Source organism: Clostridium lundense DSM 17049, from assembly GCF_000619945.1.
GTDB lineage: Bacteria > Bacillota > Clostridia > Clostridiales > Clostridiaceae > Clostridium_AO > Clostridium_AO lundense.
Genome location: NZ_JHVC01000007.1, coordinates 173,014 through 230,684, shown reverse-complemented (window position 1 = coordinate 230,684; position 57,671 = coordinate 173,014). Strand labels below are relative to the sequence as shown.

The 57,671-nt window shown below is 28.9% G+C and carries 54 protein-coding genes and 1 other annotated feature (2 of these 55 only partly in view); of the genes, 15 read left to right on the top strand and 39 right to left on the bottom strand.

The features are described from left to right. The 4 genes from T514_RS0109875 to T514_RS0109860 form a co-directional block, all read right to left on the bottom strand. On the bottom strand, positions 1–983 hold the 5' portion of the coding sequence (locus T514_RS0109875; RefSeq protein WP_051541986.1) for an SDR family oxidoreductase. It extends 67 nt beyond the left edge of the window; only the first 983 of its 1,050 coding nucleotides appear in the window; it begins with the start codon at positions 981–983; its stop codon lies off the left edge, out of view. Between the two features lie 218 nt (positions 984–1,201). Further along, complete coding sequence (locus T514_RS0109870) at positions 1,202–2,272, bottom strand: DUF6709 family protein (RefSeq protein WP_027624628.1); 1,071 nt, start codon at positions 2,270–2,272, stop codon at positions 1,202–1,204. A 44-nt stretch (positions 2,273–2,316) separates the two neighbouring features. Beyond that, on the bottom strand, positions 2,317–4,869 hold the full coding sequence (locus tag T514_RS0109865; protein ID WP_027624627.1) for a J domain-containing protein: 2,553 nt from the start codon (positions 4,867–4,869) through the stop codon (positions 2,317–2,319). Further along, positions 4,870–6,570, bottom strand: coding sequence for a molecular chaperone HscC (locus T514_RS0109860; RefSeq protein ID WP_027624626.1), 1,701 nt, complete (start codon positions 6,568–6,570; stop codon positions 4,870–4,872). 281 nt (positions 6,571–6,851) lie between these two features. On the opposite strand from T514_RS0109860, the gene T514_RS0109855 reads away from it, so the two are divergent. Beyond that, on the top strand, positions 6,852–7,721 hold the full coding sequence (locus T514_RS0109855; protein ID WP_027624625.1) for a methionyl aminopeptidase: 870 nt from the start codon (positions 6,852–6,854) through the stop codon (positions 7,719–7,721). Positions 7,722–7,788: 67 nt separating this feature from the next. Here T514_RS0109855 and T514_RS0109850 read toward each other — a convergent pair whose 3' ends face one another. Further along, positions 7,789–8,145: a winged helix-turn-helix transcriptional regulator gene (locus T514_RS0109850; protein WP_027624624.1), complete on the bottom strand. Its 357-nt coding sequence runs from the start codon at positions 8,143–8,145 to the stop codon at positions 7,789–7,791. 124 nt (positions 8,146–8,269) lie between these two features. Between T514_RS0109850 and T514_RS0109845 the strand changes: the two genes are divergently transcribed. Both T514_RS0109845 and T514_RS0109840 read left to right on the top strand, forming a co-directional pair. After that, positions 8,270–8,668 (top strand): pyridoxamine 5'-phosphate oxidase family protein, encoded by a 399-nt coding sequence (locus T514_RS0109845; protein ID WP_027624623.1) that lies wholly within the window; start codon positions 8,270–8,272, stop codon positions 8,666–8,668. Positions 8,669–8,758: 90 nt separating this feature from the next. Continuing rightward, positions 8,759–9,526, top strand: coding sequence for an SDR family NAD(P)-dependent oxidoreductase (locus tag T514_RS0109840; RefSeq protein WP_027624622.1), 768 nt, complete (start codon positions 8,759–8,761; stop codon positions 9,524–9,526). A gap of 101 nt (positions 9,527–9,627) precedes the next feature. On the opposite strand, the gene T514_RS0109835 is transcribed toward T514_RS0109840, so the two are convergent. Genes T514_RS0109835 through T514_RS0109825 form a run of 3 tightly spaced genes read right to left on the bottom strand, consistent with a single transcriptional unit; the run spans position 9,628 to position 12,761 of the window. Further along, complete coding sequence (locus T514_RS0109835) at positions 9,628–11,154, bottom strand: polyamine aminopropyltransferase (protein WP_027624621.1); 1,527 nt, start codon at positions 11,152–11,154, stop codon at positions 9,628–9,630. A gap of 18 nt (positions 11,155–11,172) precedes the next feature. After that, a complete protein-coding gene (locus tag T514_RS0109830; RefSeq protein WP_027624620.1) occupies positions 11,173–11,595 on the bottom strand; it encodes a DUF350 domain-containing protein in 423 nt (140 codons plus the stop codon). Between the two features lie 17 nt (positions 11,596–11,612). Next, the gene (locus T514_RS0109825; protein WP_034868760.1) at positions 11,613–12,761 is read right to left on the bottom strand and encodes a DUF4178 domain-containing protein; all 1,149 of its coding nucleotides are present in this window, start codon (positions 12,759–12,761) and stop codon (positions 11,613–11,615) included. 224 nt (positions 12,762–12,985) lie between these two features. Between T514_RS0109825 and T514_RS24345 the strand changes: the two genes are divergently transcribed. Continuing rightward, entirely contained in the window at positions 12,986–13,633 is a 648-nt protein-coding gene (locus T514_RS24345; protein ID WP_051541985.1) for a polysaccharide deacetylase family protein, read from the top strand. 84 nt (positions 13,634–13,717) lie between these two features. On the opposite strand, the gene T514_RS24340 is transcribed toward T514_RS24345, so the two are convergent. Together T514_RS24340 and T514_RS24335 are read right to left on the bottom strand one after the other, a co-directional pair. Further along, on the bottom strand, positions 13,718–14,695 hold the full coding sequence (locus T514_RS24340) for a CgeB family protein (RefSeq protein ID WP_034868756.1): 978 nt from the start codon (positions 14,693–14,695) through the stop codon (positions 13,718–13,720). A gap of 14 nt (positions 14,696–14,709) precedes the next feature. Continuing rightward, positions 14,710–15,696: a CgeB family protein gene (locus tag T514_RS24335; RefSeq protein ID WP_034868715.1), complete on the bottom strand. Its 987-nt coding sequence runs from the start codon at positions 15,694–15,696 to the stop codon at positions 14,710–14,712. Positions 15,697–15,842: 146 nt separating this feature from the next. Between T514_RS24335 and T514_RS0109805 the strand changes: the two genes are divergently transcribed. Together T514_RS0109805 and T514_RS24330 are read left to right on the top strand one after the other, a co-directional pair. Beyond that, positions 15,843–16,265: a hypothetical protein gene (locus T514_RS0109805; protein WP_027624618.1), complete on the top strand. Its 423-nt coding sequence runs from the start codon at positions 15,843–15,845 to the stop codon at positions 16,263–16,265. Between the two features lie 2 nt (positions 16,266–16,267). After that, on the top strand, positions 16,268–17,254 hold the full coding sequence (locus T514_RS24330; RefSeq protein WP_034868713.1) for a CgeB family protein: 987 nt from the start codon (positions 16,268–16,270) through the stop codon (positions 17,252–17,254). 107 nt (positions 17,255–17,361) lie between these two features. Here the strand turns inward: T514_RS24330 and T514_RS0109795 are convergent, their stop codons facing one another. After that, on the bottom strand, positions 17,362–18,009 hold the full coding sequence (locus tag T514_RS0109795) for a DUF1906 domain-containing protein (protein ID WP_027624617.1): 648 nt from the start codon (positions 18,007–18,009) through the stop codon (positions 17,362–17,364). Between the two features lie 22 nt (positions 18,010–18,031). Further along, positions 18,032–18,610 (bottom strand): amidase domain-containing protein, encoded by a 579-nt coding sequence (locus T514_RS0109790; protein ID WP_027624616.1) that lies wholly within the window; start codon positions 18,608–18,610, stop codon positions 18,032–18,034. A gap of 281 nt (positions 18,611–18,891) precedes the next feature. Here T514_RS0109790 and T514_RS0109785 point away from each other — a divergent pair, with 281 nt between their 5' ends. Then, entirely contained in the window at positions 18,892–19,593 is a 702-nt protein-coding gene (locus T514_RS0109785) for a DUF1538 domain-containing protein (protein WP_027624615.1), read from the top strand. A gap of 24 nt (positions 19,594–19,617) precedes the next feature. Then, complete coding sequence (locus T514_RS0109780; RefSeq protein ID WP_034868711.1) at positions 19,618–19,914, top strand: P-II family nitrogen regulator; 297 nt, start codon at positions 19,618–19,620, stop codon at positions 19,912–19,914. A gap of 196 nt (positions 19,915–20,110) precedes the next feature. Here T514_RS0109780 and T514_RS0109775 read toward each other — a convergent pair whose 3' ends face one another. Next, a complete protein-coding gene (locus T514_RS0109775) occupies positions 20,111–20,737 on the bottom strand; it encodes a DUF1847 domain-containing protein (protein ID WP_027624613.1) in 627 nt (208 codons plus the stop codon). Positions 20,738–20,861: 124 nt separating this feature from the next. Continuing rightward, positions 20,862–21,215 (bottom strand): NifB/NifX family molybdenum-iron cluster-binding protein, encoded by a 354-nt coding sequence (locus T514_RS0109770; RefSeq protein WP_027624612.1) that lies wholly within the window; start codon positions 21,213–21,215, stop codon positions 20,862–20,864. Positions 21,216–21,415: 200 nt separating this feature from the next. Between T514_RS0109770 and T514_RS0109765 the strand changes: the two genes are divergently transcribed. Continuing rightward, complete coding sequence (locus T514_RS0109765; RefSeq protein ID WP_027624611.1) at positions 21,416–22,462, top strand: YdcF family protein; 1,047 nt, start codon at positions 21,416–21,418, stop codon at positions 22,460–22,462. An 80-nt stretch (positions 22,463–22,542) separates the two neighbouring features. On the opposite strand, the gene T514_RS0109760 is transcribed toward T514_RS0109765, so the two are convergent. From T514_RS0109760 to T514_RS26585, 8 genes are all read right to left on the bottom strand, one after another. Continuing rightward, positions 22,543–23,703 carry a hypothetical protein gene (locus T514_RS0109760; RefSeq protein WP_027624610.1) on the bottom strand — a complete coding sequence of 387 codons (1,161 nt, stop codon included), beginning with the start codon at positions 23,701–23,703 and terminating at the stop codon, positions 22,543–22,545. Between the two features lie 9 nt (positions 23,704–23,712). Continuing rightward, positions 23,713–24,975 carry an ABC transporter permease subunit gene (locus tag T514_RS0109755; protein WP_027624609.1) on the bottom strand — a complete coding sequence of 421 codons (1,263 nt, stop codon included), beginning with the start codon at positions 24,973–24,975 and terminating at the stop codon, positions 23,713–23,715. A 6-nt stretch (positions 24,976–24,981) separates the two neighbouring features. Then, positions 24,982–25,845, bottom strand: coding sequence for an ABC transporter ATP-binding protein (locus tag T514_RS0109750; RefSeq protein ID WP_027624608.1), 864 nt, complete (start codon positions 25,843–25,845; stop codon positions 24,982–24,984). Beyond that, the gene (locus T514_RS24325; protein WP_051541984.1) at positions 25,846–26,607 is read right to left on the bottom strand and encodes a hypothetical protein; all 762 of its coding nucleotides are present in this window, start codon (positions 26,605–26,607) and stop codon (positions 25,846–25,848) included. Beyond that, positions 26,597–27,154 (bottom strand): RNA polymerase sigma factor, encoded by a 558-nt coding sequence (locus T514_RS0109740; RefSeq protein WP_027624607.1) that lies wholly within the window; start codon positions 27,152–27,154, stop codon positions 26,597–26,599. Before T514_RS0109740 ends, T514_RS24325 begins: the two co-directional genes overlap by 11 nt. A gap of 423 nt (positions 27,155–27,577) precedes the next feature. Next, on the bottom strand, positions 27,578–28,903 hold the full coding sequence (locus tag T514_RS0109730; protein ID WP_027624606.1) for a restriction endonuclease subunit S: 1,326 nt from the start codon (positions 28,901–28,903) through the stop codon (positions 27,578–27,580). 12 nt (positions 28,904–28,915) lie between these two features. Then, entirely contained in the window at positions 28,916–30,328 is a 1,413-nt protein-coding gene (locus tag T514_RS0109725; protein WP_027624605.1) for a class I SAM-dependent DNA methyltransferase, read from the bottom strand. Between the two features lie 2 nt (positions 30,329–30,330). Further along, the gene (locus T514_RS26585) at positions 30,331–30,504 is read right to left on the bottom strand and encodes a hypothetical protein (protein ID WP_156939866.1); all 174 of its coding nucleotides are present in this window, start codon (positions 30,502–30,504) and stop codon (positions 30,331–30,333) included. Positions 30,505–30,678: 174 nt separating this feature from the next. Between T514_RS26585 and T514_RS24320 the strand changes: the two genes are divergently transcribed. Then, positions 30,679–31,305, top strand: coding sequence for a hypothetical protein (locus T514_RS24320; protein WP_034868708.1), 627 nt, complete (start codon positions 30,679–30,681; stop codon positions 31,303–31,305). 169 nt (positions 31,306–31,474) lie between these two features. Here the strand turns inward: T514_RS24320 and T514_RS0109710 are convergent, their stop codons facing one another. The 5 genes from T514_RS0109710 to T514_RS26580 all read right to left on the bottom strand — a co-directional run bounded on the left by T514_RS0109710 (position 31,475) and on the right by T514_RS26580 (position 38,005). Beyond that, the gene (locus T514_RS0109710) at positions 31,475–33,154 is read right to left on the bottom strand and encodes an ABC transporter ATP-binding protein (protein ID WP_027624603.1); all 1,680 of its coding nucleotides are present in this window, start codon (positions 33,152–33,154) and stop codon (positions 31,475–31,477) included. A gap of 167 nt (positions 33,155–33,321) precedes the next feature. Further along, positions 33,322–34,353, bottom strand: coding sequence for an ArsR/SmtB family transcription factor (locus T514_RS0109705; protein WP_027624602.1), 1,032 nt, complete (start codon positions 34,351–34,353; stop codon positions 33,322–33,324). A gap of 235 nt (positions 34,354–34,588) precedes the next feature. Further along, positions 34,589–35,962, bottom strand: coding sequence for a sensor histidine kinase (locus T514_RS0109700; RefSeq protein ID WP_027624601.1), 1,374 nt, complete (start codon positions 35,960–35,962; stop codon positions 34,589–34,591). Beyond that, positions 35,946–36,638, bottom strand: a complete 693-nt coding sequence (locus tag T514_RS0109695; RefSeq protein WP_027624600.1) for a response regulator transcription factor — start codon at positions 36,636–36,638, stop codon at positions 35,946–35,948. Before T514_RS0109695 ends, T514_RS0109700 begins: the two co-directional genes overlap by 17 nt. Before the next feature lie 89 nt (positions 36,639–36,727). Next, a complete protein-coding gene (locus tag T514_RS26580) occupies positions 36,728–38,005 on the bottom strand; it encodes a S8/S53 family peptidase (RefSeq protein ID WP_156939864.1) in 1,278 nt (425 codons plus the stop codon). Positions 38,006–38,285: 280 nt separating this feature from the next. Here T514_RS26580 and T514_RS0109685 point away from each other — a divergent pair, with 280 nt between their 5' ends. Beyond that, complete coding sequence (locus tag T514_RS0109685) at positions 38,286–38,972, top strand: isochorismatase family protein (protein ID WP_027624598.1); 687 nt, start codon at positions 38,286–38,288, stop codon at positions 38,970–38,972. Between the two features lie 35 nt (positions 38,973–39,007). Here T514_RS0109685 and T514_RS0109680 read toward each other — a convergent pair whose 3' ends face one another. The 4 genes from T514_RS0109680 to T514_RS0109665 all read right to left on the bottom strand — a co-directional run bounded on the left by T514_RS0109680 (position 39,008) and on the right by T514_RS0109665 (position 43,479). Further along, the gene (locus tag T514_RS0109680; RefSeq protein WP_027624597.1) at positions 39,008–40,435 is read right to left on the bottom strand and encodes a hypothetical protein; all 1,428 of its coding nucleotides are present in this window, start codon (positions 40,433–40,435) and stop codon (positions 39,008–39,010) included. 89 nt (positions 40,436–40,524) lie between these two features. After that, the gene (locus tag T514_RS0109675) at positions 40,525–41,310 is read right to left on the bottom strand and encodes a DUF4272 domain-containing protein (RefSeq protein ID WP_242850581.1); all 786 of its coding nucleotides are present in this window, start codon (positions 41,308–41,310) and stop codon (positions 40,525–40,527) included. Positions 41,311–41,528: 218 nt separating this feature from the next. After that, on the bottom strand, positions 41,529–42,806 hold the full coding sequence (gene serS, locus T514_RS0109670) for a serine--tRNA ligase (RefSeq protein WP_027624595.1): 1,278 nt from the start codon (positions 42,804–42,806) through the stop codon (positions 41,529–41,531). Between the two features lie 158 nt (positions 42,807–42,964). Then, positions 42,965–43,173, bottom strand: a binding site (T-box leader). Between the two features lie 81 nt (positions 43,174–43,254). Next, positions 43,255–43,479, bottom strand: a complete 225-nt coding sequence (locus T514_RS0109665) for a PspC domain-containing protein (protein WP_034868705.1) — start codon at positions 43,477–43,479, stop codon at positions 43,255–43,257. Positions 43,480–43,714: 235 nt separating this feature from the next. Here T514_RS0109665 and T514_RS0109660 point away from each other — a divergent pair, with 235 nt between their 5' ends. From T514_RS0109660 to T514_RS0109645, 4 genes are all read left to right on the top strand, one after another. Beyond that, the gene (locus T514_RS0109660; RefSeq protein WP_027624593.1) at positions 43,715–44,380 is read left to right on the top strand and encodes a response regulator transcription factor; all 666 of its coding nucleotides are present in this window, start codon (positions 43,715–43,717) and stop codon (positions 44,378–44,380) included. After that, entirely contained in the window at positions 44,377–45,390 is a 1,014-nt protein-coding gene (locus T514_RS0109655; protein WP_034868703.1) for a sensor histidine kinase, read from the top strand. The genes T514_RS0109660 and T514_RS0109655 overlap by 4 nt, the downstream gene beginning before the upstream one ends. Before the next feature lie 95 nt (positions 45,391–45,485). Further along, entirely contained in the window at positions 45,486–46,253 is a 768-nt protein-coding gene (locus tag T514_RS0109650; protein ID WP_027624591.1) for an ABC transporter ATP-binding protein, read from the top strand. Beyond that, the gene (locus T514_RS0109645) at positions 46,243–48,468 is read left to right on the top strand and encodes an FtsX-like permease family protein (protein ID WP_034868701.1); all 2,226 of its coding nucleotides are present in this window, start codon (positions 46,243–46,245) and stop codon (positions 48,466–48,468) included. The genes T514_RS0109650 and T514_RS0109645 overlap by 11 nt, the downstream gene beginning before the upstream one ends. Before the next feature lie 106 nt (positions 48,469–48,574). Here the strand turns inward: T514_RS0109645 and T514_RS0109640 are convergent, their stop codons facing one another. The 8 genes from T514_RS0109640 to T514_RS0109605 all read right to left on the bottom strand — a co-directional run. After that, a complete protein-coding gene (locus tag T514_RS0109640; protein WP_242850580.1) occupies positions 48,575–49,003 on the bottom strand; it encodes a DUF1259 domain-containing protein in 429 nt (142 codons plus the stop codon). Positions 49,004–49,229: 226 nt separating this feature from the next. Next, positions 49,230–49,835 (bottom strand): FMN-dependent NADH-azoreductase, encoded by a 606-nt coding sequence (locus tag T514_RS0109635; RefSeq protein ID WP_027624588.1) that lies wholly within the window; start codon positions 49,833–49,835, stop codon positions 49,230–49,232. Between the two features lie 349 nt (positions 49,836–50,184). Next, positions 50,185–51,921, bottom strand: a complete 1,737-nt coding sequence (locus tag T514_RS0109630; protein WP_027624587.1) for an ABC transporter ATP-binding protein — start codon at positions 51,919–51,921, stop codon at positions 50,185–50,187. Continuing rightward, positions 51,918–53,726 carry an ABC transporter ATP-binding protein gene (locus T514_RS0109625; protein ID WP_027624586.1) on the bottom strand — a complete coding sequence of 603 codons (1,809 nt, stop codon included), beginning with the start codon at positions 53,724–53,726 and terminating at the stop codon, positions 51,918–51,920. The genes T514_RS0109630 and T514_RS0109625 overlap by 4 nt, the downstream gene beginning before the upstream one ends. Before the next feature lie 255 nt (positions 53,727–53,981). Then, on the bottom strand, positions 53,982–54,980 hold the full coding sequence (locus T514_RS0109620; protein WP_027624585.1) for a helix-turn-helix transcriptional regulator: 999 nt from the start codon (positions 54,978–54,980) through the stop codon (positions 53,982–53,984). Between the two features lie 393 nt (positions 54,981–55,373). Further along, entirely contained in the window at positions 55,374–56,696 is a 1,323-nt protein-coding gene (locus T514_RS0109615) for a DUF4179 domain-containing protein (RefSeq protein WP_027624584.1), read from the bottom strand. Beyond that, a complete protein-coding gene (locus T514_RS0109610; protein ID WP_242850579.1) occupies positions 56,696–57,271 on the bottom strand; it encodes a sigma-70 family RNA polymerase sigma factor in 576 nt (191 codons plus the stop codon). Before T514_RS0109610 ends, T514_RS0109615 begins: the two co-directional genes overlap by 1 nt. 315 nt (positions 57,272–57,586) lie before the next feature. Beyond that, positions 57,587–57,671, bottom strand: partial view of a YgaP family membrane protein gene (locus tag T514_RS0109605; protein ID WP_027624582.1) — the final stretch only. It continues 323 nt past the right edge of the window; the window shows 85 of its 408 coding nt (coding positions 324–408); the start codon falls outside the window, past its right edge; the stop codon is at positions 57,587–57,589.

The following is a 57,671-nucleotide window of genomic DNA, read 5'->3' as shown; positions in this document are numbered from 1 at the left end:
TATTTAAAGATTGGATTACATATTCTAGCCGCTGCATCTTCATAGGTTAGAGGCGCATTAAATTTTTCATCACACACACCATTCCAATTCTTTGGAAATTGATTTGAGACCCATCCTGGATCCACACTGTATATAAAAATTCTATCCTTTGCGTAATCCTTTGATAATGACTTTGTTAACATATTTAACGATGCTTTGGCCATATTAGTATGTATGTGTTTACTTGATTTTCTCTTTTCACTAAACATTCCCTCAACAGAAGATACATTTATAATAAATTTATTCATATTGTTACTTTTTTTAAAACTTTCTTTCAATCTTGTACAAAGCATAAATGGAGCTGTTGAATTAATAATTTGCACTTCTAAAAATTCATATAATGAAATCTCCTCTGGTTTTGCAACCCATGAATTATAATCTTCTGTTTCCTGAAGATTTATAATATCTTTTGTTCCAAATTTACATATTGGATTTTTCATTATATTTATACATCCCAACTGTGGATATTTACATTTATCTAAATAAATTGAGCGTAATTTTTCTTCTTTTGCTTCTAATTCTACATAATATTTTTTGCTTTTTTTTATGGTTTGCGCTGCATTATTTATTATTATATCTAATTTAGGAAAATTACTTTGGACATATTGTATAAATGATTCTATTTCTCCAACCTTTTTTAAATTCATTTCATAAATTATAAGATTTTCTTTCCACTCCTCAAAATCTTTCTCCCGAGAATATGTATTCAATGCATTTAAAGGAAATCTTGTAGTAACTATTACTTTAGCTCCTGCCCTAATTAATTTTAAAGATGTATAATAACCTATTTTTATTCTTCCACCTGTAACTAAAGCAATATAATTTGATAAATCTTCTTTTCTTTCTCTCTCCATTAAATTAACTTGTCCACATTCCGTGCATAATCTATGATAGTTATTATGTTTTTCTATTAATTCTTTTCTACATACATAACATTTTTCCATTTTAATTCTCCTAGAAATTAATCTGCTCTAATTTAATATTTTAGTATTTATTTTATTTAGTATACTATAAACAGATTTCTAAGCTTCAGAGTAAATTCTTTACTCTTGCTGAAACTTAGAAATCGTTATTCAGGGACATATCTAATCTTTACTCTCACTTTTAAAAAATGGATGTATTAAAAAAGTCAGTTATGGGATAAATCAATTGAGAGTTAGTTTTACATACTCATATTTTTTGAATTTTCCTTATGAATTCTCCATTTGTGCATAAACTCATCATAGTCTTTTTTTAATAAATTCTTAAGATCTTCTGAATATCCTACAAAAGATGTTTTGCAATTGTTATACATATATTCAATAACTTCATCAATTATTTTTTCTCCTCTAAATAAATCAACCTGATATGTATGTTTATCTGAAAAAACAAATACTATACTATTTGTTTTACCAGCTGGAATAATACCATATGCTTTTTTCTTAACAGTTTGTTTATATACCCACATTAACTCTCTAAGTGGAAGGGCAAATACAATCTGTTGAGTTTCTACAATTATATAATTATTAGTTATAATAATAGGTCCATTTTTATATACATTAGATAAACTTAGTTCATTATCAATTTGTGCACATGCAAATTCAATATCTCCATTTGAAAAATTTTTAAGACTTTTTAATGCTAAAGTATTTTTTCTCATAGCTATTATATATAAGGTTAAAACAAATATCACACACAAACCTGCACATACAAAATAGACTAAAGCTGAATTAATTGGACTTTCATATTTTAAATATTGAAGATAAGGTTGTGCTTCAGTTAATTTAAAAACAGCCTTATTTCTGTTAACAGCATCTTTTATAACTGCTAATTCACTATCTTCAAATTCGATTAATGTTCCTTTTAATATATAAGGACCTTTTTTTTGTGCCATAAGTTCTTTATACTCTTTATTTGGAAGAGCTACTGGTAATATAAATGGATCCAACTCTATAGCTATAAATCTTGCTTTTACATCCTCTGATATTTTTATTCCCAATTTGCTTCTTGTTTCTGTTTCTACAATATCTAAATCATATAGCTTGTCCGATGAAATTTGTATATAACTCTCATTATTAAGAGCTTTTTTATAATCTTCAAGATTTTTAACTACAGTTGCATTATTTGTATTATCATAATATGTTTCTATGCCTATACCTATAAACCCCAAAGTTACCAATGCGCAAAACATCATTGCTATAATTCTATATCTCCATCTTTTCTTATAAGCCTTCATAAAATATGATTGTTTCATTAATTAAGTCCTCCTCTTTAGACGTTCCTATGGTGAATTTTTTATTATTTAAATAAAGATCCAAACAATCCCTTTTTATCACGCTTAGGCTTATTTATTTCTTTAAGTAAATCCTCACGAATCCCTTTTACCTTTTCATCATCTTCATTTAGTTCCAGCATCCTATCACAAACTATAAGTGCATCTCCGTATAACTTTTTATATTGTAAAATTCTAAGTTTTAACAATAGAACACCTGAATTATTTCCATCTAATTTCAAAGCAATGTTACATTCTTCTTCTGCTTCTTTTATATTCTCTAATTTAAAAAATGCCCAACCTTTATTTTGATGAGCTACAACAGATTCTTCATCAATATCAATCGCTTTATTACAATATTCAATACACTCATTGTATTTATTAAGATTATATAAAGAATAGCTCATATCAACATACCAATCTGCTTGATTTGGATCTAGCTCAATAGCTTTTGTAAAACATTCAATTGCCTCTTCAAACTTTCCTAGTTCACCTAATGAATCTCCTAATAAATAATAATACTGACCTACAGCTGGTTCATAGCTAATAGCTTTTTTATATTGAATAACAGCTTCTTCATAATTCTCTTCTTTTCTCATTATTAATCCTTTTAAATCATAAAAGCTATCTATATGCTCAATATTTAAACTAATTGTTTTATCTATTACCTCTAACGCTTCTTTTTCTCTTGAGCTATACATAAAACTCAATGTTTTATAATAATAGGATCCTCCATAACTTTCATCCTGCTTTATGGCATTATCAAACCATTCTATAGCATTGTCATAATCTTCCTCATAATAATAACAAAGTCCTTTACGATAAATAAACTCTAATTTATCTGGTTCCATTTCAAGAGCAAGATCACAATAATTGATAGCCTCTTCAAATCTATCCAAAATAATTAAAACCCTTGCTTTTTCATGATATAATTTACTGTCTTTTAATCCTAAATCATTTGCATTATTATAAACTCTTAAAGCTTCATCATATAAATTAATATTGATAAATGCCTTCATTTTTATTACATAAACTTCTGTTAAATACTGATAAATATTCAAAGCTTGTTCACAAGCTTCTAAACAGTTTTCGTAAAGCCCTAGTCCTAACAGTGCTGCTGCTCTATTCTTATATGCATGAGCCATATTAGGATCTATACTTATTGCTTTATCAGCACATTCTAAAGCCTCATTATGTCTATTTAAAATATTATATATATATGATTTATTGTTATGAACTGAAGCCTCTTCTTCCTTAAAAGTTAAGATTTTATCATATTGTTCAATAGCTTCTTCATATTTTCCAAATTCATCTAAAATATCAGCCTTAATAAAATTCAATTTATAATCATCATTAAATAAATCTACTGCTTTACAAACAGTGCTGTAAGCTAATTCAATGTTTTTTAAATCCCTTAATATTTGGCAATATAAAGCATACATGTCACTATTAACATTAGTACTTTGCATTAATTCACTTAATATATTATAACTTTCCTCTGTTTTATTAGTTTTAAAATAAATCTCTGCTAATTTATATTTTAGATCATTATTTTTAGGGTCTTCTTCAATGTTCTCTAGAAGACTATCTCTATAAAAATTATAAGCTGAATTTAAAATTATTTTTATATCTTGTCTATAATCTGCTAAGTCACATAATTTTTCTAAGTATTCTATTGCTTCTTCATACTTCTTTAAAACAATGCAGCATTTTCCTATCCCATATAAAGCTCCAAAAGAATCTGATTTTATATTTAGTACCATTTTGTAATCATTGTAAGCCTCTTTTAAATTACCAATTCTAAAATATAAGTCTCCTTTATAAAAATATGCATCTATATCCTCTTTATCCTTACTAATAATATCAGTAAATAATTTAATAGCCTCTTCCATATCACCAGTAATGGTTAAATATCTTCCAATTAATATTAATAAATCTGGATGATTAGGACAAATTTTTTCTGCAGACTTAATAGAATTATTAGCAGCATATAAATCATAATCTTCTAAAGCATTATAAGCTTTGTTATATTCTGTAATAAAGTTGTCTCCATCTTCTCCTGTACATTCTCTTAAATATTCATAACGTAAAGTGTTTTTATTATTAATTTTATATATTACAAAATCAATAAAATTTTTAGGAAAATCATTGTATAACTTGTCTTTTTTTGAACTCCAAGAAAAATAGTTATCAAATAACTGCCATATTTCATGAGGAAAATTATAATATTCCATAATAAATCTTAAAATTTTATTGCTTACTTCCCCTGCTGTATCAATATTGCAGCAAATATCCTTTTCCAATAGTTCAGTCCAACACTCAACACTAACTCTCTTTTGGAAGCATTTATAAACTTCCTCAAACTCCTCCATAAACTCATCTAAAGGAGATAATGCCTTTTTAGCTGTTTCTTCATTTTCCTTAGCTTTTAAAAGAGCTTCTTCATAAGCCGCTCTTAATCTTTGAAATCCTTCTGGATCTACCTCTGGTGAATATTTAGTTAATAACTTTGAATAAGCTCGTCTAATTTCTTTTGTATCTTTTGTTTCATTAATATTCAATATTTCAAAACAGTCCATTTAAAATCCCCCCCTAGTATCTATAGTGTCAAATATTTCATTAATTTCTTTTCTAACTTCTTCTATTTCCTTTAAATCCTGCTTTTGTAATACATCCTCAAAATTACTTAAAAGTCTTCCTATTTCCTGTCTAGTAACCCCTAAATTTTCCTCAAACAATCTCTCTCCTCTTGTAATAGTAAGCTTATTTTCATGATTCTCACGAGGATGAATTTTTAGATAGGATAAGCTTTCTATACGTTCTGCAACTTCTTCTTTACTCATGTATCCAGGATTTTTTTCAATAATAATATTTCGTTTTACACCAGTAGATACTGCTGTTACTTCTACTTCCAATATACCGTTAATATCATAGGTATATCTAACATCAATAGCCTCTTCCCCTGCCTTATGTGCTGGTACTGGTATATTTAATTCACCAAGATATATATTATCCTTAGATAAACGTGCTTCTCCTTGTAATATTTCTACATTGATTACTTTTTGATTATCATGTATTGTATACAAACGTTCCACCTTACTAACAGGTATTGTTGTATTTCTCTCAATTATAGGAAAGAAATGTCCTGTTTCATAATATCCATAAGACTTTTTAACAGAAATAGTAGTTCCTAAAGTATATGGACAGACATCCGTAAGTATAATTTCTTTAAAAGCTGAATTTTTCCCTTTTAATGCAGCTTGTACCGCTGTTCCAAGAGCAACTACCTCATCTGGATTAATATTTACATAAGCTAACTTACCAAACAATTTACTTACAAAATGCCTAATCAAAGGTAATTTTGTAGCACCACCTACCAATAATATAGATTCTATATCACTAAGTTTTAAAGATGCATCACTTAGTGCTCTTTCTACTGGTTCTTTTAGTCTATTTAATAAATTCTTTATAGCTTTTTCATACTCCTCTATGTTTATGTCACAAGACAATGTTTCTCCATTGATAGGGCAATTAATAGTAACAATTCTATTTTCACCTAAAGCTCTTTTTGCTACCTCTGCTTCCTTCCTTAATAATGCACAACTCTTATAATCTAAGTCCTTGGAATCTAAATTATTATGTTTTAAAAATAACTTTTCTAAAGCCTCAGTAAAATCCTCACCTCCCAAATAGTTATCTCCAGCAACAGCTCTTACCTCCATAATGTTATCAAATAATTCTAAAATAGAAACATCAAAGGTACCTCCCCCTAAATCAAATACTAAAAACTTAGTATCTGTCTTTTCATTATGTAATCCATAAGCAAGTGCTGCTGCTGTTGGCTCAGTAACTAATCTATCTACTTTTAATCCCGCCAATTCCGCTGCTCTTTTTGTAGCTTTTCTTTGAGCATCACTAAAATATGCTGGTACACTTATTACTGCTTCTGCAATAGGTATTCCTAAAAAGTGCTCAGCATCTTCTTTTAAAGCCTTTAATATAAGAGCAGACAATTCTTCTGGCAAAAATTCTTTATCTCCAAGTTTATATATTTTTTTACTTCCCATATTCCTCTTAAATATAGAAGCACTTAATTCTGGATGAATTACCTGCCTTTCCTTCGCAATTTTACCAATGAGCACTTCACCATTATCATCTATACTTACTACAGATGGTGTAAGACGTTCTCCTAAAGAGTTTGGAATAATAACAGGACCATTCTCTGTCCAATAAGATACCAAACTATTAGTTGTTCCTAAATCAATTCCTATATTAATCATATTTCTCCCTCTCAAAACATTTATTAAATGATTTATATAATTGTGTTAAGTAAATATTATAATTACATTATAATATTTACTTAACATTTTTACAAGAAACTACTATTTTATTTCTAACTTTATTATAAATAGCTACATATACTATTATTGCTACAAAATTTATCTTTATAATAAATTTTATCCCATTTATCTACAATAGTTTTATTATGTGCATTTATAAAGCAAATATGGTAATATAGATTTTAGTGAAATAATTTATAATACTATTAGGAGATGTTAGAATGAATTTAAATAGAAATGACTTATGTTGGTGTGGAAGTGGATTAAAGTATAAAAAATGTCATATTGAATTTGACGAAAAATTAGCCCTTTTAGCAGAACAGGGTTTTGAAGTTCCACCAAGAGAAATTATTAAAACTAAAGAACAAATTGAAGGCATAAGAAAAAGTGCCAAAATTAATAATGCTGTGCTAGATTTAGTTGCAGATAATATAAGAGAAGGTATGAGCACTGAAGAAATTGATAAATTAGTTCATGACTATACTGTATCTCAAGGAGCAATTCCAGCAACTCTTAACTTTGAAGGATATCCTAAAAGCGTTTGCACCTCAATAAATGATGAAGTTTGCCATGGTATTCCAAGTGAGAATATAATTCTTAAAAACGGCGACATAATAAATATAGATGCATCCACTATATTAGATGGATATTATTCCGATGCTTCAAGAATGTTTATAATCGGCGAAGCCACTGAAGAAGCAAAAAAATTAGTAGAAGTTTCAAAAGAATGCTTGCGTGTAGGTATAGAAGCAGTAAAACCTTGGGGCTTTTTAGATGATATAGGTGCAGCAGTTCAGGAACTAGCAGCAAAAAATGGATTTTCTGTAGTAAGAGATTTTGGTGGGCATGGTGTTGGACTTGAATTTCATGAAGAACCTTTTGTTCCTCACGTTGGTAGAAAAGGAGAAGGCATGATTTTAGTACCTGGTATGGTATTTACAATAGAGCCTATGATAAATGCAGGTTCTTATGAAATATTTATAGATTCTGATGATGATTGGACAGTATTAACAAGAGATGGCTCCCTTTCTTCACAATGGGAACATACCATATTAGTAACAGAAGATGGAGTAGAAATACTTAGTAAGTAGTTTAATAAAAATAGTAGCTTTATTTATATTAGAAAGCTACTATTTTTTATTATTTTCTTAATTTTAACTATCCTTCTTTTAAATTAGGAGCTTCAGTATTTAAGTAGTTTTTATATTCTTCCCCCCATACAGCTAATGTATCAAGTACAGGCATAAACTTTCTCCCAATATCCGAAAGAGAATACTCCACCTTGGGAGGTACTTCAGGATAAACCTTTCTTATTACCAATCCATACTTTTCTAGATTACGAAGCTGTTTTGTAAGAGTTGCTTGTGTTAACATAGGTATCTTATGTTGTAGTTCACCAAATCTTAAAGTCTCCATGCTTAAATAATATAAAATTATAAGTGTCCACTTACCACCTATAACCTTTTGTGCAGTTGTAATAGGACATTTACCAAATAAATTTTCACCTTTTTCCATTGTTATCACTCCTTTAGTATCTAAAAGCATACTAACTATACTAATTAATTGTACTTGTAAAATTTATTGTAGCATATTAAAATTAACATGTAAATAAAGTTAACTTATGAAGGAGGTTACGTTAATGGAAAAAGTATTAAATTTTTTATCAGAAAATCCTATTTTTTATTTTGCAACTGTGGAGGACAACAAACCAAAAGTAAGGCCTTTTGGATTCTTTATGGAGCATGAAGGTAAACTTTATTTTGGAATGGGTGATCATAAACTTTGTTATAAACAAGTACAAGCTAATAAAAATGTAGAAATTTCTACAGCTAATGCACAGGGTCAATGGATTAGAATTAGTGGTACTGCTGTCTTTGATGATAGAGAAGATGCTTTGAAAAAAGCCTTTGAAACTATGCCATCATTAACTCAAATTTATAATGAACAAACTGGCTTCCATTTAGCTCTATTTTATTTAGATAATATTCAGGCTGAAATTGCTGATATGAAAGGTAATTTTGAAAAGATAACATTTTAATGTTATTTTCATATTCTCTCCTTTTACTCACAATAGGAACATCTCTCGTATAATATATGTATTAGCTAATATTTACAAGGAGAGAATTTCATGAGTGATTTGTTTGATTTAACAGGGAAAGTTGCAATTATTACTGGTGCTTCAAGTGGCATAGGACTTCAAATCGCTAAAGCCTTTGCTGAACAAGGAGCTGATGTAGCAATACTAGCAAGAAGGTATAAAAGATTGCAAAAGTTAACTAAAGAAATAGAATCTCTAGGAAGAAGATCTCTTCCTATAAAATGTGACGTTACAATAGAAAAGGAAGTTATTACTGCTGTAAAAACTATTTTAAATACCTTCGGTAAAATAGATATCTTAATGAATAATGCTGGAGTAGATTCCGTTGGTTCTGTTGATTCTATTGATGAGGCTGAGTGGAATAGAGTTATGAATACAAATTTAAAAGGCGTATTTTTAATGTCCAAACATGTTGTAAAACATATGAAAGAAAGAAAATACGGAAAAATTATAAATACCGCCTCCGTTTGTGGTGTTATTGGTGGCAAATATGAAGCACTTCATGCCTATAATGCTTCAAAAGGTGCTGTAATAAGCTTAACTACAGGTATGGCAGCTTCCTTAGCTCAATATGGTATAACCGTAAATGCAATTGGTCCTAGCCTTTTCGAAACAGAAATGACTTCACCTGCTCTTTTTGAAGAAAGTAGCTTAAAAATGTATAATGAAATTTGTCCTGCTGGAAGACCTGGTAATGCTGGAGAATTAAATGGTGCTGCTATTTATTTTGCCTCTGATGCTTCTAGTTACACTACTGGACAAACATTATTTATTGATGGTGGTTTTACATCTATTTAAGTAAAAATATTACTAACAACATTACTTATAATAAAATATAAAAAATAGTAGCTGAAATTTACAATTATAAGCTACTATTTTTATATTTATATTAAATATATTTATCTCCACACCTCAACAGCCTTTAAATAATAGGCTAATAACTGCGGCCTTACTAGGGTATTGGTTATTATTTTATTCTTATTAACCATTTCATCCTTACTAAACCTAAATAATCTTTCTATAGTTTCACTATTTAAAAATCTTGTTTCTACATTTACTTTAATATCTTTAGTCTCTATAGGAGTTTTAGTTACTAATTGAAATCCCCAATCTCCAAAGGATGGCACCTCTACATGATAAGGAATTACATTAAACCCTTCCTCTTCTATAGTCTTATTTATGCACCAATATGCTTCCTTTGCATAATATGGACTTGTTGATTGTATAGACATTGCACCTGTACTGGCTAAATTATTTCCACACAATCTATAAAATACATTTGTATATAACTTATTTAAGCTTTCATTATTTGGATCAGGTAAATCTACTATTATTAAATCATAAACTTCATTACAACTTTGAAGAAATTTAAAGGCATCATTATACACAAGCTCTACCTTATTGTTGTTTAAAGAATTTTGATTTAACTTTGTTATATTGCTATTTGTTCTACTTAACTTAACAATTTCTTTGTCCAAATCAACTAATGTGATTTTTTTTACCTCTCCATATTTTAAAACCTCTCTAACAGCTAACCCATCACCGCCACCTAATATAAGCACCTTTTCTCTCTTCTTAGCTACATTTATAGGTATATGAACTAAGGTTTCATGATATCTATATTCATCACTAGCTGAAAATTGAATATTGCCATCAATAAATAATCTCAAATCATCCTTATGCTTAGTAACCACAATATTTTGATATTGAGTTTGCTGTGATAAAATTATTTTATCTCTATATAATTTTCCTTCTACTGATTTAGCTAAATTCTCAGAAAAAAATGTTCCACCAACCATTATAACTAATGATATTATAGATATTAATTTAAAACCTTTTATATTTTTTATATATTTTTTATATCCATAAATTATAATAAGAGACACAATTATATTTAATGCTCCTACCAAAAAAGCAGTAGTAAAATATCCAAACTTAGGCAACAAAACTAAAGGAAAAGCTATAGAGCCTATTAATCCACCTATATAATCAAAGCTAAATATACTGGATAAAGTTACCCTTAAATCTTTTGTATTATCTTCTATAATTCTTGTTAATAATGGTATCTCTAGTCCTACTAAAGTACCTATTAGTATTATTTCTATGTACATTATTAACTCATAGCTTTCAATATAAATATTTGAGAGGAACAGTACCAAAGTACTTATTCCCCCTAATAATCCTACTCCTATTTCTACAGCAACAAACCAATCAAAAAGCTTTACTTTAATATGCTTGGACAAATATGAACCTAGTCCCATAGCACTCATGTATAATCCTATTGTTATTGAAAACTGTTTTATACTATCTCCAACTAAAAATGAACTTACAGAACTAATCAATACCTCATAAATAATTGAACATCCTGAAATTATTAAAGTTGTTATCATTAATAATTTATAATTAAATTTATTTTTTTCATCCACTTACATCACCTACATACGCTAATAAATAACTCCACTTATTACTATTGATAGTCCTACAAATAATCCCATAATCATTAAGCCTGCTGATGGATTCCCATCTCCTATTTCCTTGTTTAAATTATATTTTTTATGCACTATGTGCATTGCTAAATATGCCAATATACATATGGCAATACCAAGGAGAAAATATATTACTGTACTAGTTATTCCTTGTAGTAATGTAGTACTGCCTTCTGATATAGCAGGTGTCATTATTGCACTTCTTAAAATTATACCTACTCCAATATGAATTCCTGCTATTATATATCCCACTGCTACATTTCTCTTTTTTATCTCTGTTGGAAAATCACATGGAATTACTAAATCCACTAAATAAGTTCCTAAAGTCATTAAAATTATTCCTACTCCACAATATATTATAGTATTTAGTATATCTACCATTTATAAAGCCTCCTTCTTTATTTGCCTGAACTTGTTCCTCCTCCTGAGGATACTCTAGAATTTATACTATCTTGCCTTATACTACTAGAGGATGATTTGTTACCATTATTATAATATGTTTTGTATTTATTATTATCATTTGGTATAAAAGTTTCATCATTATAATCACTATAGCCATTAGGATATTTGCTATACCTATTTCTATCCCTATCATAGGCTCGACTATAATAATAACTTCTATAATATCTATTTGTTGAATATCTACTTCTATATGGTGTATTTCTGCTAGAATACACATATGCCCTTGAACTCACTTGAATCAATATCTCAGACTTCTCACTGGTATATATTAATGCTAATTCATCATTGGTAGTTATTATTACTGTTCCATCTTCTTTATTTTCTTGAACATCCTCTATTTTTCCTTCCACTCCATCTATTATCAACTTTGCTGCACCTTCAACTGTTTTATTTATTGAATATACATTTGCTTTTTTATTTTTATCTAAATCAGATGTTATTGAAGTAACATAAACAAAACTACTATTGGAATTTATATACTTTGATATAATTTCATTTTTACTAGAATTTGATGATGCTGGTTTTAATAAAAATATAGCCACTATGATTATACCTATAATTCCTATAATCTTCTTTCCTGATATTCCTTTAGATAAATCATTTGTAGATTCTAGTGATAAATTAGTATAGTTATTATTATTCTGAGGATTTACTTTCTCAATGTCATCTTCATCTATATAGTATCCATTTGAATATTCTTTTTCCCCATCCCAATCCTCTATTGATATTAAAAATTCTTCTGTATAATCCTCATACTCTTTATAATTTACTATTTCTCCAAAATCCACATCTACATTACCTTTATACTCCGTCACTGTTGCTGTTCCACTATCAGTTTTTTTGTAATCCTTGTCTATAATATTTTCTTCTAAATAACAGCATTCAGTATAAATAGCATACTCATGATTTACACTATCAATACTTAACCATTTTACCTGATAATTATCTGTAGATTTTATTCTATATTCCCTCCATGAACAAACAACACTGTCATCATAAAAATCAATATATCCTTCTACAATATATATATTGCCATCTACCTTAATTTTATCACCTACATCAAAGCATAGATAATTACTAAGCATATCTCTCACATTTTGTCCCCCTTATTACAAAATAAAATATGATGCCATTATATCATATTTTTTACACTTTTATTTCTTAAATCTGTTTAATAGCTATAAGTTATTTAAAACATAATGCTATAATCTAAAAATTAAGCACTTGAAAATAACTACTTGCATATTATAATTATAAAAAAATCAATGTATAGATATATACACTAGATATTAAAAGAGGTGTGATAAAATTGAACTTATCTAAATCAGTTTCAAATCCTCCATCGACTCTTATACTTAACGGTTCTAGGAGTCATAACCAAATTTCTTTTACTTATGATTCAGGTTTTGAAGATAATGAAACCTTAAAAATATTAAATGTTTTAAGATTTCACAAAGTAAAGGCAACCTTTTTTTTAACAGGAATTTGGGTAGAAAAGTTTCCTGATATAGCAAAACTTATCTATAGTGAAGGCCATGAAATTGGAAATCACTCCTACGACCATCCAGACATGATTAAACTACCTAATGACGAAATTATTGAAAATATTTTAAAAGGAGAAGATGTAATAAAAAAAATAACAGGAATAAATCCTCGTCCATTATTTAGAGAACCCTTTGGCTCATTTAATAAGAAGGTATTTGAAGCAGTTGGTGAAGCTGGCTATAAATACAGTATATATTGGAGCATTGATACCATAGATTGGAAGCTGCCTCCTACTAGAGTAATAGTCAACAGAATATTGAAAAAAGCTAAAAATGGGGATATAGTACTTATGCACCTGGCAGGAAACAACACCGCTGAAAGCACAGATATTGCTTTAAAAAATCTTAAGACCTTTGGTTTTAAACTTGTAACAGTTGGTGAATTACTAAAACAAAACTTACATTATAAATAATAAATATATAAGTTTTTCTTTTCAGAAAAGCACCAAATTCTATCTTACCCCAAGGTAAGATTTCCTTATTTATTATTTGCATCCTTATATTATATTTTCTTTTTTTAATATGTCGAGCATATATAGGGTTCTATCCTTATAACTATTTCCCTTTACAGCAGCTAATCCATTCTTAGCTATTTTTTCACATTCAGCAGGTTTATTTAAGTAATATTTCACGAGATTTAAAGTATCTTTGGGAGAAGAGGAAAGAATTAAATCCCTATTTTTATTGAATAAAATTTTTACTCCACTTGTATCATTTGTAAGTAAAAGCCCCTGTGAAGCTAAAACTTCAAAAGTACGTTGAGTAACCTGAGTTTCATAATCTTGAAGTCCAATTACAATTTTAGCTGAACTATAAACCTTATTAGCATCTACATAGGATAAATATCCGTGAATCCATTCACCTGGTATATTACATCCTAAAATATCTCCTACTTTATCCCATTCTTTTCCCCAAAAGTCAACTCTTATATTCTCTTTTAATAAGGGAACTATTAATGTTTTTATGGATTGATTTCTATAATGGGCTGGATAACGCTTAAGCACATAAGGATAGGCATTTGCAACTAAAGCTATAGAACTCTTATATTCCTCCTGTACTTTTACAGCATGATGAATTTTGGGAGCATATCCAAAATTCATATAAGCAGCCCTAATTCCTATTTTATTAAAATAATCTACAGTTTCATGGCATATACTAAATACAAAATCGGGCTGCATTGTCTGTATAAGTGGTAATGAAAGGTTTCTAGTAAACCATGGATCTTCAATTGACCAATATATATGTGGTATTTTAAAAGCTTTTGAATACTTTCTCATAATTAATTGTTTCTGTCTAGTTTGATCTGGCCCCATTCCCATACTCATAATCAAATCAGGTTTGAATTCTAAAATAAGTGATAAAACATTCTCATTAGTTATAGTTCCTGAAATTTTAACCTGATGCCCTGCCTCTATGAATCCTTCTGGTAAGGTATGTCTCCATATAGTACCACTTAATAAAAAAAGAATCTTCACCTCTTTCACCTCTATTAAAATATGATATTTCTCTTCTTTAAAACATTTATAATATACTCTGCACGATATTTATAATTATGCATTTCAACAGTCTTTTTACCATTTGCCTGTATTTTTCTTCGTTCATCTGGTCTATTTAAATAATATCCAACTAATTTTATTGTTTCCTCTGGTGATGCTGATATTATAAGATCTTCTCCTGTTTTAAATAATTCTCTCACTCTTGGAGTATCAGAAGTTAAAAGAAACCCTCCTGAGCCAAGTATTTCATATGTTCTTTGACAAAGTTGAGGTAGTTTTTCTTGATTTTGTATACCTATAACAATATCAGATGAACTGTATACCTTATTTGCTTCGGTATATGGTATATATCCACGTATGCATTCTTTAGGAATCGTACAACCCAAAATAGAATCCATCTTGTCCCAATCCTGCCCCCAAAAACCAATTGGAATTTTACTATTTATTATTGGTGTAATAAGATTAATTAAGGACTTTAATCTAAAATTTTTAGGATATTTTTTCAGTAATTCCGGATAAGCATTTGCAACAACAGAAACTTGACTTTTATATTCTCTTTCACATTTAACAGGACAGTGTATACTTTCATCATAGCCAAAATCTAGATACTCTGATTTTATTTTAAGTTTCTCATAATACTCTACTTTTTCATGACAAATTGTAAAAATAAAATCTGGATTAGTCTTTTGAATAAATGGCATAGTAAAAACATGGGTATATCCAGGATCTTCAGTGGCCCAATATATATAAGGAATCTTTAACACTCTTATATATTTTCTCGCTTTTTGGAGAACCTCAACATCACTTTTAGACTTCCATCCAATAGACATTATTAAATTTGGTTTAAATTCTAAAAGTACATCCATAATACTTTTCTCATTTAATGTTTGTAAAACTTCAACTTCATGTCCAGCGTGCCTAAACCCATTAGGTAGTCCATAAATCCATCTGGGGTGATTGTCTAAAAAAAGAATGTGCATATGTATTCTCCCTATTCTGCTTATATTTCAATATATCCTATGATATAGAAATAAGCTTTATACTTCTTCATATTATGTCACATTAAAATATGTTACTAATATAATAGTAATAGATTAATTTTGTTTAATTATTGGGGGGTTTTTAATTGATAAATAACTCATCAAGATATGATGTTCTTATTAGTGATGACTATAGTCAATTAGATTTAGATTTTATTTTACCTAAAGTTAATGAAAGAATAATTCATGGTACTATATGGGATGATAGTGATGATCCTAAAAAAGTAAGTGATGCCATTATTCTTGTATTCACACCTGGCCCTAATTATTATGATAGTGACCCTAATGATATACAATGTATTGACTATGCTATTCCTGATTCTAATGGTGAATTTGTAGCTGGTCCATTTAAATTAAATACAACAGTAATATTAAAGATCTTTAATACTAACTATAATAAAATTAACTTATCAGATGAGATACCAGAAGAATTTAGATATATCAATGGCGAACTTGTTCAGTCTACTAATACTTCTCCTGACTTAGAAGAAGCTAACCTAGGTAAATAAATATGCGTATACTGTTTTGGGAAAATAATCCCATGTGGATTTTCGGCCTTCCCAATGGATTTCATGATTTAGGACATGATGTTATGATTTGTGAATCTTTAACTGAGGAAAATCTTTATAAATCCATTACGAATTTTAAGCCTGAGCTAGTTATAACAATAGGTTGGACTACTGCAACTACAGGTATAAATGTTAATTTAATACGGAAATATGTGAAATTATTTAACATACCTCACGTTTACTGGGCTACTGAAGACCCTACTCATACTTTTAGATTTACTTTACCGTTAATTCAAAAAATGAGACCTGATTTTGTTTTTACAATTTGTCCTTCTAGAGTTGATTATTATGAGAAATTAGGTATTAAAGCAGCTCATATGGATTTTGGGTTTCATCCAAATGTTAACCATCCTACTACAGTCTATAATGAATATAATCATTCTATTGCTGTAGTAGCAAATGGTTACTTCAAAAATCTTAAATCATATCCAAAACATTATAGAATAGAATCTATAAAAACACTTATTTCTCCTCTCATTAAGAATAATATTCCTGTGCATTTTTACGGATGGGGATGGAAAGAAATGACTGAGTTTATTGGCATGAGTATTCCTTCCAACTGCATTCATGGTAAATTGCCGTTTACAGAAACTAGCAAAATTTATAGTTCTTCTAAAATTATATTAGGTCTTCAAAATAACCCTATACAAATGACCCAAAGAAACTTTGAAATTCTTGCTTCTAGAGGCTTTTTATTAACTTCAGACACTCCCATAATTAGAGATTTATTTGTACCTGGTAGAGATTTAGTAGTTTCATCATCACCAGAGGAAACATTAGAATTAGTTCAATATTATTTGAAAAATACTGAAAAACGAAATATAATTCGTAGAAATGGAGAACTTTCAGTTAAACCTCATTCTTATACCAATAGAGCAGAATATATACTTAAAGTATTAAAGATAAGAAATATATTGCCAAATCATTAAAACTTAAATGGATGTCTCAAAATGAATTTTAGATACAATATATTGAAATTTTAATCTAAACCTTAATCAGGCTGCTGTATTATTTTTTTGTTTTGAGACAGTCCTTTTTAAACTCTAAATTGGCCAAAGCTAGTTGAATAAGCTAAATTCTCATCTACTATTCCTACATTCCAAGTACTAACTCTAAATTTGTGCTGAAATAAATGAGCTTTATCAAAAATTTTGTTATCGCTTCTAGCACTGGTTTGCCAGCAATCTAAAATTTCGTATTTATTGTATATGTTTTTCACAACATCATGACATCCATAAACCCCAATATGCCAACCAAAACTATTATACATTTCTTTAAATTTTTTCATTTCTTCACTTATTCCTAAAAAATATTCATATATATTATTCATTCTAACTGCATTATCTACTTCTGGCTCCACGGCAAAGTATATTGTTGTATTAATAGGCTGTCCTATCATTTTAGCGCACTTAATTGCATTAATACAATCTTCTTCTCCTGTTTTTTGAGAATAAGTTTTAAAATAAAATCCCTCAGTCTCATATACAGAAACTATATCCAAACCACTATTTGAAATCAATTTTGCTTCATCCTTAGACAACATTTTCCATCTATGCAATGGCTTTGAATAGTTACTATAATATCTACATACAAATTTATATCTTGCATTCTTTAATGCTTCACATTGAGTATAAGTTAATGGTATAGCCACATCAACGCCCTTAAATAGAACAGGTCTATTCACTAACTTCTGCTCCCCTCTTTTATTAATCAATTATATAAATATAAACATAAATATTTTCTTTACTATATTTACATAATAATTCATATAATGAACTATTTTTTATATTAATGCTATGCTGTGCCATAAATAAATCGTTTCTTTCAACAGATGGATTGTATCCTTTTTTATGAATAACTTGCATGTGAAATGGATACTTATTAATGGTATTACCTTTAGCATATTGAATTACATCTCCAATTTGTAACATATCATAATATTTATTAAAGTCGTCTACAAATTCTTTAGCTGAAACTTCTATATATTTCTTTGCTCTATTTATTCCAACTCCATTTTCATTTCCCCAATGCAATCTAAAATACCTACCTGCCCTCCATGTAATGGCCACATCAGTTAGCTCCTCATGGTTGTTAGTATTACAAAACCAACTACTATATAGCGACCATATGTTTCCAAATGGTAAAATTCCACCTGCTCTTATTACTTGTGAAATAAAATTAGTACAATCAAATCCTAAATAATAAGGATATTTTTTATTAAAAGTTTCAGCATATTGTTCAGCATATTTTACCGCATCATCTCTATTATATACTAATTTTCCCATGACCTCCCCCTACATTACATTAATAAAAAACAAATATAAAAATACTTATTTTTTTATATCATATATTTATAGATATGTAAATCTTTATTAAAATGATACTTATTATCATATTATTAACTATAAGTAATCCATTAATTAAAATTATTCGGTATCACTCATCCATGTAATAATTTACCAAGTTATGCACCAGATGTAAATTATGTATTAATTATGTTGTATATTTAAATTTACTTAATTCTTATTGATATAATTAATATAGATAATGTTCAAGGAGGAATTACATGAAACTTTCATATTTAATTAAAGGATTATGGGATACTTTTAAAAGTATTTTACCTATAACCCTTTTTTTAGTGTTTATCCAATTTTTCTTATTTAAAAAACCTATAAAGGATATTAAATCTTTTACTATAGACATAGCATTAAGTGTAATTGGCCTATTTTTATTTCTTGAGGGAACAAGCCTCTCCTTACTTCCTCTAGGTAAATCCATTGGAGAAAACTTTGTTTCCCTAGATAATAAATGGAGTATTTTGCTTCTTATCTTTTTTATTGGATTTTGTACAACCTTAGTAGAACCTGCACTATCTATACTTGCTATGGAAGTAGAAGAAACATCCATAGGCGCTATTCCTAAAAAAACTTTAATTTATACTGTAGCTCTCGGTTTCGCTAGTGGACTTTCTTTAGGTATTTATAAAATAATATATAATATAAAAACTTCTAAAATTATAATTCCACTTCTTATTTTATCCTTAATACTATGTATTTTCGCTCCTGAAGAAATAGTTGGAATAGCCTTTGACTGTGCTAGTTCTACCACAGGTCCTGTAAATATCCCATTAAATTTAGCTATAGCTCTAGGTTTATCTAGGGTTATTGAAGGTTCTGATCCTTTATTAAATGGCTTTGGTATAATTGGTCTAACTTCTCTAGGACCAGTTATTTCTGTACTTTTACTTGGTATAATCACTAAATTATAATCACTAAATAAGGAGGTAATTTATTTGATTTGTATAGTTACTATTGTAGAAAGAGGTAAAGCAACTAATATAGTAGAGAAAGCTAAGATTGCTGGTGCCAAGGGAGCCACAATTTTCTATGGAAGAGGTACTGGTGAGGATGAAATAAAAAAATATTTTAATTTTCATATTGAATCCTCTAAAGAAGCAATTTTAATTATTTCCAAAGAGGAAGAATCTAAAGTCATTATTGATGCTATAGTAAAAGCAGGCAACTTAGAAAAACTAGGGAAAGGTATTCTTTTCACTTTTCCTTTATTAAATACAATAGGAATAGGTTAATACAAAACTCAGGCTATCAAAAAAATATAATAGCCTGAGTTTTTTCTAAAGTCTTACAAACAGACTTCTTAAGGGTTTTACTCCTTAGAAGTCGTTATCCAGGGACGTAGCCAACTTTAAAGAAGATGGGAGTATTAGAGCGGATAGTCATCGGATAAATTTTAACTTAATTTTTTATTTGCTAATCATGGTTTAATTATTTCTTATACAATTTGTTCTTATAATACCCTTCTGATAAATATAATGCTCCTAAAGGATTATGTGCAAGTACCCTGTCCTTAACTGCAAAAACAGTTACAGGTGCATTAGAATATTTTATGAATAAGGAATCATGTCCTACACATAGTCCTAACATAATATTTAACTCTGTTTTAGCATTGTTTAAAAGAGTAGCCTGTCCTATAGGGTTACACATTGGTTCATAAGTGCCTGGTCTTACCTTTTCATTATCTTTAATATTTAAGAATTCTTTAGGTATACTTCCATTTTTACATACCACTGATTCAACTTCAAATCCATTGTGTATTAATACCTTACATAACGTTTTTGCTTCACTACTTAATCCTACACAGAAAGCCATTCCTAACTTTTTAAAGTTACATTTGTTTGCAAAATCCATTATTTCTTCAAGTCTTGTTTTTTTGCAATATCCTTCCGCTTCAACTAATGCTGAATTATATGCTAATTTATAATTTTCCTCTTCACCATATGTTTCTTTTATTTTTTCCTGTTGTTCTTCTTCATTACATGGACAATTAAGTGGCAAATTATCAAGTTCTCCCTTTTTACAATGATGTTCGCTACACATAGCACATGTATACATATACTCACCCCAACCTCATTCTTATATTAAAAATCAATCATAATTTTGCCTTTTTACTGCAAATAACTTTACCACTAAGTACTGCTATATTTACCATATATTCATCTCCAATCTGATAGAATTCTTAATGATGTGAAGGTTCTGGGATTTCTATTTCATTAAGTTCGCCCTTATTGTACTTCTCAAGTACTGAATTTATAGCTATATTCCCAGATTTATATGCTTTAATTCCTGCCTTTTCAATAAGTTCAAAAGCATTAGGCCCTAAATTACCTGTTATAATCACATCTATTTTTTCTTCAATTAGTTGATTAGATGCTGCAATACCTGCTACCCCACTAGAATTTAGTCCTTTATTTTCTATAACTTTGATTTGTCCACTTTCAGTATCATGAATTTGAAAATATTCACATCTTCCAAATCTCATATCAAGTACATCTTCCATAGTTTTTCCTATTGCTGAAATTGCTATTTTCATATATTATCCCTCTCTTATATTTATATTGGCATTTGACAATATCATATTACTCCTATTTGTAGTTACTGTCAAATGCCAATAACTAAAATATAGTTATATATGTAAATTAGTTAAAAATTTATTATTCTTTTACATTGACATTTTTCTAAATTCTACATAATATCATCATATAACTATACAATAATACTAGGAGGTGTTTTATGTCTTTAATTATAGCATTAACTGCAATTACATTTATTGTTTTTTTAGTATCATATTTAATAAATCCAGCGAAACTAGTTAATGGACTTCTATTTAACATTTTCTTATTTTCAGCTATGATTACAATTGTTTATGTGGCTTTTACAATACAAAATCCTATTTTAATTTTCTTAGTTATTATTTTTGCGGCGTTAGCAATCATATTACTTATATTTGGTATTTATATATTGATAATAGCACTATTTATAAATGCTAAAATTGTTATGAAACGTGAGAGTAGAACCCCCGCCAATTTATTAACTTTATTTTTAGCTATAGGTTTAATTGGTTGCTTAGTTTTATCCTTCATTGTAAGTAGAATAAGCCTTTCACCTGAAATAAAAATTTTACTAGGCGGTGTTACTCTTATTGGTATATATTATATATTTAGCGTTTTTAATTTTTTAATGATATCATTTATTTATCAATTTAATCGTCCAAAATTAAATCAAGATTTTATCATAGTTTTAGGCAGTGGATTAATTGGTGATAGAGTTCCTCCCCTATTAGCCAGTCGTATTAATAAAGCTATAGAATTTTATCACAAACAATCTAAAGTTACTGCTCCGCCAAAAATCATTTTCTCTGGAGGACAAGGAGATGATGAGAAAATTTCAGAGGCACTTGCTATGCAAAGATATGCAATTGAAAAAGGTATCCCTATTGAGGATACTATTTTAGAAGATAAATCAGTTAATACATTACAAAATATGCAATTTTCTAAAAGGATAATAGAGAACCTTATACCAGGCAAGTATAAAAGCGTATTTGTAACAAATAATTTTCATTTGTTCCGAGCTGCACTTTATGCAAGACAAGCAAACTTAAACAGTGTAGGCCTGGGCTCTAAGACAGCACTTTATTTCTTACCAAATGCAATGATTAGAGAATACATTGCTATTGTAGTAATGAATAAGAAGCAACATATAATAATTGTTAGCTTAATACTTATTCTAAGTTTACTCACAACCATAATACAATATTTTTTTGTTAGTCCTTATATATAACTTTCCCATAATTTATTTTTAGAGAGAGATGGCATTTTAAATACCTCCTCTCTTTAAGCTTATACCCTATTTTATACTTTTTACCAAGTAATATCTATCTTTTTTTCTTTTCTATATCTCTTAGCTATTAATCCAATACTTACTATAATTAAAATTACTATTATAAATGGTACTTTATATTTAGATAAAAATAAATTTCCTATTTTATTCAATATTATGGACTCAGTTATATGAATTAAGGTTAAAGATATTGGGATTAGAACACCTATAAGTAGAGTATAATTTGAAACATTTCTTGATACATAGCAAATTATTAAAGTCACCACAAAACCAACTAGATACAATAATATTACTGTTAATATTATGTATTGTATAAATGTCATATCAAACCAAAATAGTTTGCCTGAAAAACAAGAATTTATATTTGAATTGTAAAACATATCTACAGTGTATTTTCTAGTAGTATATAGAAAAAATAATGCCCCAAGTTGTATAGTAATAAGTATAGGCGCTGCTATAAGTGCTGTTTTAATTTTGTCTTTATACAAAGCTCGTCCCCTTTTGCTTGTGTACTGTAATAATTCTAAAGATGTTCTTTTATCCCTTGTAAATATAGGGGCTATCATAAATATTATAGATACTAATATAAGTATAGAAGTATTTCTTATAAAATCATTGTAGTTATTAAAAACAAACCAGGGTAATATATCATATGTTGACTTTTTCTCTATCATTTCATTTACTCTTTTTCCATAGGATTTGTTATTTTTTAATGATTTTAAATGTTCTTCTTTATATTGAAATTTATCTATAAAACTATCCATAACCTGTAATTCCCAAAATGCATTAACTCCTTCCTTAAACATTATGTCGTCATGAAGGCTCCATATTTTCTTAGCTCTATCCCCTTCCTTTTTAGACTGTTCTTTATTAAGACTATCATAACTTGTTATATTAAGTTCTCTTGCTTTTTTATTATTTTTAAGATAATTGTCCGCTTCTTTTATTCTATCTTCTTTCATATGGTAAAGATAATTAATATCTTCATCCTTAAGATTAATTCCTTTTTCTTTAATTATTTTAGTAGATATCCTATAAGCGTCACCTTCTGGTCTTCCATTTGGGAAAACATTTATATGAAATTCTATAAACAAATAATATATTGCAGCAGTTATGAATAATAACACTAATATACTCTTTAAATTAAATATCTTTTTAAGTTCATTTAGTAAAATTCTCATTTTTCCCTCCTACTTTAAATCCTCTCTTTTGAAAGTTCTTATTCCTAATGTGGTAGTTATCATCATTAAAACTATCCATATGATCACCGTTATTAACTCATAATACTTGTAATTTGTAAGTGGTCCACTTTCCATAAACCAAAAGCTTGGATTAAGTATTAAATTAAAAGGTGTAAAGGTTGAATAAATTATTAAATTACTGTTAGTAGGCATAAAAGATGGTAGTAATAATCCAAAGGCTACTATTATAGCAAATATAAAAAATCCCAAATAAGTGTTTTTAGTTATCCTAGCTATTAAAAACACTATACCTGTAAAAATCAACTGGATTACATATACTAAGACTATAGATAACACTAAATACTGTTTTATATTTAATGAAAACCAGCTGATAAAAGGCAATGCTGTCTCCCAATTAAAATAACTACTAACTGGCACTTTCCAAAGTCCATCATAACTAAATATATTAAAATACAATATAAGAGTTATACTAAGTATAGTTGCAGTTATTAAACTTACACATATTAAGCTTGCTAAAAGCTTGTCTTTTATTAGATTTCTTCCTCTTTTTGTAGAATAAACGATTAAACCTGTGTTGTTATCAAACTCATAATTTAATATAAATAGAGTAATCAAACATGTTAATATAGAACATTGAAAAATAATGTTCCTAAAAATACTTTTAAATAAAAAGGAATGCATACCATATGCTTTTCCTATAAAAAACAAATTTCTTTCTTCCCCTTTAGACTTTATATCCTCTAGTCTTTCTTCAAATTTCTTATAATTCTTTCTTGCAGTTTCCGCAGCATTTCCACTTAGTTTAATAGCATTTATACTTCCTTCTCCAACCTCTTCCATATTTATTTTCCCATATTCTATATCATTTCTTTCTATAGAATAATAATAATTTTCAATTATACCCACTTCTCTTATTTTTTTTATTTCTTTTTCACTATAGTTGTCCAATTTTGATGAAGCTTCATCTTCATAAAAGGTCGCTATACTCTTATAGTTTTTTCCCTGCTTCTCACTTATTATTTTATTGGCTTCCTTTAAATTTTTATGGTAATAATTTTTAAAGCTTACAAGCATATCTTTATCTATTTTATAGCCTACTGTTTTAACTATTTTATTTAAAACTCCTAGCTCTTCTCTACAGCTCCATCTTTCAGTTATTATAAATAAATTAAATAGTATAAATACTATAGTTAAAACTATTATGATAGGTGATTTAATTATCTTTTTTATCTCATCTTTTACAATATTCATAGCTAATTATATCCCTTCATTGTATTCATAAAGAAAAACATCCTCAAGATTAGGTGTAACTAAAGTCCATCCTTCCTTGCTCTCTTTCTCTTCTATAAATCTTATTTTCATTTTTCCATCTTCTTGTTTTTCAGATAAGGAAATATGATTTTTTCTAAATTCACTTCCTTCATTAAAATCGATTTCTGTTTCGTAAACCTTTCCCTTAATAGTTTTACATATATTCTCTACGGTATCTTTATAAAGTATTTTTCTATCCTTAATCATAATTACTTCATTAGCTATGAATTCAATATCACTTACTATATGGGTGGAAACTATTACTATTCTATCCCTTCCAAGTTCGCTTAAAATATTTCTAAACCTCACTCTTTCCTTTGGATCTAATCCTGCTGTAGGCTCGTCTAATATAAGAATCTTAGGATCATTTAGAAGAGCTTGAGCTATGCCAACTCTTTGCAGCATTCCCCCTGAAAACTTCTTCATTTTTTTATTTATTACATCTTCTAATGCAACTAATTTTAATAATTCCAATACTTTATTTTTAGCCCTTTTTTCTTCTATGCCCTTAAGGGCTGCTAAATATAATAAAAATTCTTTAGGAGAATAATTCTTATAATAGCCAAAATTCTGAGGTAAATACCCCAATATATCACGATATTCCTCGTCAAGGCTTATAATATTAGTTCCATTATATAAAATTTCCCCCTTGTCTGGAAAAATTAATGTGGTCATCATCTTAATTAAAGTTGTTTTACCCACTCCATTAGGCGCTAATAGACCATATACTCCATTTTTAAACTCTAAATTTATATCTTCTAAAACTGAAAAGTTTCCAAAACTCTTACTTAAATTATTTATTAATAACATTTATATTTCTCCCTTCTCTTTTTTCACATAGATAAGTTTTTTTAAAACTTTAATATATATAGACATACAAATTGCTGTAATAATTAAATGAATATATACTGGAACATTTGTAATAAAGGTTATATATAATGAATTTTCATTGATAATTAAAATTAAATTAATTAAAAGCCAGCCAATCATAACTAAATACTTATAAATACTTCCCTTTAAATAAACTATTGTTATTATAAAAATAGTAGAAAATAAAAATAATGAACCTATAGATACCACATATGCCCTAATTACATTAAACTTACCAAAGGCAAAATATATAATAGCTATAGCTAAAGAATTAAAGACTATACCTACTATACTAAAAATAAACATTCTTATAGCTGCTAAATTATACATATTGTATTTGCAAGTCATTTCTACTTCATAGGTGCTTTTCAGCCTAGTATTTATAAAAGAAAATAATGAAATTATTACATATAAAACAGGAGATACTATAAAAATATATCCATATAAACTATGTATATATCCCTCTCTTGTTAAGGAACTTAATGCTACTTGTCCACCTATAAACACAAAAAATATTAAAGACACCACAGATATAAATACCAATTCACTTTTATCATGAAATATATTTTTAATTCCTAATTCCTTTATTGTTAAAGTTATGTAGCTAAAAAATCCTTTTTTCTTTTTTAATCCTTTATTTAAAATTTCATTTACCTCAACATTTATCTCTTCTAATGATGGGAAATCAATATCATTTTTCATGGTATCTCTCCTTTAAAATTTTGTTTATCTTTTTAATGGAAGAATAGTATTTAGTTTTTATTGTGGATTCTTTAATATCTAGAATGCTAGATATTTCATTAAAGGTCATATCAGAAAAAATCTTTAACCTTATTATTTGCTGAATGTTTATTTCCATCTTATTTATAATTTCCATTATATATTTAACATCTTCACTTATTAAAAATTCTTCTTCAATGTTTGATTCATCTTCAAATTCTATATTCTCAATGTTTCCAATATTAATCCATTGTTTATAATATTTAGACCTATAATAGTCAATTATTTTATTGCTAGCAATTTTATAAATCCAAGTCTTAAAAGAAGCCTTTTTCTCTTCAAAACTATTAATAGATTTCATTATATTAATAAAAATTTCTTGAGTTAAATCCAAAGAGAGCTCTCTATTACTAACTTGTTTAAAAACATATCCATATATTTCTTTGTAGTATAAATTAATTAAGGTATTAGCTGCAGCTCTATCACCCTTTTTTTGTATTAACTTAATTAGCTTTAAATCTTGGGACATACAATTTAACTGCTCCCTTCTTTCTTATTTTTTCATCCGATGACTACTTGCTCCAATACTTCCATATTCTTTAAAGCGGTGGGTAAAAACTCCTTCTGAAGCCAAGAACTCTGTTTATCCTATTAATGTTTGTCTTCTCATTTATGTATTCGTAATAAAGATAGTAATAGTTTTAAAAATGGTAAAAAAATAAAAGAGAAACTTTCCTTTTAGTTTCTCCTTCATTTTGGTAATATTCTCTTTCTATAAATATTTACACTAACACTTTTAACTGCAATTTTCTATCGTTTTCTTTTTATAAATATCCCTCCTGAAATGACTATTTCCAAGATTGATACTGATACAATATCCTTTTTCATATCCATTCTTATCTTTATTCTCTTGTGTTTTTGATTTAACACATTTCATTCCCACCTACTTTATTTAAGATGACTTTTCAATACTTAAAATTTTCTTAAATAGTTCTAAAGCACTTTCCTCATCCTCTGAATTTGTTTCAAGTTCCCCTCTAAAGGCTTTTGCAAGAATTGATTTCTTTATTAATTCAATTTGATCTTCTAACTCAGTAAGTTTTTCTATTTTGGATTCTTTTTCTAAAAGATTATCTAAAATTTTTACTATTTCTTTTTGTTCTTCAATAGATATATTTTTTATTTTAATGGTTTCTACAAATTTCCCACTAACATTTCCTTGATTTACTCCACCGGTTTCTTGACTAAAGAATATATCTTTAAATGTATCACTCTTTAAATAATAATATAAATATTTAGTAACTATAGATTCTTTAGGCGTGATACTTAAAATTCTTTGATTTAGTAAAAGATCTCTATCCTCATCTATTAATACCGCAAATCCATAATCTCTTTTGTACTTTGTTCCTGTTAGTGTTAAGAGAATATCTCCTTTTTTAATTTTGTATTTATTAACTAAATTAATGTCAAAATCTTTAGGAACAAATACTGGGCTTCTTTCTAAATCTAAAATTCCATTATAAAGATTGCCCATTCTAATTACTTGAATGCCTTCTTCTACAAACTGTGTACTTTTAAATGCAAATCCACCTTTGAAATTTGCTACTTCCTTTAACGAAATTAATTTATCACTGGATTGTATTCCTCTATATTCTCTCCACTTTTTAGTTAGCTCTCCCCTAAAAGCTTTCTCCAATATAGAAGTTTTTCTCTTTTCAAATCCTTCTCTAGCTTCTTCAATTAGCTCTTTAGACCTATCCAACTTTTTAAAAAGGTTCTCTATTGTATTTACAATCCTCTGTTGTTCTTTTAAAGGCGCAATAGGCATTGGTTTTTCCCTTAAAAACTTAAAATACCTACTATATCCCTTATCTGGCAGTCTTAAATTCATTAACATATAATATAAGTATTTTGTATTTATTTCTCGTGATAATAATACTTTTACTCCATCTGCACCTTGTACAAAATCAAAATCAACATATTTTATACATTTTGAATGATCACCAAATATTATTACTGGTAGCTTACCACTATATGCCAGTTCTACTTTATCTGTATAACCTCCAATAAAACTTTCACCCTGATCAATTACAGGAATATTAATATATTCAGAACATGTTTGGTAATCTTTTTGTTTTAACTTTTTGCTACTACTTGTTACATTATCAAAGATATATTCAAAATTACCCCACACCCAATTCTCCGGCACTTCATAAGGAGCATCCTTAACAATAGCTTCTTCTAACTTTTCTTCCAATATCATATTTTTTTTAGCCATAATTTATCCTCCTTACTTCTCTAAGCTTCTTAATTCTTTAATAACGCTTAAAAGTAAGTCAGTTGCTTCTTCTAGTTTTGCTACTGCTTCTTCCGTTGATTCTATTGGGTCCGGTAAATCTTCATAGTCTAATATAGAATCATCTTTTATAAGTCCTAAATCTAGATTATCATTCTTTTCTCTTATTTTTTCTCTAGTGAACTTATTCCATCTTTGATCTTTTATTAATTCTCTATTTTCAGCCCTGTATGCTTTTATAAAGTCATCAAAGTGTGAATGTTCTAATGGGTTTGTTTTACCGAAACTTGGCATATTAGTTCTTAAATCGTAAATCCATACTTCCTTTGTATTATCTTTATCTTCTTTTCCTCTTGTAAAAAATAATACATTTGTCTTAACTCCCTGTGCATAGAAGATACCTGTTGGAAGTCTTAATATGGTATGTAAATTACATTTATCCATTAAGTCTTCTCTTATCTTTATTCCGTCACCTTCTTGGAATAAAACATTATCTGGTAACACTACTGCTGCTCTTGCCTTTCCATCTGTCTTTAAACTTCTATATATATGTTGTAAAAAGTTTAATTGCTTGTTAGATGTAATAAATGTTAAGTCATCCCTTGTGGCTCTTTCTCCACCTTTCTTTGTTCCAAAAGGAGGATTAGAAAGCACTACATCTAAATCTTTCATTTGTTTTCCTATATTAGTTAGTGTATCTCCTAAGATTATGTTTCCCTCTATATCATGTAGAATTGCATTCATAAGTGCTAATCTATGAGTTTCATGAACTAACTCGCATCCCGAAAAAGCTTTAGTTCTTTGAAATTCTGCTAAATCTGTATCTAAATCAAAATAATTATCTGTTTTTTCTTTTAAATAGTGATCTGCTGCAATCATAAATCCAAAGGTTCCTGCTGCTGGATCATTACATTTTTCACCAGGTTTTGGATCAATAAGCTTTACCATAACATCAATTAACACTCTCGGAGTAAAGTATTGTCCTGCTCCTGATTTTTTCTCAGATGCATTCTTCTCTAATAATCCTTCATATAGGTTTCCAAGTCCCTCTTCTTTAGCTGAATACCAATCTAATACATCTATAGTTGTAATTATTTTTTCTAAATTCTTTGGCTCTTCTATATTAGTAGCTGAACCTTGATATATTTGTTGTACTATTCCTGTGGTTTCTTCTCCTAAATGATTTAACAACTCCTTATAAAAATTCTTAAGTTCTACTCCACTTTTACACTTTAAATCATCCCATCTAAAACCTTGTGGTAATTTATCTTCTGCCCCTGTTTCTTTTGCCATCTTTAAGAAAAGAATATAGGTTAATTCTACTACATATTGGTGGTAGGTTATTCCATCATCTCTTAATACATTACACATGTTCCAAAATTTACTTACTATCTCTTGTGTATTCATCCCTAGCTAATCTCCTTATTTTCAAACATATATATTTTTACTTTTGATATTATTTCTTCTAACTTACCTTTAAATATTACATCATTTAATCTTTTAAATCCACCACCTTGAGCTTTAAAGCTTCCAGTATCTAATGTTTCCTTATAAATGCAGCAATATCTGTACATCAATGGCATAATAAATCTTCCATAACACAGTAGTTAATTTTAATGTAACAAATAAATCAGTGGATTTATTTTCATTCACTTGACAATGATGGAATATATGGTATAATTACATAGCCAAAATTAACACTATTAATTTATTTAAAATACAAAGTTATAAATTTTCAACAAAGAAAGGATAATTTTATGAAAAAAATACTTATTTTATGTTTAAGCCTATTTTTATTCACACTAACTGCTTGTGGAAATTCTAAAAAAGTTAAGGAACTTACAAAAGAAGACATTAAAACATACACTTCCCAGATGAAGGCAGATCCATTGAGTGGAGATATCACTTTAAATGGAGTAAAATACACTCTACCTGTTAAAGCACAAAGTTTAGTAGATAACGGATGGAAGTATAATGATTTTGCTGATAAAGGACAACCCTTAAAACATGGTTATTATGTAGACTCTATTTATATGGATGATGGAAGTAAAAGTGCAGAAACTCGTATTACAGTAACACTTTATAATACAAGTGGCTCTACAGTAAAGTTTGATGATGCCATGTTAGGTGCTATTAAAGTAGAAAAAGAAGGTGACTCATATAAAAATACTGTAGTATTACCAAAAGGTATTACTTTAGCATCAACATATGATGATGTTATTAAAACTTATGGTGCTCCAAAAGTTGATTATTTCAAACAAACAGGATGGATTACATACTTTATTAGTGATATGGGAGCATATGGACAAGAACTCCGTATTGATTTTGATAAAAATACAAAAGTTATTACCTCAATAAAATTAAAAAATATACCCAAAAATTAAAAATATATCCAAATAAAAAAAGATTGTCGCATTAAGGAATTTACATACAATATACTGTCTTACAAGTTTAAAGTTAGCACAATATATTGTAGGATTTATTTTTAGTGCGACGCCCTCTTTTTAGTAACAGAGATTGCTCTTATTTAATTAAATTATATATAGTACAACTTTATACTATATAGAAGTTAAAGAATTTTTCCCTTTTCTCTAACAATTCTTTTAAGTTTCCTCTTTCAACTATTTGTCCATTTTCCATATACATTATCTCATCATATAGACTTAATAATTCTTCACTCATTTTATGAGTAATTGTAATTAGAGTTAAATTTTCTATATTTAACAGTTTACTTTCTATATCATAAGCTGTCTGCATATCTATAGCGGATGTGCCTTCATCCAGTACAAGTATTGATGTTTTTTGAATTAAGGCTCTAGCAATCGCTATTCTTTGCCTTTGCCCCCCTGAAAGATTACTACCATTTTCTCCAACCAAATAATTTAATCCATCAGTTGTTTCCTCTATAAATTTATTTACCCCACTTAAATTTAAAGCATCATTGATTTGTTCTTTTGAAAATTCCTTATATAAGTATATATTGTCTTTTATACTTTTATCAAACATATATACATTTTGATGTATAATTGAAATCATTTTGTTTAGCTTTTCTATATTTAAATTCTTAATACTGTTTCCATCAAATTTTATATCTCCAGTAAAATCAGAATAATACCCAAGCATTAACTTTATTAAGGTAGATTTACCACATCCACTTTCCCCTACTATTGCATATTTTTTGTTTTTATCTATCCTTAAACTTATATTGTCGATAACAACTTTCTCGTTACCATAATTAAAAGATAAATTTGACACCTCTAAGTTATTATTAAAATAAGGGTTATCCTTACCAATAAAATCAGTATCTTTATAGTTGGAAAAATCATCAATTTTTTTAATTATAGGTTTAACACTATTAAGCTTAGGAACATTGCTCATTATCATTATTACAGGCTGTACAAAAGTAGCAGAAAGTTCGATAATAGCAATAAGCATTCCCATGGTTAAGTTACCTTTTATAACTAAGTATGCTGATAAAAATATAGCTACAAATTGTGTTCCCATTCCTAACATTTGAGATAGTGATTCATTTATTACAAATATCTTATCAGCTGTGAATTTTGCATTAGATAAATTATTATTCTCTTCTTCAAATTCTTTATTTATATTTCTTCTTAAATTGTATGATCTAATAACATCATATCCAGAAAAGATATCCTTAAGTTTAGATGTAAAGAATGATAACCTACTTGAAAGCTCTAATTGTCTATTTTGTAAAGCTTTTCCAAATATATTTGGAACTATAAAAATTAATAACATACTTATAAAAATTCCTAATGTAACTAATGGGCTTAAATATAATAAAAGAATAACTGTTGCTGTAAACATAACACTACATTGAAGAATTAAAAGTAATGGAACAACATAGTTTTCCTCTATTAATTTCATGTCATTTGTCAATACTGAAATATAATCTGCTGTATTTTTTGAATTAAAATCCTTATAGTTTCTTCTAAGTATACCAAAAAACACTTTAGTTCTTAACATCTTTAATAAATTTCTAATGAACATTTTACTTAGAATATCATATATAAAATATAGTAATCCTATAAGAATACCATATCCTACTGAATATATTAGTATCCTTTTAAAACCATCCATATTCCTAACAGTAACATAGTCTATAGTAGCTTGAATAAATAATGATAATCCTACCATGGCCACTGATGATATTATGCTAAATATAATGGTAAACATTAATAGTAGTTTATTTCTCTTAATACATTCTTTCATGGCAACTCCCCCAATTTAAATTAATTTAATTATATAACTATCTAATTAGTTAGATAGTTATATAATTCATGTTTTTATAATATTACCAAATTAGATACTTGTCAAATAAATTACATAATATTCTAATACTATTATAAAAAAATCTCCCAGTTCCCTGAGAGATTTTTTTATAATAATACACTATTAAGTTCATCTATAAAATTTTTTAATCCAGTTTTATTTAAATAATAATATACCTTACCCTGTTTCTTTTCTACAACAACCATACTACATTCTAATAATGATCCCATATGATAGGAAACTGTAGCTGGAGTAAGCTTTAAAGCCTCAGCTATCTCCAAGCTATATTTAGGACCAACCTTTAAAAGTGATATTATTTCTAATTTACTTTTATCACTTAAAGCTTTCAACTTTAAAACAAGTTCTCCCTTATTCCCCATAGAATAAATGTACTCTTTACTTATAATCTCATATAATAAACCCATAAAGTATGTATTCTTAAACTCAAATAATGAAGCACCAAATGCTAAGGTAGGAATTACAGTTATGTTATTTTCATTATTTTTTATAATATTATTTAATATCTCACATTTTTCCGAGTTAACATATCTAATATAATTATTTATTAATTTAGATAATGGTTTTTCAACAGCTTTATAAGCTTCATTATATGCATTTTTATTATTTTCTATTATATTAATTAAAGATTTATAGTATTTTTTAGGATCATTTAAAATAATCATTAACTTCCATTTAGTATTTTCTTTAATATCCAGTCCTTTTAAAAATTCTATTATATTGTCTAATGTATTAATAGAATCTATATTCTTTTCATCCTCAAATACCTCATTGTAAACATCTAAGATCATGGATTTAAGCTGATCATTTGTTATATTATCTGATGAATATATTAACTCCTTATTGTTAATTAAAACAAATGCAACTAGCATAAAAATAAATGCATCATCTTCATCAAAAAATACTACTTCATTTTCATTAATAATCTTATATTTGTCAAAAGTTTTTATGTATTTATCAATTATCTTAAAGTTTTTCTTTAGAAATAATTCTCCGTTAACTCCATTGTTATTAAGTTCTTCTATTAAAATATCAATAACTTTTTCATAGTTATGACTCATATAAATTAGTCCGAATATCTCATAAATAGAATCTAACTTATCAAGTATTTTAATTTCCACATCATTCACTCCCATAAATTGATTTGCTAGAATATCCATATTATATCATAAAAATAAATTTAATATATTTATCTACATTACTTATATACATTTTTACTAGCTTTATTAGCAAATACACTCTTATCAATCAAAAACACCACCGCTTGCAATCAACTATTTAAGCCTCCTACAGGCGATGGTATATATGTATAATAGAGAGCGATATTGTGGCTAAATCCATTAAAATACTATTGTCTTATACAGCAAATCTATCATTATGCATTTTTATAAACAATTTAAAAACTACTTTACCATCCTCTATACTTCCTTTTATGTACCCATTGTGAATTTTTAATATTTCTTTAACTATAGATAATCCAAGTCCACTTCCTTGTTTGCTTCTAGACTTGTCTTTTTTATAAAGCCTTTCAAAAAAACTTTCTATCTCTTCTTCATCTATATGTTCTTTTGGTACATTGCTTATAGATATCACAGCAAATATGTGCTTTTCTATTATTTCTTTATATACTTCTATAGTAACTGCTGTGTTTTTCTTTGAATATTTTAAAGCATTAGATAAAAGATTATTCACAGCTCTAACTAATAATTCCCCATCACCTTCTATATTTATTGGTTCTTTTAATAGTGTTGAGCAAAGTAGTAAGTCATTATTTTGAAAAACGGGTTCCTCCTCTTCAACTAATTGCCTTATTAATTCTTGAATATATATATTCTCTTTATTAAATTCAATATCTCTGGAAGATAACTTTGAGTATTGAAAAAAATCATCCAGCATTGATTTTAAAAACAAACTTTTATTATTTATTTTATCTATGTAGCCTTCAAGTTCTTTTTCATCTTCATATTTTTCTTCTTTTATCATTTTTAAATAACCTAATATTGAGGTTAAAGGAGTTCTCAAATCATGAGAAATATTTGTTAAAAATTCCTTTCTTTTTTCATCTTCCCTTTCAAGTTCTGATGCCATATAATTTATATCTTCTGCTAATTCCCTTAATTCATTTCTATATTTTAGTTGTACTCTATGAGAAAGCTGTCCTTGAGTAATAATTTTAATAGATTTCTTTATGCTTAGTATATAATTTATTCTTCCTAAATTAAATAAAGTAAAAACTATTATAAATGTAAAAATTCCTGCTAAAACTGCCACCCCATCTGAATTAGCACGTCCCAAACATGAAAAATACACATAGCATCCGTCCTTTAAATAATCACATCCGGTTACTTGTGCCATATTTTTACCAGCTTTTAAATTTATAATTTCTCTTTTGCCATCTATAATTTTGTCTGCATCAATGTTTTTTATATCCTTATTTGGCGATGCAACAACCTCTCCATCTTTTTTTACAATATAAAACTGAACTCCATGTTCAATAAACATATTATCAAGTTTTTCATAAATATTTTTATCCTTTAAATCAATTTTTTTCAGATCCTTTTCAAAGTAGTTTAAATTTATAGAATTAACAAATTCAATTTTTTCCTTATCACTTTTATCAGATACTAATTTGGCATTTCTTACAAAATAAACAAATACTGATACTGATATTATTAAGGATATAACTGCAAATAACACAAGTTCTATTTTTAGACTAGCTATCTTTTTCAATTTTATATCCAACTCCCCAAATAGTTTTAATATACTTACTTTCCTTGACTTTGTCCCCTATTTTCTCTCTTAAATTTCGCATATGCACTAAAACACTATTATCATTTTCTAAGAAAGCATCTTTCCATATAAGTTCATAAATTATTCTAGTAGAGTAAACTCTTCCTTTATTTGAAGCTAAAAGATATAATATTTCAAATTCTTTTGGAGTTAATTTTATATAATTTTCATTTTTTTTAACACTATATTCTTTAATATTTATTTCTAAATCCTTAACCTTTAGAATATGTTTTTCCCTCTCATTAAAATTTTTGCATGTCCTTTTTAAAATAGCACGAATTCTAAAGGAAAGCTCAGTAAAATCAAAGGGCTTAACTACGTAATCGTCACATCCTTTGATAAAACCGGAAACCTTATCCATTTGTTCTCCTTTTGCAGTTAAAAATATCACTGGAATATCTGTAAATTCTCTCATTTTAGAGATGGTTTCATAGCCATCTAAATTTGGCATCATTATATCTAATAATACAATAGAAAAGTTCTCACTACTTATAAGCTGAAGAGCCTCATATCCATCTTCTGCACAATTTACTTCATAGCCTTCTTTAGAAAAATAGCTAAGCATCATCTCTCTTATGTCGCTATCATCATCAACAATTAATATTTTCTCATTCATTATAATCATCCTATACTTAAATAATATAACATTATTATACTATTTATAAATAAAATAGTATAATAACATTATATATCATTTTAATGTGATTACTTTTCTTTTTGTAGCTTGTCTAATAACCTTTCGGGATTTATAATAGTACCAAATTTGTGTTTTTTGCCATCTTTCTCTATAGTTTTTACATCGCCTGTAGCTATGACTTCTTTAAAGAAAAGTTTTGGAGTGATATCTGGTTTTACTTGACACGCTAATGCATATAGTCCTGCTACATAAGGAGTAACCCAACTCAAACCTCCATTTCTATAGAAAACATAGTCAGAATTTCCAGTAGGACTTGCAGTACATCTACTATCCATAGGTACCATAATGGTATTATCTATAATTTTCTCAAAGGATTCAGGTTCATTTTTCCACCATATACCTATGTCATAACTATTAAGGTCATCTGGATCACTAAGTGGCTCTCTTCCAAGTCCCATTAACTTTATGTTATAATATCTATCTAAGTTTGAACATAATACTAGTATACCTTCATTTTTAGCTCTTTTTACTGCTTCATCTATTTCTTTGAAGCCCTTTTGACCTGATCCCCAACCTATAGACATGGATATTACTCTTATCTTTTTATCTTTAGGAAGAGTTTTATTTATTTCTAGTATTCTATCAACAGACTTTGCTAAATAGGTAAAGTCCCAACTATATTTCATAGTAAGAAAACTTAATGGAGTTATATTTGCATAAAACTGTGCAATGTAGTATAAATTTGCCTCCGGCGCAACACCCACATTTTTACCTACTGCTATAGAACTAAGAGCAGCTCCATGCATAGATGCCCCCCCATCTTCATTTGCATGAATTTCCTCATAAAACTTTAATCTATCTTTATATTCTTCATGACCTGTTAAAAGCATTTGATCAATAATAGCAACATTTACGTCTTTACCAGTAATGCCTTTTTCATGTAATTTTCTTATATTTAAACCTGGATTTTTTCCATAATTCATAATGGCTTCGGGATCAAATTCTTTAGGCAGTGATTTAGGCCATTTTGTTTTGCTATCAAAATCAGAATACATAAGATCATTCACCCTATCTGAAACATCTAAGTCTGAAATGTCACTGCTTATTAGGTCTACTTGAAACGCCTCTGGAGAATTTTTATTATATGAAGGCAACTTTTTTAATTTACCTTTGTCACGATTTGCTGCTTCAGGTCGTCTGGCTATTCCACTATTACCATTAACAGGAGATGTTCTATAAGTTACTATTGGTAGAAAAAATGCTACTAAAATAATTACTGTTAATGTGCATAAAGTTGTAATTAATATTTTTTTCTTACTCCTATGTTTTTTAGTCTTATTAAACATAAACTTACTTCCTTTCTATAATGTAAATATACAACATCATCTCTTGATTAGCATTATATAGATACATTTTTTTATTTCAATTACTATTCTAATAAGTAAATATTTAGATTTTATATAGTAAAAATAAAGAAAAAATAAAGATTTGAATGTAATCCATCTACATAAGGGTTGTTTTTTATAAGTCCATAGCAGCATAATCCGAAGGTGAAAATGAAACTTTTTCTTATACATTACATATACATAATATGTAATGATATAAAAACATGTTAGGAGAATGGATGTGATGTATTTTTGTCCTATTCATTGTCAATGGGTTAGATACCTTAGCAATGACAACATTAACTATAGTGGATACTGGCCTCCTAGGAGTATAAGAGCTGAATTAACAAATCAAACAATCATTGATGAATGGAATACCGTTTCTGTTCCTCCTGCACCTGAACTGAAATCAGTTACAGTAGATCCAAAAACCAGCGCACTATTAATATTAGATATGGAGACCTCTATATGCAAAAGTTATCGCTGTATAGCCTCCATCCCTAATATTTATAATTTATTAACGAAATCCCGCAAAAATGGTATGCTAGTTGTGTATAGCCTTATACCTACGGGAAATCCTTCAGATGTTTTCAAGCAACTAGCTCCTTTACCAAGTGATCCTATTGTAAAATCAAGCGTAGATAAATTCTATAAAACTAATTTAGAAGAAATATTACAGAAAAAAGGTATTAAAACTGTTATAATTACTGGCTATGCCGCTAATGGTGCAGTTCTTCACACAGCTACTAGTGCTGCTTTCCGCGGTTACAATGTTATTGTTCCCGTTGATTGCATGTCTGCTAATATTCCTTATGCCGAACAATACACTGCATGGCATATGCTTAATAGTCCTGGAACTAGAAATCGGGCAGTGTTAACAAAAGTTAATTTAATTAAATTTCCTCTTAATGCAATAAACCTACATTAGAATGTTTTTCTAATGTAGGTTTTTATAAAATAATATTAACATTTTAGTCTGTTTCGAATATTTTCTAAGTTCAACACTTCTACATCTACACCATCATCTGCCTTAGATACAATTAATTTTGAACCTGATAATATTAATGGTTCTATTTCTTCCTTATATTTGGGATGCTTATAAATAAAAGTTTCCATCTTATATATTAATCTATCAAGTTTCTTACAATGCTCTATTTTTATAAGGCGTTTTACTTGTCTTTTAAAAAATTCTTTTAATTCCTCTGCTTTTCCATATCTCATGCATTCTTCTGCAATTTTTGAAACAATATATTCATTTTTATTCATAAAATAAGTTTCAAGATCAACTACCTTAAACTTGGGATTTATTGTTATCAAGTCCAAGCAATAATCAATTTCGAAATTTGCTCCCTCAAATCCCATATAAGAGTCTTGTTCTTGTTCAATAATATAAGGAAACATCTTTAATGCATATTCATACCAGTTCTCAAGTCCTTCTTTTGGATAACAGCGATAAGTTTCAAAATCCATGAATGTTGTATATTTATAAGATATAATCCTACATATCTCATTAAATATTTCCTTATTTTCTAATGTAATCATAGAGATAAACACCTCATCTATTTTATCATAATTGATTTTTTGAAGTGTATGAAGACCATGTATCTTAAAATCCTTATCACTTTCATAAATTAGCAACTCATGTATATTTTTCTTTTCTTCTCCAGACAGTTTTTTAAATCTAGTAAAAGAATTCCATATTCTTTCCTTTTGGTTATTATCCTTTGTAATTTTATATAGATCAACAAGTTCTTCCACACTTCCACCTAAAAGATTTTCAAAATCATATGATATATTGCAATCTAAAATCACATCTTCAAGCCATCGCTCATACCAATGCAAAAAATAATTAGTATTTCCATAACGTGGGATTCTTTCCTGTGATACATGAATAGTAATAATTTCACCATAGTTATTTCCATTAACAATGAGTACCATTTCATCATCATTACCACAGTTATCACCATTAGGATATTTAAAACTTTTATAGCAAATACTTAATATTCCTTCCTGAAATGCAAATTGGTTATTCTGAGATTCATCAATAAATTCTTCTTGATATCTTTCTACATCCTCCATATTTTTCAATTCAGGTAACCTATTTTCTTTTCCACACAATTTATAATAAATCTCTTCTCTTCCACCAAATTTCATTAATTCTCCATGAGGTCCCTCTCCGCCATCACCTATTTCTGTTATAAACCAAAAATAATCTGGTGGCAACTTGAAGTTATACTTTTCTTCTAGCATACGCACCTCACTAGTTGCTATTGGTGAATTTAAATTAATCTTCTTCCCTCTTTTTTCTTCTGCTAATTTTAGTTTATTTAATATCTCTTGCTTATGCTTTTCATTTAATTGTTCTTGTTTCACAATCTTTTCTTTATTCATTTCTTCTCCTTAATGAAAGAGAGATTAAAGCAAATCCTAATCACTTTCATCTCCCTATAGACAACTAAATAATTTTGTATTCTAATTTATTAAGTATCTGTTGAAACACTGTCCCAGTTATCATTATATGTACCTTTTCCAATAAGCCAGTTTAATCCCCAATGACGTTCAAATACCACTCCTGAATCTAGACCTGCTGGTGCATTTTTTCCATGTATTCTAGCATCTACACAAGCCCAGTTATAACGATAAATTAAATCCGCTTCATCTAATATTTCATCTATACTTCTTAATTTAACTGTTTTCATAAAATCATTAAAATCTTCACAATCCATTACTGAATGAATTGCAAAGTCACAATCGCATATTTGGGAAGGATATTCTAATTTATCTACAATTCCCAGTGCCCAAATAAGTATCCAATAGGCCTCATATTTCCATATCATATTAATTACTTCTTGATTTTCTGGGTTACCAAAAATAATTTTCTTCTCATTATCACTTAATTCTTCTCTTACAGCATACTTGCCTAAAACTCCTTGAAAAAACTCTTTAGATTCTTCAATATTCTCTCCACTATTAATATCACAAGCCACTTGAATAGATATTAAACAGGCAATAGCACGTTTAGCTATTTCTTCTTCACTTCGCACTTCTATATCATTTACATCCTCAATAAGTGGAAGACCTTCCATATATGGAACCTTATTAGCTTTTAATATTTCTATAGATTTTCGTTTTCTTTCTAATGCGTTCATACTTTCTCCCTCATCTCTTACATCGTTTTCTTTATCTAATAACTTTAAAAATTTCCTATATTGAATTATTTTATATTTTTTGCTAATGATTGTCCACAAAAATATAGATACTAACATTAAAAACTTCTGATTATTTTATTAAAAATATAGTCTGCAACATACTTAACCATATATTAAGTAAAAAAGGATACTTGATATATTTAATTAATCAAGCATCCTTTTCAGATTTTATTTATTACACATCTTATATTTTCTAATTATTCTTCTTATACTATTGTCTGTAAAATAATAAGTAACAAGGATAGTTTGATAAAGTAAACTATCCTTGTTACTTATTATTTAATTATTGTCATTCCTCCCATATATGGTTGTAATGCAACTGGAATATTTACAGAACCGTCTGCATTTAAATTATTCTCTAAAAAGGCAATCAACATTCTTGGAGGTGCAACTACTGTATTATTTAATGTATGCGCAAAATATTTACCATCTTTACCACTTACACGAATTTTTAGTCGGCGTGCTTGTGCATCACCCAAGTTAGAGCAGCTTCCTACTTCAAAATATTTTTTCTGTCTAGGGGACCAAGCTTCTACATCCACTGATTTTACCTTTAAATCTGCTAAATCGCCAGAACAGCATTCTAAAGTTCTTACTGGTATATCCAAGGAACGGAAGAAATCTACTGTATTCTGCCATAACTTGTCATACCACATCATACTATCTTCTGGCTTACATACAACTATCATTTCCTGCTTTTCAAATTGATGAATTCTATATACTCCTCTTTCCTCAATACCATGAGCTCCTTTTTCTTTTCTGAAGCAAGGAGAATAACTAGTTAATGTTTGTGGTAAAGATTCTTCAGGTAATATGGTATCAATAAATTTACCAATCATAGAATGTTCACTAGTTCCAATTAAATATAAATCTTCTCCTTCTATTTTGTACATCATAGCATCCATCTCTGCAAAACTCATAACACCATTTACAACTTCACTACGAATCATAAAAGGTGGAATGCAATATGTAAAACCACGATTTATCATAAAGTCTCTAGCATAAGAAATTACTGCAGAATGAAGTCTAGCAATATCTCCCATCAAATAATAGAAACCATTACCAGCAACCTTTCTAGCACTATCTAAATCAATACCATTTAATTTCTCCATAATATCAGTATGGTATGGAATTTCAAAATCAGGTACAACTGGTTCACCATAGCGCTGAACTTCTACATTTTCACTATCATCTTTGCCAATAGGAACACTTGGATCAATTATATTTGGAATAACCATCATAATATCTTTAATTTTCTTTTCAAGTTCCTCTTCTTTTACTTCTAACTGGGCTAAATGTTCAGAATCTGATGTAACCTGTTTTTTCATTTTTTCTGCTTCTTCTTTCTTACCTTGAGCCATTAATCCACCAATTTGCTTTGAAATCTTGTTTCTACTAGCTCTTAAAAAATCTGCTTCTTGCTTTATATTTCTGAGTTCAACATCCATAGAGATTACTTCATCTACTAAGTTCAGCTTACTATCCTGAAATTTGTTCCTTATATTCTCTTTAACAATTTCTGGGTTTTCTCTTACAAATTTTAAATCTAACATGATTTCTCCTCCTAGATTAAATATAAATAATATTATAATTTTTAAACCATAAACAGAGTTCTTGTCTTCAGAGAAAGTTTTTACTTCCACTTTGAAGAATATGGGAGCATTAGAGCACGTAATCATTGGATAAAATAAAAAAACCTCCATCCCATAATAAATGGGACGGAAGAAATCCGCGTTGCCACCCAAATTGCTGATCCATAATAAAAATCAGCCTCTCGACATTAGTATGATAAAGGATACTAACCTTTCGATTTATCACCGACAGTTCCAAAAGTGGACAGATTTAGCTTTTCACCGATTCTCACCAACCATCGACTCTCTGAAGAAATTTATAAATCCTAGCTTTTATCAACACTGTTTTTTAATCTATATTGTATTATAATTATATATACTTTTATACTAATTTGCAAGTAAATACTAAACTTATAGATTTTTTAAGCATCTATTTTAATAAATCAATTTTAATATCATCTACATATTCTTCTTCCTTTTTATTAAGTACAATTGCTAATATAACATATAATAATAATCCTGTTCCGAAGAATAATATTGATATAACCCAAGCAATACGTATTTTTGAAACATCTAAATTAAAATATTCTGCTATGCCAATACATACTCCAAACAACATTGAATTTTCTTTTATTCTTACAAGTGATTTATTCATGTTAAATCTCTTCCTCTCAAATTTAAAAATTTCTTAACTTCATGATTTAATTATACTTTTTCAAAGAATTTCATTCCATTTATTTACCTTACATATTGAGAAAAAGCCTTACATTTTTGTCACTTGTAAAATCACATATCTTTTCCTTATTTTCCTATTGTTGTTTATTTTAGAAGAAGGAAATATAATAATATTATTAGATGGCTTTATAATACAGTAGAAATGGAGGTAAAAAATGAAGCAGATAATGATTATTGAGGATGATCCAGTTATTCAGGAAGAACTAAAAAATTTGTTAAATATCAATGAATATGCAGTATCTATTGTAATGGATTTTTCAGATATTGTTGAAGAAATTAAAAATTGTTGCCCACATTTGATTTTATTAGACATAAATTTGCCTATAGGAGATGGTTTTAAAGTATGTTCAAAAGTTCGTACTTTCTCCAATGCCCCCATTATATTTGTTACGAGTCGTAACACTGATATGGATGAATTAAATAGCATTATGTTAGGTGGAGACGCCTTTATCACAAAACCTTATAATGTTTCTATTTTGCTTGCTAAAATATCCTCTTTACTAAAACGTGCCTATCCACTTGAACATACAGAAATTTTATCCTATCACAATACTATTCTACACTTGGACAATGCCACAATAGAATATAAAGGACAATCCGTTGAACTCACAAAAAATGAACTAAAAATATTATATTTTCTTTTTAAAAATGCTGGAAAAATTGCTCCTCGTGCTGACATAATTGAATATCTATGGGACAATCAGCTTTATGTAGATGACAACACTTTAAGTGTAAATATTACAAGAATAAGAGAAAAACTGGCTCAAATTGGTCTAAGTAACTTTATAAAAACAAAACATAGGCAGGGATATATGATATGAAGATTATAGATTATATAAAAGATCATGCAGTGTGTACCTTTGTGAATATCATTTCTATGATTACATTATCCCTATTTCTCTTGGCAGTTGGCAATAAGATAGATATTGTTTTTATTATCATTATTTCATGGATTATTATTTTTACTTCATACTTATTTATAAGGTATTACCTACACAATCGTTATTTAACACAACTTTTAAATACAATGGAACAACTAGATAAAAAGTATTTAATTTCTGAAGTAATGCAACGCCCTACCTTAACAGAGAGTAAAATATATTATCAAATTCTAAAATCCTCAAATAAATCCATGATTGAACAGATTGCTGCTGTTAAAAGGGAAAGAAAAGAATACAAAGAATATATTGAACAGTGGATACATGAAATTAAAACTCCTATTGCTGCTATGAAACTAGTTTGTGACAACCATAAGTCAGAAATTACAAGAACTCTTCTAATTGAACTTGAAAAAACAAACCACTTTGCTGAACAAGCTTTATACTTCGCTCGCAGCGAAAATCTAGAAAAGGATTATCTTATTAATGAAACTATTTTATCTAAAATCCTCCACTACACAATTACAGAAAACAAGCAGTTATTAATTAAAAATCAGGTAACTGTTCAAGTAGTAGATTGTGATTATACAGTTTACACCGATGCAAAATGGATTAGTTTTATTCTAAATCAACTCATCGTCAATGCTGTTAAATATAGAAAACAGAACCCTATATTATGCTTTTCTGCCAATATTGTATGTGGTGGCGTTTCTTTGTCTGTAACTGACAATGGTATTGGTATTGTAGAAAGTGATTTGCCAAGGATTTTTGAAAAAGGTTTTTCAGGTGAAAATGGTCGTAAAGAAAAACATTCCACTGGTATCGGACTATATCTGTGCAAAAGATTAAGTGACAAGCTGGGAATTAAAATAACAGCAGAATCCCAAATTGATAAAGGTACCACTGTTACATTGTTTTTCCCAAAAGGCAACTTTGTAAAAGTGCAGGACTAATCTCCTGCACTTCTTACATTTTTGTAACAACTTTGTAAGAATACTCTATACACTTTCATTTTTAAATGCCATAAAATAAATGTGAGGTGAAAAACATGAAACAAATTTTAAGAATTGAACATATGGAAAAATATTATGGAAATAAAAACAATATAACAAAAGCCATAGCTGATATTAGCTTTCATGTGTGTAAAGGTGAATTTGTAGGAATTATGGGGGCATCAGGTTCTGGAAAAACAACTTTACTGAACTGTATCTCCACCATTGATACCCCTAGTGCCGGTCATATTTTTTTGGATGATGTGGATATTACAGAGATTAAAGAAAAAGAGATCGCCAAGTTTAGACGCGAAAACCTAGGCTTTATTTTTCAAGATTTTAATCTACTAGACACATTAACCATTCACGAAAACATTGCCTTTGCATTAACAATCAACCATATTGCCTCAGAAAAGATTGACAAGCAGGTTCTTTCCGTTGCAAAACAGCTTGGAATAGAATCAATACTGAATAAATTTCCCTATGAAGTTTCTGGTGGGCAAAAGCAACGATGTGCTTGCGCAAGAGCCATAATCAATTCACCCAAACTCCTACTGGCAGATGAACCCACCGGTGCATTGGACAGTCGATCTTCACAAATGCTGCTTGATATACTACAAAGCATGAATAATGAATTGAATGCTACAATTCTGATGGTTACACACGACGCTTTTGCAGCTAGCTATACAAAACGAGTTCTATTTTTACAAGATGGACATATTTTTAATGAAATAATTCGAGGTGAGAAAACTCGCAAACAATTTTTTAATGAAATTCTTGACGTTTTGGCTCTGCTGGGAGGTGATTTATCAAATGTACGTTAAACTGGCTTTTAGAAATGCCAAACGATCTGCAAAAGACTACCTAATTTATTTACTGACATTGATTATTTCTGTTGGGCTATTTTATGGTTTTTTATCAATTACTAGTACTTTTTACAATAGCAGATTACCAATACAAATGAACTTAGAGTATTTCTCTAGCAAAATGAAAATCATTATACCACTGATTGCACTATTACTTATTTTTCTAATTTCATATGTAAACTGTTATATGATAAAACGGAAACAAAAAGAATTTGCTTTACAAACCATTATGGGGATGGAACAAAGAACAACTGCATATCTGTTTTTTATGGAAACACTACTAATGGGACTTATGGCTATTTTGGGAGGCATCCTTTTAGGCGTTTTGCTATCTCAACTAATAAGTGCAATTATTATGACTTCTTTTGGTCAGCAGTATCAACTTTACTTTTCCCTTTTTCCTGATACTGTTCTTTGGACATTGCTATTTTTTCTTTCTTTATTTTTGATCATCGGATTCAGTAATGTTCGTCAGATTAGAAAACAAAAAATAATTGACATGTTGCAAAGAAATGAAAAAAGCTTAAGGGATTTTGCAGTTAAAGATATATTTACTAACTGGGTAATTATTGCTTGGTGTATATCAACATTTATTATATATTTGTGCTTAAAAGGTCTACTCCCTCGCTGGAGGGATCTTAACCATGAAGGTGCTTTGCTTTTAGGAATTTGTATTACTAGTACTATTGTATTTTTTTCTCTTGTCATACTTTTTTTAATTATAACCGTCCTAATAAAAAAAGATGGTAGTCTGCTTTCGGTGCTAATGTCAATAGTAGGTCTAATCTCCGGTATTACTCTGCTGCACCTTTGTGATACTTTTGATCAATTGGTTAGACTTGGAATATTAAAACAACTTTATGGAACATTTCCGCCATTATTGGCAATGGCTATAATTTTATTTAGCATTATTTCAGCCTTTAGTGGCTTTTCATGGTTAATTCTTCAAATAAAGAAGAAATCAACCTCATTTAAGTATAATCATCTATTTCTGCTAGGACAAATAACTTCAAGACTAAAAATTAATTCAGAAACCATGGGAATACTAACCTGTATTTTAATGATGGCATTAGTACTGCTTAGTTGGCTTCCAATTTATGCAAAACAAACTGATGGCTACCTCAAAGTCCGTTCCGTCTATGATGTCCAAATTTTTACAGGATATAAGACAGTAAAAAATATTAATGATCTTCCAAAAGGAAGTATGGATTATTCTTATATAGACCACTATCTAGCCAAAGGCAACTATACATTAAAAGGTTCTGCAAACGTGGAAACCTACTTTTTACAGGATAGCGATTTTAAAATTAGAACAAAAAAAGACCTGCCTATTCTTGGCATCTCTTTAAGTAACTATAATGCTTTACTAAAATTATCTGGATATGATGAAGTTTCACTCCCAAAAAACGGATTTTCTGTTATATGGAATAATACCGCTTTACCAGATGAAATTAAAGAGTTGGAAAATGAACATCCTATAATTTTAGCTAGTAATTATACACTGAAAAAGATTCCAAATACAGATTATCAAGTAGCTGTTGGAATGGGCATATTTACAAGTGGCATGAAAGCAGTATATATTCTACCAGATTATGTATGTAATAACCTTACCCTTGCCACTACCTATTATGTTGCTAATACAACAAAACCTCTAAGTTATGATTTTGCCAAAACAATGAATATGGATATAGGTAACTGGGTAAATAAAGCAGGTGTACTTTCCAAAGATAGATTCTATATAAGGCTTAAAACATTGCAAATCAACGAGGGAATATCAAATTCTCTCATGCTCCGTTTAGGCGGTTCATACACTTGCTTAGTCCTTATGGTAATCTGTTTTACAATTTTATCATTACAACAATTGATAGACGCCACGGAACATAAAAAGCGTTTTCAAGTTATAAAAAAATTAGGTGTGGATGAGTGTGAGATAGGACGCTATATTAGACAACAAATGTTTGTTTGGTTTGGTGTTCCTACGCTTATTGCTTTCTGTGGAGCTGGTGCTACATTGGTATATTTAGGTTTGAAAAACTATAGGAATTATATTGTTTATATTACTTTAGGACAGGTAGCTTCTGACATTCTAAACATATTTGGAATTTTCGCTATGATATTAATTTGCTATTTTACTGTTACCTATATTCTTTTCAAAAGAACTATTACAGACTAATATAAAACTTTTCATTTGCTAACTAATCATTATTGCAATTTACTATATAAAATTCTATTTATTAAACAAGGATATTTGCGGAATAATCCACAAATATCCTTATCATTTATTCTAAAACCCTAAGGGCATCTGCTACTTTTCTTGCAAAAGCTATTGGATCGTCGATGGATTCAAAATGAATATACATAAGTCTTGGATCATCAAACAACCAATGATTATGAAGTGCTGTAACTAGAATTCCATGTTCTCTAAGAACAGTAATAAAATCATTAATTTCTTCTTGTAGAATTACTGTTTCACCTAAATTAAGAGTTCTTCTTTGACCTCTTATAGGTTCAAATGAGAATAATGCAGCTAATGCTAGTGGAGAACGAGTTCGTCTTCCTAATATCTCTGCATCTATATCTCTCAAAAAAGTTACAGTACATACATTATTTGCAGTGCTTAAAATTTCTGCTCCAAGTATTCTTGCAAATTCACTACAAAGTCCACAACGATCTCGATCTCTCATAATTTCTTCACAATAATCTCTCATAATTTAAATCCCCCTATATTTATTTAGGGAATCAAGTTTTTAGCTTGTCTATAATGCTATTAATAATACTTAATTCCCTATGTAATATATAGGGGCTTTTCTATATTACATAATATGAAGCTTATATATATTTGTGTATAATTAATCTAATATTTTTCAATACCTATATCTGTTCTTATTAAAGGGAAAATAGTTTTGCTTTAACCATTCTCCCTTTATATTATAACTAAAATTCTTTTACCTTTTCCTGAGCCTTTTTAATAGCACTTCCTACGATTACTTCTACATTCTCCCCCATAACATCTAGCTTTTCTGCTGATATTGTAGAAAAATCAGTTATACCAAAGAAGCCAAAAATTGTTCTTAAATATCTGTCTCCCATCTCATATGCTACAGCTGGTCCTTCTGAATATGATCCACCTCTTGCAACAATATGGATTGCCTTTTTTCCATGGCATAATCCAACTGGTCCCTCTGCAGCATATTTAAATGTAACGCCTGAAACAGATACGTAATCAATATATGCCTTTAATATTGCAGGGATACTTAAATTCCACATTGGTGCTGCAATTATATATTTATCTGCTTCAGCAAATTGATATGCATATTTTAAAATAGAATGATTTCTGCTCTCATCAGTCTTAGGTCCAAAGATACTATTTAAATCTTCTCCTCTTAAAAAATTTATATTCTCCTTATATAAATCTAAGGTTGTAACTTTATCATTTGGATTAAGTTTTTTATATTGATCCACAAAGTTATCTGATATTTTAAAGGTTCTCGACATTCCCTCAGGTTTTATATTAGCTTTAATGTATAATACTTTACTCATATACCCTTACCTCTCTCTCCTTAATAGTAGTTTATCTAGTAACTTACAAATATTTCAATATTATCAGTTATAATATTTTTCACCATACAACCATGATTATTTTTTGTAATTGCACTTAAAACCAATTTTCTATTATTACTACTATTCTCAAAAAAATATCTAATCATGCATATAATAGGCATAAATTAAATAAAAGTTTTTTGTTTATTATTATACTTATCTATAGCTATATCCTCATTTTTGTCACTTATGAACTAACCTATAAAATAGATTTTTTTAATTATAATTTTTCTAGCATAAAAAAGAACACTTTCTTATAAAGATTAGTGCTCTTTTCTAAAACCAAATGTTATTTTAATAACTTTAAACTGCTAGAGGTTTGTTGTAAATTCCATAGGCGTGCATATAAACCACTGTATTTAAGTAGATCTTCATGTTTTCCCTGTTCTACAATCTGTCCCTTATCTAAAACTACAATATTGTTGGCGCTGACAATAGTCTTTAATCTATGTGCAATTACAATTACTGTTCTTCCTTTAATTAATTCATTAATAGCTTTCTGAACATCTACTTCGTTTTCAGGATCAAGAGATGCGGTAGCTTCATCCAATAAAACGATAGGTGCATTTTTAAGCATAGCTCGTGCAATGGAAATTCGTTGTTTTTCACCACCAGATAGGGTGCATCCACCCTCACCAACTGGTGTACCATATCCTTGAGGTAGTTTCATTATAAAATCATGACAGCAAGCTTTTTTTGCTACTTCCTCTATCTCAGATTGTGTTGCATTTTCTCTTCCAAAACGTATATTATTACCAATAGTGTCTTGAAACAAATATACATCTTGAAATACCATAGATATTCTTTTAAAAAGTTCTTCTGGGTCAATATCCTTCATATCCCTGCCTCCTAGCAAGATATGTCCCTGATCTGGGTCATAAAATCGTGCTGCCAGCTTTAAAATAGTACTTTTGCCACTACCAGATGGTCCTACTAATGCAGTAAGTGTTCCAGCTTTCATACTAACTGAAATATCTTTAAGAACCTGGTTATTTTTGTATCCAAAAGAAACTTGCTTAAAAACAATATCATTACCTGCTGACGGTGTCTGTGTACCAGTCATAACTTTCTCTTTCATAAATTTCGTTATGCGTTCCCCTGCTTGTGCATCATAACGTAATTCTGCAAATTTTATGGTTGCTTCTGCTAATGGATCAAAAATTCGAGTCCCTATTATTAAAAAGGTAGCAAATGTCATAATAGAAAGGGATCCACCTATTAAAAGATAACTTCCTACATAAATCATTACTGTTAGTCCACTACGTAAAAGTGGTGTTACCATTAATATAATGGACTGCAAAAGTCCTTCCATTTTAAGGCTCTGTTCCATTAAATTTCGAAAAGAGCTCTCCAAATTCTTAGCATGTTCCCCTGTCATATTACAAGATTTTATAATGCGAATACCTTCTAAATATTCCTGTAAACAATTTGTTGCATTTACCTTTGCATCATTCAATCCTTTTCCTATTGTCTTTTGAAGTTTTGCAGTACCTATAATAATAAGTATTGCTAAAGGCATTGCGGCAAACATAGCAAGAGACATACGCCAGTCTATAAAGGCAAGACCTATAAATCCAAGCACTGGCGTCACCAATGCACCAATCAATGCTGGTACCACATGAGACATTCCATGCTCCACCATAGTAAAATCGCCCATAATCATATTGCCTAGCATACCGGAGTCTTGCCCTGTAAGATATCCAATAGGTAACTTACGCAGATGTTCGGCAAGCCCAGCCCTACCTTCTGCAGCAGTCATATAAGCATCACGATAAGAGTAGCGATATGCTGGAATCTCAGCTATAAACATAATTCCCATTGATATTAAAAGTGCTATAAAAACAATCCAAAGTTTTGTTGTATTAAGTATTGTTCCTGGAGTAACAAATGGCTCAAAAAAAATTTGCAGAGCCCATACTGCCAAACCAAATGGTAACATGTTTATGATATTTGCCAATATAGTAAAAACTATAGGTTTTATAAGCTTTTTAGGTTTACCACCGGTGATATTATAGAAAACTTTCATGCCAACTCTCCTCCTTTGCCAAGTCCCCAATTTGAAGCGGTAGTATAGGCATCCCATAATTTTTTGTAAAGTCCATCTTTATTTATCAAAATATTGTGATCACCTTGCTCCTTAATTTTTCCATCCTGCATAACAATAATTTGGTCTGCGTCTTGTATAGTACTCAAACGATGTGCGATCATAATTACTGTTTTATTCTTTATTAGTTCACGCAATGCAAGCTGCATGTGATACTCATTCTCTGGATCAGCAAAAGCAGTAGCCTCATCCAGTACAAGAATTGGAGAATTTTTAAGAATGGCCCTTGCTACGCAAATTCTCTGTTCTTCTCCTCCAGAAAGATGAGTACCTCCTTGTCCCACAATAGTTTCATACCCATTTTCCAAAACTTCAATAAATTTATGACATTGCGCAGCCTTAGCAGCAGCATAAACCTCTTCTTTTGTTGCAGAAGTTCTACCTAATCGTATATTTTCAAACACAGTATCATGGAATAGGAAAGTATCCTGAAAAACAAAGGATACTAGATTCATTAAATCATGTGTTGCAATGTCTCTAATATCTACTCCTCCAATGCATATTTTCCCCTGCTGAATATCCCAAAAACGAGGAATAAGATTTGCCACCGTAGACTTTCCTGATCCCGATGGGCCAACAAGTGCCGTAAGTGAGCCTTGTTTTGCTCGAAAACTTATTCCCGAAAGCGCTTCTGTTCGTGTAGATACATCTTCTGCATTATAAGAAAAAGAAACATTGTTAAATTCTATATCATACGAATATGGGGTTTTAGCTTCTTTAGATTCTTCTATTGGTTTTTGTCCAAAAATACTATCAATACGTACAACTCCTTCAGAAATATCTCCCAAAGTAGATGCAAAACCCATAAATCGTGACATAGGAGAAGCCATAGCTGGTGCGAGAATTATAAAAAACAAAATAGTCTGTGTTAAAGACAGATCTGCACCTTGTTTAGTGAGTATCAAAATTCCCACTGGCAAAATCATAATAAGTGTTGAGTTAAGCAAAACCTTTGCCGCAATATAAGTGTTCTGAAAATAATCTGTGTATTTTACACAATAATCTCTATAGGAAATCATATCACTATAAAACTTACGAAAAGAATGTACAGTCCTTCCAAATACCTTTACCACTGGAATACCTCTAACATATTGGGTAGTAGAGGTACTGATTTTTTCAAGAGCATCATAATAACTCTTAGCACTTTCCTGTGCAGCTTTACCACTACGTTTTTTCATTTGTATCCAAAATCCTAAAGCTGATGGAATCATAGCTGCAATTGTAAGTAGTGGATTTAGTGTTAACATAATCAGAATAATAGCAATTCCTGTGACAAATACATTTATCATATCTGGTAATTGATGTGCCACAAAAGCTTCTATTTTTTCTACGTTTTGCTCAAAAGTTTTCTTAATAATTCCAGTTGAAGTATTACTTAAATAACCTAATGGTAGTTTACCAATATGATCAGAAAGACGTACACGTAAGTTATACTGAATTCGGTATGCCGCTTTATGTGACATAATTCCTGATGCATACATAAAAACTACACCTCCTATTAGTCCCGTAAGAGCAATGATTCCCCATCGCATCATGTATTCCCCATCCGCTTTAATTAGATTAGAAGCATTTTTTAAAAGTTCTGCCATTGTGAAATAAACAGCAATGTATGGTAATAACATTAAAATAGCACTAATACCCGACAGAATAGAGGATCCAATCAATAACCCTCGTTTTTCTCCTGCAATTTCCAAAAGTCTTGGAATACCTGTTTTTTTAGTATTCATATAAATCACCTCTTTTATTTTTCATCCAACATACAAGATAAAAGCATCTTAGAATTATGCTGTACCAGAAAATCAATAATTCCACGATTTTCATTTACTTACAATTATTTAAACCACCTAACTATTTTTAATACTTCTACTTCCATAAGTATAAAATAACTATATATTGCTTCTCTGCCCAAATTAGTATTATATTCGCTCAAATTGGAATAAAAAACAGCATACACAAAAGTATGCTGTAAACTAAAATACTCTTTACATGTTTTTAATATTCTTTATATACGCCCCAGGGTTAACGCCATATCTTTTGTTAAATGCGGCTGCAAAATGACTCATATTCAAATAGCCCACTCGTACTGCTACATCACTAACATTAAGCTTTTTTTCTTCTAATAAAAACTTTGCCATTTCCAACCTTTGATTTATAACATAAGTGTGTACAGGTACTCCAAAAACTTCTTTAAATCCTTTTTTTAATTTGTATTCATTCAGAAAAATAGCTTTTGAAAGGCAACTTATAGAAGGTGCTTCTGATAAATTTTCATCTAATATATCTTTTGCATCATAGATACACTTTAAATCTTCTGCTGACAAATTCACACTAGAAGTAACTTTTTCTGTTTGATAAACAACCTCATTCAAATATACTGCAATAAGTTCCAATAACTTCCCTTCCACATAAAGTTGTTTTAAAGAATTCTGATAGGGACACTTTAATATTTTCTGTAGAATCACTTGAATAGATGGTGTTACTTTGTATTTACCGCAAAACCTGTTTTTTGAAGAACCACAATGCATATTGCAATGAACACTAATACTTTCAAGAGTATCCTGTATTTCGGATAGTGGCATTTTAATTTCAATTAAATGAATATCACACTGTGCAGGATAAACACTGTTTTTTATTGTTTCGTAACTTGTACCAATATAACTTTCTCCAGAAAACATCTCAAATTCTTTGCCTGCCTGTGGTAATTTCCAATTCAAGTTGTCTCCAAGACAAAATAGCATATCCATATGTGGAACTCTTGAAACTCCCCACACTTCAATAGGTTCCTGAAAATTCAAATCATAATCAATTATACGAACACCTCTAGATCCGCATATACTACTCAACCGTCCATTACCAGCTTCCTTGGGAATTGTATAACAAAAATTATTGTTGTTTGAATTATAAGCTTCATTAAATGCATAGCAAATGGAATCCCCATAAGCTTCCTTATTATTTACTTTATACTCATACTGTTTTATCATATATAAATCACCTCATTTTTCTCATTAACCATTTAATTTTATTAGCTAAATATTTTCATTCTTTCTTAACATACTGTACTGATTTAATTATTAACAATTTATCCGATGACTACCCGCTCTAATACTCCCATCTTCTTTAAAGTGGGAGTAAAGAGCGGCTACGTCCCTGGATAACGATTTCTAAAGCTTCAGTGGGAGTAAAAACTCCTTCTGAAGCTAAGAACTCTGTTTATAAAATCAATCTATGTTAATTATAACACAAATGATATTAATTATCATTATCAAATAGTTGATAAATATCCAACAGCTTGGTTGGTGATTTTATTTATAGACAACAAAAAATAGAGCACTATCCTCTGAAGGTTAGCGCTCTTTTCTATTATCTCTCCTAGTTTATTTTAATGTAAGTTCTGACTCATCTTCATTATAATCTCCTTTACAGTCTAATATATGAACATTAAGTTTAATAGTCACCTTATCCTGTGACACATCATCAAATTCTGCAATATATCCCTCACTAGTTTCCTCTATACCTTGAACTAAAATACCTGTACTGGTATATAAATCTGAAAGCATGTTAAATACTTGTTTCTTATCATCACCTTTAATATAGACACGGATTTTTCCATCCTTTCTCTCTATATTATAGATTTCAGCCTTATTTCCATTATTAAAAGTAATTTTCTTTGTGTAGATTACTCCGCTTATCTCTCCTTTAGGAAGTTTATCTAGTTGTTTTTTTATTCTTTCATCATTTTTTATGCCCTCTTCCTTTGTCATTTCTTTAGTAGCTATTTTTTCAAAACTTTTGATACTATGTTTTACAAGTGAAATATTCTTAGAATTTTTAATAGAGTTATAACTAACATTTTGCATAAAAGTATGGCACTCATTTTTGCCCCAAGAAGATCCAAGTATAGGATAAATTTTATTATCTACCTTCAAATAATAGCTCTCTCCATTTGGTAAACCCACAAGATTATTGTTGCTAGTCATAATAGTACCTAGTGTATTAATTTCAATATGATTAATAGTAACTCCTATATCCTTAGACATAGTTATACCTTTTTCAATGGTTTCCTTAAAATTCTTTGAAAAATCCACCTTCATATCCCACACTATTGGTTTCTTAAAACCATCACTGATAGCCATAATATTAAAATTCCCTTTCATTGGGAATTCATTCTCTGAAGCAAACTCAACAACCCAAAGTTGTGTGTTTTCACCTATATCTTTCAATCCTCCTGATGAACCAGTATCTAATTTCCCCTCAAAACCACATCCAAAGTGAACTAGAGGTCTATTTAGTTTTGTCCACTTATCACTATATTGCACCTTTACAGCCACCTTCATCACATGATTTGTTCCTGTCAAATTCTCCAAAGTAATCTTTATTCCATTCTCTTCATAGGTCTTCCCTATATAAACTGACTGTGATAAATACTCTGATTTAAAGCCAATACTTTCATATAGCCTGTTAAATGTAGGTAGTACATTGGCTAATACGCTATTTCCATTAGATACCAATAATACTAATATTAATACTGAAGCTATAGCTGCCGCTAAATCCTTTCTCTTACTTTTTCTTTTTTCAATCTTTTTTCTTAAATTCTTTTTTATATTTTCCTTTTCTTTACTAGAAAATCTTATATCTATAGAATTATATTCTTCTAAATCTACATCTTGAAGATTTATATTCTTAAAATCATAATCCATTATAAATTCCTCCCTGCAAATATGCACCTTAGCTTTTTCTTAACTCTAGAAAGTCTATTACTTACAGCACTTTTGTTTATCCCTAGATTATCACTTATTTTATCTAAACTCTCATCCTTATAATAACGTCTAATAATTATTTCTTTACTCCCTTCATCTAGCATTTCTAAACTAGATTTCAATGTTTCTCCATCTAATTTGTTATTTACTTGTTCAAAAACATTATCATCAATGGTATAAGCTAAATCTTCCTTTAACTCCAAACTAGAGCTATGCCTCTTTTCTTTTCTTAATATATCTACTGCTTGTCTTTTAGTTATAACTACAAACCATTTAGCAAAACTTTCATTACTCCCACTAAAGGAAGATATATTGTCCCAGATCTTAAGTAAAACATCATTAGTACATTCCTCACTAAGCTGCCTATTATTTAAAATATTATAACTTACCTTTAAGCCTAAATCCGAATAGTTTTCTACTAAATAATCTAAAGCTTTTAAATCTTTATATTTTAAGCCTTGAATAAAATTGTCTTCATTTATCATCTTCTTCATCCCTTCTAAAGGTACCTTCATCTATATTAACGTAAGTAGTCTCAAAATCTATCGCACAAATTATAAAAGTATTCTATTCTTTAATATTAAGGGTTAAAAAGGTTATATATGTAACTATAGTACAATAATTCTATATAATCAGTCTAAAAATAACTAACAGCATCCTAATACTTCAAATTACCCTTCATAAATTTGAAAGTACCAACAAAATCAAAAAATTTTAAAATAGAGATAGTGCATAAAGTACCATCTCTATTTTAAAATATAGCTAAAACACATACTATATAATATTATTCTTTATCAACTTCTTACTAACATTAACAAAACTTAATAAAACTAATAACTTCCATGAGCTTTAAGTAATTTTCCAAGTAGTTCCTTTTCATAATTAATTTCTGAAGAAGTTCGTACTCCTAATCTT

What these genes read in the sequence shown, in the direction of transcription:
- T514_RS0109625 (WP_027624586.1), bottom strand. Translation starts at nt 53,726, where the DNA reads ATGAATACTAAAAAAACAGGTATTCCAAGACTTTTGGAAATTGCAGGA.
- T514_RS0109775 (WP_027624613.1), bottom strand. Translation starts at nt 20,737, where the DNA reads ATGTATACATGTGCTATGTGTAGCGAACATCATTGTAAAAAGGGAGAA.
- T514_RS0109615 (WP_027624584.1), bottom strand. Translation starts at nt 56,696, where the DNA reads ATGGATTATGATTTTAAGAATATAAATCTTCAAGATGTAGATTTAGAA.
- T514_RS24325 (WP_051541984.1), bottom strand. Translation starts at nt 26,607, where the DNA reads ATGAAAAATGATATTGATTTCCCATCATTAGAAGAGATAAATGTTGAG.
- T514_RS0109645 (WP_034868701.1), top strand. Translation starts at nt 46,243, where the DNA reads ATGTACGTTAAACTGGCTTTTAGAAATGCCAAACGATCTGCAAAAGAC.
- T514_RS0109680 (WP_027624597.1), bottom strand. Translation starts at nt 40,435, where the DNA reads ATGAATAAAGAAAAGATTGTGAAACAAGAACAATTAAATGAAAAGCAT.
- T514_RS0109640 (WP_242850580.1), bottom strand. Translation starts at nt 49,003, where the DNA reads ATGAGAGATTATTGTGAAGAAATTATGAGAGATCGAGATCGTTGTGGA.
- T514_RS0109665 (WP_034868705.1), bottom strand. Translation starts at nt 43,479, where the DNA reads ATGAATAAATCACTTGTAAGAATAAAAGAAAATTCAATGTTGTTTGGA.
- T514_RS0109845 (WP_027624623.1), top strand. Translation starts at nt 8,270, where the DNA reads ATGGAAAAAGTATTAAATTTTTTATCAGAAAATCCTATTTTTTATTTT.
- T514_RS0109785 (WP_027624615.1), top strand. Translation starts at nt 18,892, where the DNA reads ATGAAACTTTCATATTTAATTAAAGGATTATGGGATACTTTTAAAAGT.
- T514_RS0109695 (WP_027624600.1), bottom strand. Translation starts at nt 36,638, where the DNA reads ATGAATGAGAAAATATTAATTGTTGATGATGATAGCGACATAAGAGAG.
- T514_RS0109760 (WP_027624610.1), bottom strand. Translation starts at nt 23,703, where the DNA reads ATGAGAATTTTACTAAATGAACTTAAAAAGATATTTAATTTAAAGAGT.
- T514_RS0109865 (WP_027624627.1), bottom strand. Translation starts at nt 4,869, where the DNA reads ATGGACTGTTTTGAAATATTGAATATTAATGAAACAAAAGATACAAAA.
- T514_RS0109660 (WP_027624593.1), top strand. Translation starts at nt 43,715, where the DNA reads ATGAAGCAGATAATGATTATTGAGGATGATCCAGTTATTCAGGAAGAA.
- T514_RS0109850 (WP_027624624.1), bottom strand. Translation starts at nt 8,145, where the DNA reads ATGGAAAAAGGTGAAAATTTATTTGGTAAATGTCCTATTACAACTGCA.
- T514_RS26580 (WP_156939864.1), bottom strand. Translation starts at nt 38,005, where the DNA reads ATGTTTAATAAGACTAAAAAACATAGGAGTAAGAAAAAAATATTAATT.
- T514_RS0109650 (WP_027624591.1), top strand. Translation starts at nt 45,486, where the DNA reads ATGAAACAAATTTTAAGAATTGAACATATGGAAAAATATTATGGAAAT.
- T514_RS24335 (WP_034868715.1), bottom strand. Translation starts at nt 15,696, where the DNA reads ATGCACATTCTTTTTTTAGACAATCACCCCAGATGGATTTATGGACTA.
- T514_RS0109675 (WP_242850581.1), bottom strand. Translation starts at nt 41,310, where the DNA reads ATGTTAGTATCTATATTTTTGTGGACAATCATTAGCAAAAAATATAAA.
- T514_RS0109725 (WP_027624605.1), bottom strand. Translation starts at nt 30,328, where the DNA reads ATGAATACACAAGAGATAGTAAGTAAATTTTGGAACATGTGTAATGTA.
- serS (WP_027624595.1), bottom strand. Translation starts at nt 42,806, where the DNA reads ATGTTAGATTTAAAATTTGTAAGAGAAAACCCAGAAATTGTTAAAGAG.
- T514_RS0109830 (WP_027624620.1), bottom strand. Translation starts at nt 11,595, where the DNA reads ATGGTAGATATACTAAATACTATAATATATTGTGGAGTAGGAATAATT.
- T514_RS0109870 (WP_027624628.1), bottom strand. Translation starts at nt 2,272, where the DNA reads ATGAAACAATCATATTTTATGAAGGCTTATAAGAAAAGATGGAGATAT.
- T514_RS0109630 (WP_027624587.1), bottom strand. Translation starts at nt 51,921, where the DNA reads ATGAAAGTTTTCTATAATATCACCGGTGGTAAACCTAAAAAGCTTATA.
- T514_RS24330 (WP_034868713.1), top strand. Translation starts at nt 16,268, where the DNA reads ATGCGTATACTGTTTTGGGAAAATAATCCCATGTGGATTTTCGGCCTT.
- T514_RS0109840 (WP_027624622.1), top strand. Translation starts at nt 8,759, where the DNA reads ATGAGTGATTTGTTTGATTTAACAGGGAAAGTTGCAATTATTACTGGT.
- T514_RS0109710 (WP_027624603.1), bottom strand. Translation starts at nt 33,154, where the DNA reads ATGAAAGAATGTATTAAGAGAAATAAACTACTATTAATGTTTACCATT.
- T514_RS0109825 (WP_034868760.1), bottom strand. Translation starts at nt 12,761, where the DNA reads ATGCTTAGTAATTATCTATGCTTTGATGTAGGTGATAAAATTAAGGTA.
- T514_RS0109655 (WP_034868703.1), top strand. Translation starts at nt 44,377, where the DNA reads ATGAAGATTATAGATTATATAAAAGATCATGCAGTGTGTACCTTTGTG.
- T514_RS0109730 (WP_027624606.1), bottom strand. Translation starts at nt 28,903, where the DNA reads ATGGCTAAAAAAAATATGATATTGGAAGAAAAGTTAGAAGAAGCTATT.
- T514_RS0109610 (WP_242850579.1), bottom strand. Translation starts at nt 57,271, where the DNA reads ATGAAGGTACCTTTAGAAGGGATGAAGAAGATGATAAATGAAGACAAT.
- T514_RS0109765 (WP_027624611.1), top strand. Translation starts at nt 21,416, where the DNA reads ATGTCTTTAATTATAGCATTAACTGCAATTACATTTATTGTTTTTTTA.
- T514_RS0109770 (WP_027624612.1), bottom strand. Translation starts at nt 21,215, where the DNA reads ATGAAAATAGCAATTTCAGCAATAGGAAAAACTATGGAAGATGTACTT.
- T514_RS0109635 (WP_027624588.1), bottom strand. Translation starts at nt 49,835, where the DNA reads ATGAGTAAAGTATTATACATTAAAGCTAATATAAAACCTGAGGGAATG.
- T514_RS24320 (WP_034868708.1), top strand. Translation starts at nt 30,679, where the DNA reads ATGAAAAAAATACTTATTTTATGTTTAAGCCTATTTTTATTCACACTA.
- T514_RS0109860 (WP_027624626.1), bottom strand. Translation starts at nt 6,570, where the DNA reads ATGATTAATATAGGAATTGATTTAGGAACAACTAATAGTTTGGTATCT.
- T514_RS0109755 (WP_027624609.1), bottom strand. Translation starts at nt 24,975, where the DNA reads ATGAATATTGTAAAAGATGAGATAAAAAAGATAATTAAATCACCTATC.
- T514_RS0109750 (WP_027624608.1), bottom strand. Translation starts at nt 25,845, where the DNA reads ATGTTATTAATAAATAATTTAAGTAAGAGTTTTGGAAACTTTTCAGTT.
- T514_RS0109620 (WP_027624585.1), bottom strand. Translation starts at nt 54,980, where the DNA reads ATGATAAAACAGTATGAGTATAAAGTAAATAATAAGGAAGCTTATGGG.
- T514_RS0109855 (WP_027624625.1), top strand. Translation starts at nt 6,852, where the DNA reads ATGAATTTAAATAGAAATGACTTATGTTGGTGTGGAAGTGGATTAAAG.
- T514_RS26585 (WP_156939866.1), bottom strand. Translation starts at nt 30,504, where the DNA reads ATGCCATTGATGTACAGATATTGCTGCATTTATAAGGAAACATTAGAT.
- T514_RS0109790 (WP_027624616.1), bottom strand. Translation starts at nt 18,610, where the DNA reads ATGGGAAAATTAGTATATAATAGAGATGATGCGGTAAAATATGCTGAA.
- T514_RS0109740 (WP_027624607.1), bottom strand. Translation starts at nt 27,154, where the DNA reads ATGTCCCAAGATTTAAAGCTAATTAAGTTAATACAAAAAAAGGGTGAT.